Below are 56,375 nucleotides of genomic sequence, written 5' to 3' on the forward strand. Positions count from 1 at the left end.
GCGAGAGATCGGGACGCCAGGGACGACCGTCCCAGCGACCGCGCTAAAGGGAATGAAAGCGGCAGCAAGGATGAGGCCCGTGATTCTCCAGAAAAACGCGGCCCAGCCAAGGAGGAGGGAAAGGAGTCGAAGGGCGAGCGAAGCAGGGAACCCGGTGCGGATGGTTATCCAAAACCGGGGGAGTATTGGGAAGGCAGCGATGATTGGTATCCGGACGACCGTGAGATCGGGCCCGCACGCGACGGCGCCATGACATCGCAGTCGGCTCCGCCGGTGCCTGAGGGGCTGCGGCTCGCATCGGATGGAACACCTGTAATTGATCCGCCGGACAGGCGCGGCGTCGAGAGGTAGGGAGTTTGTCATGTACGTCGATCCCCCGGCGCCACGACCGCTCCAACCGGGCGAGGACGGCCCGGCCCCGCGGTCGGACCCGACGGTGGTCTGGACTTTCAATCCGGAATATCACCGGCTGGTGGTGCTGTGGCAGCAGGTGATGCCTCTCCTCGACGAGCTGACCGCTTCGCTGGACAAGGCCCTGCGCGCGGCTAAGAGTCAGGACACCTGGGACGCCCCAGTCGCGGAGAGGTATGTGCAGGACATGGACGAGTGGCACGGCAGGCTCGCCCGCTATCGCCTCGCGGTGCTCACGGCGATCAGCGACGAGGCGGCCGACACCCCGCGCTGGGTGGAGCGCAAGGCCGAGCTGAACGCGCAGACCCCATACTCCTGAGCCTCGCCGTCGTGACGTGCGGCGATCCGCCGGGGTTCGCTTAGAGTGGCAGGGTGGAGGTCTCGTCCTCAGGACGACAGGACTCGCCGCGTGTGAGCGCGGCGACGCCCTTCTACGGGCCTGACGTCGAGGCTCTCATCGGCGCAGACCCCGAAGTCGCCGCGATGTTGTTCGACGAGCTCGCGCGGGTGCGCGGCGGGCTCCAGCTGATCGCCAGCGAGAATTTCGCGTCCCCCGCCGTTTTGGCGGCGCTTGGCTCGACGTTGAACAACAAATATGCCGAGGGTTATCCGGGCCGCCGCTACTACGGCGGGTGCGAGGTCGTCGATCGTGCGGAAAGCCTGGCCATCGAGCGGGCGAAGAGGTTGTTCGGCGCCGACCACGCCAATGTGCAGCCGCATTCGGGCTCGTCGGCCAACCTCGCCGCCTATGTCGCCCTGCTGCGGCCTGGCGACACAATGCTCGCCATGGCGTTGCCGCACGGTGGCCATCTCACCCACGGATCCAAGGTCAATTTCTCCGGACGCTGGTTCGACGTGGCGGCGTACGGCGTGCGCCGGGACACCGAATTGATCGATTATGACGAGGTGCGGGATCTGGCGTTGCGGCACCGCCCGAAACTGATCGTCTGCGGCGCCACGGCATATCCGCGGCCGATCGATTTCGCGGTTTTCCGCGGCATCGCCGACGAGGTGGGCGCGTGGCTGATGGCCGACGTCGCGCACACGGTCGGGCTAATGGCGGGAGGCGCGGCTCCGTCGGCTGTGCCGTACGCCGATGTGGTGACGTTCACGACGCACAAGTCGCTGCGCGGTCCCCGGGGCGGCTGCATCCTGTGCACGGAGGAGTTGGCGCGGAAAATCGATCGGGCGGTGTTCCCGTTTGTGCAGGGTGGCCCGTCGATGCATGTGATCGCGGCCAAGGCGGTGGCCTTCGGTGAGGCGTTGCGGCCGGAGTTCGGCGACTATGCTCTGCGAGTGGTCGACAACGCGCGAGCTCTGGCGCAGGCACTGGCCGTGGGCGGCATGCGTCCTGTCTCCGGGGGCACCGACACCCACCTGGCCCTGGTCGACCTGCGCGATCTCGCGATGTCGGGCGTGGTCGCCGAGCGGCGGTGCGCCCTGGCGGGCATCACGCTCAACCGCAACGCGATTCCCTACGACCCCGAGCCGCCCGCCGTGACCTCCGGCGTGCGGGTCGGCACGCTGTGCGTGACGACGCAGGGGATGGGGCCCGAGGAGATGCGCGAGGTGGGAGCGCTGATCACCGAGGCGGTGACACTGCCGGGATCGGCCTCCCGGGTACGCGATCGGGTGGTTACTCTTAGCAGGAGATATCCGGCATATCGATGTATATCCGGAGAGTCGCAAAAGCAGACAACGGTATTACCCAGTGAATTATGACTAGTTCTGTGTCGACTTCCGGCCGCTGGTGGCCGGAGCATCCGGGAAACTTAGGTTCGTGCGCGAATACCTTCTGATAGCGCTGGCGGCGGCGGCGGTCACTTACCTGCTGGTCCCGCTGGTCCGCGTGTTCGCCATCCGCATCGGTGCGATGCCGGAGGTGCGCGACCGCGACGTGCACACCACGCCGACCCCGAGGCTCGGGGGACTGGCGATGTACGGCGGGCTGGTCGCCGGCCTCATCATGGCCGACCAGCTCAAACACAGCGGCACCGTGCTCGACGACGACAGAGCCATGTGGGCGTTGATCGCCGCGGGCGGTCTGATAGTGGTGACCGGGTTCCTGGACGACTGGTGGGGGATGGACGCCCTCATCAAGCTGGGCGGCCAGATCGGGGCCGCCGGTCTGCTGGTCTATTTCGGGATGAGCCTGCCGTGGATCCCCGGTCCTTACGGCGACAGCTACACGCTCGACTCGATCCTCAGCACCGTCGTCACGATCCTCGTCGTGGTCGTGACCATCAACGCGGTCAACTTCGTCGACGGCCTGGACGGCCTCGCGGCCGGCATCGTGTGCATCGCCGGCATCGCGATGTGGGCCTATTCCATCGTGTTGTCGCAGGCCGTCGCCAACGGCACACGCATCAACCTCACGGCCATCATCACCGCCATCCTCATCGGCATGTGCCTGGGGTTCCTGCCGCACAACTTCCATCCGGCCAAAATCTTCATGGGCGACACCGGGGCGATGCTGATCGGCCTCGTGCTCGCCTCCTCGATCGTCACGGTGACCCCCGTCGACCCGGCCGCCATCAACCGGTTCCCGATCGTGCTGCCACTTTTGCTGCCGATCGCGGTGATGCTGCTCCCGCTGCTCGACCTCCTATCCGCCGTGGTGAGACGCACGTCCTACGGGCAGTCGCCGTTCGCCCCCGATCGCGGGCATCTGCACCATCGGCTGCTCGACATCGGGCATTCGCATCGCCGCACGGTTTTGATCATGTACGCGTGGACGTTCCTCTTCGCGGCGGCGGTGGTGGGACTGTCGGTCGGGGGAGTGCCCTTGATCGTGTTCCCGGTCACGATCCTGCTCGCGGTGGGTGTGCTCGTGCTTATGGCGCTGCCCCGCTGGCGCCTGCGCCGCAAGAACGGCGGAGCCCACGCGGTGGGCCGCCCGCTTTCGGCCGAGCGGGATTCCGAGGCCGATCCGGCGGCGGAATCCCACGGTGTGACCAAGGTCACGGCTGTCGCGGCGGCTGCCTCCGGCGGGCGGCACGGGACCGCCGCACCGATTCCACAGCCGATGGCGGCGCCGGTGGCGGACGAGCCGGCGCGTCAGGCGCGGGAGGCGGTTCCGGAGGATATGACGCGGCCCGCGCAGCGGCCGCAATCCGCCGGCCGGCTGCCCGACGCCGCAGGCCGGCATCAGGATGGCCCGGCGCAGCGCCCCGGCGCGGCACGGCGACGTCAAGCTGCCGCTGGGCGGTCTTCGAATCCTCCCGGCTCGGCGCCAAATCCCGCCGAATCAATGCCAAACACTGCCAATCGTCCCCCGAACACCGCAGGTCAGACGCCTGACGGTGCCGGGCAGCCACCCCGGCATCGCGGGCGTCCGGCTCCAGAAGGAGAACGCCGGATTCCAGGGGGAGAACGCTCGGCTCCAGGGGGAGATTGGCCCGTTCCTCCCGGCGAATATCCGGGCGGCAGGCGTGCCGCACGTCCTGCCTCGGGTCCCGGCGCGAATCCCGCCGCACATCCAGGCGGGCAACCTGCGGTGTATCCGGGCGGACACCCGGGCGGGCATCCCGCAGCGCGCCCGGGTGGGCATCCCACGCCGGATCCCCTCGGTCATCCCGGTGCCGGCGATCCCGCCGGTCGTTCCCCGCACCGTCCCACCGGCCGCCCTCAGGGGCAGCCGGGTGGCCGGCCGATGGGGCGTCCTCCCGAACAATCCGCAGGTTACGGGCCTTCCACAGGTCAGCCGCCGGCCCGCCGACCCGATCACCCCGGCGGTCAGCACGGCCCCGGTCAATACCCGGCGGGCCAGCACCCGGCGGGCCAGCACCCGGCGGGTCAACATCCGGCGGGCCAGCACCCGGCCGGTCAGCACCCCGGAGATCGGCGTCCGGGCGGTCAGCACCCCGCGGAACAGGTGACTCCGCGCCAGCCCTCGCATCAATCGCCACGTCAGACGCCGGGCCGGGGATCGCCTCAAGGAGCGCGGCAGACCCAGAGTGACGACGCGACGGGCCCCATGCCTAGAGTGATACCCGAGACAGGACAGCAGCCGGGACAACACCCTGGTGAGCGGGGTTCCGCGGAGCCGGTCGAGCTGGTAGACGACACTGCGGTCTTCCCCACATATGGGGATTCGAGGCCAAGGCCGCCTCGCTCTATCCCCTGACAAGCTCATCGAAACACCAGGTAAAAGCAGTCTTCACAGAGCTTGTGATAGCTTTCACAATGAGAACCCCACGTGATCGGCACTGTGGGGTAGCAAACGCTCGCTTGATAACAGATTCTGGAGCACCGATGCAGGCCAACGACGTGCGCGTCCTCAAAAGCGCCGCGCTGCCGACCCTGGCGGGCGGCGTCGTGGCCCTCCTGGTGGCCTTCCTCCTCGGTGGAGGCAAGGCGGCCTTCGGTGCCGGGATCGCCCTCGCGCTGGTCGCGGCGTTCTTCACGGTCAGCCTGGTCGCCGTGGCATGGGCCGGCCGGGTGTCGCCGATGGCGATGATGACCGCCGCCGTGCTGAGCTACCTGGTCAAAGCCCTCGCGCTGATGATGCTGCTGAGATCCTTCGAAGGAGCGACGGCGTTCGATCCCCGGGCCTTCGGCTGGACTGTGATTGCTCTCACAGTGGTCTGGACCTTTGGTGAGATGCGTGGGTTCATGAAGCTGAAGATGCTCTACGTCGACCCCGAAGGCCGAGTCCCGGGACAGGGCAGCTGAATGAAGAAGCGTGACGTTACCCCCGCCAGCGTGACGGGGTCCGATATGACTAGTCCTCGCCGCGCCTGCTATCGTCGTGCCCGCGATGAGCGAGCAGAAGCGTCGGCCAGAAGACGACGGCCGCGACTTCGCCAATGCCGCCTGGTCGATTCCCAGCTACGTGCTCTCCGGAATCATTGTCTACGGCGGAATCGGCTGGTTGCTGAGCCGGTGGACAGGCGTGGTCGCATTCACCCCGATCGGCCTGATTCTCGGCGTCGTGCTCTCCGTCTACCTGGTCTATCGGAAGTACGGTCGCTAGCCTCCGGCGGTGATCGCCATGTCGGAGATGTCCACTTGTTCTACTACCACGTCGAAGGGAACGCCGCGTGAGCACGCTGACGCTCCTTGCCTCCGGGGATGAGTTCAAGGCCCCCGGCCTCGAACTCTTCGAATTCCCGCCGATCATCAATGGCGTGCCATGGTTCACCAAGCCTGTGCTGGTGGCGATCCTGAGCACAGTGATTGTTCTCATCTTCACCTGGTCGGCGTTCGCCAAGCCGAAGCTGGTGCCCCGCGGTATGCAGAACCTCGGTGAGATGGGTTACACGTTCGTCCGCGACCAGGTCGCCCGGCCGTTCCTCGGCAAGGACGCCGACCGGTGGATGGGCCTGCTGCTCAGCCTCTTCTTCCTGATCTGGATCTGGAACCTGATGGGTGTCATCCCCGGTATCCAGTTCCCCGTCGTGTCCCACATCGCCTTCCCGTTCGTTCTTGCGATCTCCATCTACATCCTGAAGCTCTACCTCGGATTCAAGCACCAGGGCTTCTTCGGATATTTCAAGAACATGATGTTCCCTCCGGGACTTCCGAAGCCCATCTATCTGCTTCTCGCTCCCATCGAGTTCCTCTCGAACATGATCGTGGCGCCTTTCACGCACGCTGTGCGACTTTTCGCCAACATGTTCGCGGGTCACATCATTCTTGCCTTCTTCAGCCTGGTTGGGTTCTGGTTCCTCTTTGAGAATCTCACTCCCCTGGGTGCCCCTCTCGGCGTTCTCGGCGTGCTCATGACGATCGGCATGACCGTCTTCGAGATGTTCATCCAGTTCCTGCAGGCGTTCCTCTTCGCGATGCTCGCGGCGATGTACATCGGTAACTCGCTCCACCCCGAGCACTGAGTCCGAGCAACCTGAGTCCTCTGAACGGAATATCCAGACCGGTGGGCCCTCCACCGGCCGACCAGTAAAGGAAAACACCAATGAGCGTCCTCGCTGAGGTCACCGGCAACCTCTCCTCGCTCGGCTCCATCGGTTATGGTCTGGCGGCGATCGGCCCCGGCATCGGCGTCGGCATCATCTTCGGTCAGGGTGTGCAGGCCATCGCCCGCAACCCCGAGGCATACAACCTGATCCGCCAGAACATGCTGCTCGGCTTCGTTCTTACCGAGGCGCTGGCCCTGATCGGTCTGGTCGCGCCCTTCATGTTCAACGCGTGACGAACGACAACCCCTGACGGAAGGCTGCAATCATGATCACAGCAGCTGCGCTCGCTGCGGAGGTCAACAACCCTCTCCTCCCGCACTGGTATGAGCTGATCGTTGGTGGCTTCGCCTTCTTCGTTGTTCTCTTCGTGGTCGGCCGGATCCTCACTCCGCGCATCCAGAAGACACTTGCGGAGCGGACCGACGCCATCGAGGGAGGGCTGAAGCGGGCCGAGGAGGTCCAGGACGAGGCCAAGCGCACGCTGGAGAGCTACCGCGCCCAGCTCGCCGAGGCCCGTCACGAGGCCGCCCGCCTGCGCGAAGAGGCTCGTGAGCAGGGAGCCCAGATCAAGGCCGAGCTCCGCACGGAGGCCGAGGCCGAGGCTCGCCGCATCACCGAGCAGGCACGTGCCCAGATCGACGCCGAGCGCCAGGCGGCCTTCGCCCAGCTTCGCGCTGAGATCGGCCGTCTGTCGACCGACCTTGCCAGCCGCATCGTCGGCGAGTCCCTGGAGGACGAGGCCCGTCAGCGTCGCATCGTCGACCGGTTCCTCGAGGAGCTTGAGGGCGCGGGCAGCGGGGCGGTTCGCTGATGCGTGGCCTGAGCAGAGCCTCGCTGGCCGAGGTCGAAGAGCGTTTCAACGGCGTGGCCGGTGCGGCCGACCTTGGAACGCTGGCCGACGAGCTGTTCGCGGTCGCCGACCTGTTCGACCGTGAGCACGGGCTTCGCCGTTCGCTCTCCGACCCGTCCGTGCCGGCAGCGCAGAAGGCTCAGGCCGCGCGTGTGCTGCTCGACGGCAAGGTGAGCCCGGCCACGGTCTCGACGGTGGAGTCCGCCGTCGGGGCCAAGTGGTCCCGCGCCGGCGATCTCCCCGACGTGCTTGAGCGTCTGGGCGTCGTCGCCGCGTGCGCCGAGGCCGAGTCGCAAAGCAGGCTCGACGACGTCGAGGATGAACTATTTAGGTTCGGGCGCATCGTCGCGGCAAGTCCCGATCTGCGCCGGGCCCTGACCGGACCGTCGCTTCCCGCCGAGGGGAAGCGGGCGCTGCTCAACGAGCTCATCGGCGGCAAGGTGGCCCCGTCCACCCTGCGGCTCCTCGCCCAGCTTGTCACGCATTCGCGAGGACGTAGCCTGGACGGGGGACTCGAAGAGTTCGGCGGCCTCGCGGCCGAGCAGCGCCAGCGCCTCGTCGCGGTGGTGCGCAGCGCCATCGCGCTCAGCGAGGAGCACAAGCAGAGGCTCGCCGCGTGGCTGCGTGCCTCTTTTGGTCGCGACGTTCATCTGAACGTCGAAGTGGACCCGCGTGTGCTCGGTGGGTTCTCGATCCGCATCGGCGACGAGATCATCGACACCAGTATCGCGGGCCGCATTGAAGAAGTCCGCCGCCGGTTGGCCGGCTAGGCGAATAGGGAGACTGAAGAGAGATGGCGGAGCTGACGATCCGGCCGGACGAGATCCGGGACGCGCTTGAGCGCTTCGTCCAGGCGTACGAACCGGAAGGCGCCGCGCGCGAGGAGATCGGGACCGTCGTCGACTGTGGCGACGGCATCGCCCATGTCTCCGGCCTTCCCTCGGCGATGGCGAACGAGCTGCTGGAGTTCGAGGACGGTACGCGCGGGCTGGCACTGAACCTGGATGTCCGGGAGATCGGTGTCGTTATCCTGGGCGACTTCAGCAAGATCGAGGAGGGCCAGTCGGTCCGCAGGACCGGCGAGGTCCTGTCGGTGCCGATCGGCGACAACTTCCTCGGCCGCGTGGTGGACTCCCTGGGTGTCCCCCTCGACGGCAAGGGTGCGATCGAGGCCGAGGGGCTGCGTGCCCTGGAGCTTCAGGCGCCTTCCGTGGTCCAGCGGCAGCCCGTGAAGGAGCCGCTGCAGACCGGTCTCAAGGCGGTCGACGCCATGACGCCGATCGGCCGCGGCCAGCGCCAGCTCATCATCGGTGACCGTGGCACCGGCAAGACCGCCATCGCCGTGGACACCATCCTCAACCAGCGTGAGAACTGGCTGTCGGGTGACCCGACCAAGCAGGTGCGCTGCGTCTACGTCGCGATCGGCCAGAAGGGTTCGACGATCGCGCAGGTGCAGGGCCGCCTCGAAGAGGCCGGCGCGATGGAATACACCACCATCGTCGCCGCTCCGGCCTCCGACCCCGCCGGCTTCAAGTACATCGCGCCTTACACCGGCTCCGCCATCGGCCAGCACTGGATGTACCAGGGCAAGCATGTTCTGATCGTCTTCGACGACCTGAGCAAGCAGGCCGACGCCTACCGCGCCGTCTCGCTGCTGCTGCGCCGCCCGCCGGGCCGCGAGGCCTTCCCCGGCGACGTCTTCTACTTGCACTCGCGTCTGCTTGAGCGCTGCGCGAAGCTGTCGGCCGACCTCGGCAGCGGCTCGATGACCGGTCTGCCGATCATCGAGACCAAGGGCAACGACGTCTCGGCGTTCATCCCGACCAACGTCATCTCCATCACCGACGGCCAGTGCTTCCTTGAGACGGACCTGTTCAACGCCGGTGTCCGTCCGGCCATCAACGTCGGTGTCTCCGTCTCCCGAGTCGGTGGCTCCGCGCAGGTCAAGGCCATGCGCAAGGTCGCGGGCACGCTGCGTCTGTCCCTGTCGCAATATCGCGACCTTGAGGCCTTCGCCGCCTTCGCCTCCGACCTCGACGCCGCCTCCCGCGCCCAGCTTGAGCGTGGGCAGCGTCTCGTCGAGCTGCTGAAGCAGCCGCAGTACAGCCCGTTCCCCGTCGAGCACCAGGTCGTCTCGGTGTGGGCCGGCACCACCGGTCAGCTCGACGAGGTGCCGGTCGAGGACGTGCGCCGCTTCGAGGCCGAGTTCATCGACTACCTCAACCGCGAGCAGAAGGGTGTCTTCGACGGCATCCGCGAGACCAAGGAGCTCACCGACGACGCGGTGACCGTCCTCAAGGACGCGATCTCCGAGTTCAAGAAGGGCTTCGAGACCTCCGCGGGCGAACTGCTGGTCAAGGACGAGCCGGTGCCCTCCCTGGAAGCCGGTGAGGTCGGCCAGGAGAAGATCACCAAGCACGTCCGCCAGGCCGAAGAGAAGAAGTAGCCGATGGGTGCCCAGCTAAGACTGCTGCGCAGGCGGATCAAGTCGGTCAGGTCGACCGCGAAGATCACGCGCGCCCAGGAGCTGATCGCATCGTCGCGGATCGTCAAGGCGCAGGCCCGGATGGCGGCGGCGGTGCCGTACGAGCGGGAGATCACCCGTGCGGTGACCGCCGTCGTGTCCGGCACCACCAGCGTCAGCCACCCGTTGACCGTGGAGAAGGAGCGCCCGGCCAAGGCCGGCGTGCTCATCGTCACGAGCGACCGGGGATTCGCCGGCGGCTTCAACGCCAACCTGCTACGTGAGGCCGAGGCGCTCGCGGGTCTGCTGCGCGAGCGCGAGGTCATGCCTGTGCCGTTCGTGATGGGCCGCAAGGGCATCGCCTGGCACTCGTTCCGCGGCAGGCCGATAGGGGCAAGTTGGTCCGGGTTCTCCGACAACCCGACCTACGGCCACGCCAAGCAGATCGCCGACACGCTGATCGAGGCGTTCAAGGACGAGAACGGCATCGATGAGATCCACATCGTGTCGACCTCGTTCGTGTCGATGCTGACGCAGGAAGTCACGGTCAAGCGCATCCTGCCGCTGGAGATCGAGGTCTCGACCGAGGCTCCGGCCGGCGGGCCCCTGCCGTACTTCGAGTTCGAGCCGTCGGCCGACGAGGTGCTCGACACGTTGCTGCCGCGTTATGTGGAGTCGCGCATCTTCAACGCGCTGCTTCAGTCGGCGGCCTCCGAGCACGCCGCGCGCCGGCGCGCCATGAAGTCGGCGACCGACAACGCCAACGAGCTGATCCGCGTGTTCACCCAGCAGATGAACCAGGCTCGTCAGGCTGAGATCACCCAGGAAATCAGCGAGATCGTCGGTGGCGCCAACGCGCTGGCTGACGCCGCAGCGGGGAAAGAGTGAAATGACTGCACAGACTGTTGAGACCGGCGTGGGTCGCGTCGCGCGGGTCACCGGTCCCGTCGTCGACGTGGAGTTCCCCGTCGAGGCGATGCCGGACATCTACAACGCGCTCACCGTCGATGTGAAGCTCGGCGAGGAGACCAAGACCCTGACCATGGAGGTCGCCCAGCACCTGGGTGACAACCTCGTCCGGGCCATCTCCATGCAGCCGACCGACGGCGTCGTCCGCAACGCCGCCGTCGTCGACACCGGGGCTCCGATCTCGGTGCCGGTCGGCGACGTCGTCAAGGGCCACGTGTGGAGCACGCTGGGCGAGTCCCTCGACGTGCCCACCGCGTCCCTCAAGATCGAGGAGCGGTGGGGCATCCACCGCCCGTCGCCCCCCTTCGACCAGCTCGAGTCGCGCACGGAGATCATGCCGACCGGCATCAAGGTCATCGACCTGCTCACCCCGTACATGAAGGGTGGCAAGATCGGTCTGTTCGGTGGCGCCGGTGTCGGCAAGACCGTTCTGATCCAGGAGATGATCCGCCGAGTCGCGCTGAAGTTCTCCGGCACCTCGGTGTTCGCCGGCGTCGGCGAGCGCACCCGTGAGGGCAACGACCTCTGGCTCGAAATGGAAGAGGCCAACGTCCTCAAGGACACCGCGCTGGTCTTCGGCCAGATGGACGAGCCCCCGGGCACCCGTCTGCGGGTCGCGCTGTCCGCGCTGACGATGGCGGAATACTTCCGTGACGTGCAGAAGCAGGACGTGCTTCTGTTCATCGACAACATCTTCCGGTTCACCCAGGCGGGTTCTGAGGTGTCGACGCTCCTCGGGCGTATGCCGTCCGCGGTGGGTTACCAGCCGACGCTGGCCGACGAGATGGGTGTGCTCCAGGAGCGCATCACCTCGACCCGCGGTCACTCGATCACCTCCATGCAGGCGATCTACGTTCCCGCCGACGACATCACCGACCCGGCGCCGCACAACGCGTTCGCGCACCTCGACGCGACGACCGTGCTTTCGCGGCCGATCTCGGAGAAGGGCATCTACCCCGCGGTGGACCCGCTCGACTCCACCTCCCGCATCCTCGACCCGCAGATCGTGGGCGAGGAGCACTACGCGGTCGCCCAGGAGACCAAGCGAATCCTGCAGAAGAACAAGGAACTGCAGGACATCATCGCGATCCTCGGCATCGACGAGCTCTCGGAGGAGGACCGGGTCACCGTCAACCGGGCCCGCCGCATCGAGCGCTTCCTCTCCCACCCGATGTACGCCGCCGAGGCGTTCACCGGCCAGCCGGGTGAGTTCGTGCCGCTGGAGGAGACGATCGCCTCGTTCAAGGGCCTCTGCGCCGGCGACTACGACGACCTGCCCGAGCAGGCGTTCTTCATGGTCGGCGGCATCGAGCAGGCCATCGCAAAGGCCGAGAGCCTCGCCCGCTAGTCGCTTCGGTGCCGGTGCGGCCTAGCCGCGCCGGCACCCCATCGGAAAGGAATCTCTCCTATGGCGAAGCTACGAGTAGGGGTTGTCTCGCCGGAGCGCGAGATCTGGTCCGGCGAGGCCGACATGGTGGTTGCCAAGACCGTCGACGGCGAGATCGGTATCATGCCTAGACACGCTCCTGTGCTGGGTGTCCTCGTCGAGGGTGGCGTCCTGCGCGTGAAGCGTGGCGACGGCGGGGCCGACCTCGTCGCCGCCGTCCACGGCGGGTTCATCTCGGTGGCAGACAACCAGGTCTCGGTTCTCGCCGAGGCGGCCGAGCTGGGCTCCGAGGTGGATGTCGCGGCGGCTCGTGACGCCCTTGAGCGTGCTCAGGCGTCTGTCGACGCCGACGCCGACGACGCGGAGGCGGCCCTCGAGGTCAAACGCGCCCGCGCCAGGCTGCGCGCCGCCGGCGAAGACGCCTGATCTTTACATTCTCAGCTTTCGGTGGGGGCGGCGATGACGACGACGCTGGTGATTCTGGCGGGCGCGGTGGTCGTCGTCGCCCTCTTGATAGTCAGGGGCTTCGCCCTGACACGGACCAGGGGCCATGTCCCCTGTTCCCTCCGATCCGGGAGCCGCGGCTGGAAAACGGGCGTAGCCCGTTATGCCGACGGAGAGCTCCACTGGATCCCCTTTCTGGGTCTGCGCCTGAGGCCGCGCCACGCAATAGCGAGGCGCGGCCTCAGTGTTTCCGGCAAACGCCCCGTCGAGGGCGGCCTGTGGGCGGTCACGTGCGGCACGGTGGAACTCGCCATGTCGGAGGACGCGCTGACGGGCTTTCTCGCCTGGTTGGAGTCGGCACCCCCGGGTGCCCACCTCGACCTGGCCTAAGGCGTTCTGAGCGCCCTTAGCGGGTGCCTCCTGGCTTCCACAGCACCTCGGCTCCGTCCGCCGCGATCCGGCAGAGGATGAAGAGCAGGTCCGACAGCCGGTTGAGATAGCGGGCAGTCACCGGGTTCACGTCGTCATGGGCCTCGATCGCCGCCCACGCGCTGCGCTCGGCACGGCGTACGGTGACCCTCGCCGTGTGGAGCAGTGCCGTGCCGGGGGAGCCGCCGGGCAGGATGAAGCTGCGCAGCGGCTTGAGCCGCTCGTTGAAGTGGTCGCACTGGGTTTCCAGCCGGTCGATGTAGGACTGCTCCACGCGAAGTGGGGGGAACTCCGGGTTCTCCGTCACCGGTGTGCAGAGGTCCGCTCCGAGGTCGAAGAGCTCGTTCTGCACCAGGTTGAGCACCCGGGCGATCTCGTCGTCCAGAGAGCCCAGCGCGAGGGCGACGCCGATCGCGGCGTTGGCCTCCTCGACGTCGGCGTAGGCCACGAGGCGCGTGTCGGTCTTGCCGGTGCGGCTCATGTCACCGAGGTCGGTGGTGCCGTCGTCGCCGACCCTTGTGTAGATCTTTGAGAGGACGACGGGTTTGTCGTTGTCGGCGCGTGTCATATCGCCAGCGTAGACCTGGGCTTTTGACAAATGTCACCCGGTCGGCTGGAGATCCTCCCGCTCTTCCGGTGATAGCGACGACTGTCTGGCGCCAGGCGCCGAAGGTCAAGATTTCCCCATGGAAACGCGACAGATCAATTGTCGCCCCGGTGAGGTCGCGGGTCGGGGGCATGACCTTGCCATCGAAGTGGGCGGGCTTCACCAGCGGTATGGAAGCTTCGAAGCGGTCCGCGGGATCTCCTTCTCGGTGCGGCAGGGGGAGCTCTTCGCCCTTCTCGGCACCAACGGCGCCGGCAAGACCACCACCATGGAAGTGCTCGAAGGGTTCGCCAAGCCGGGTGACGGTCAGGTGCGGGTGCTCGGGCTGGACCCGTGGCGGCAGCGCCGTGCCCTGCGCCCGAGGATGGGCATTCTCCACCAGGACGCGGGGTTCATCGGTGATCTGACCGTCGCCGAGACGGTCGACATGTGGCGCGGCATGAGCGCCGACGCCGGTCGTGGGACGATCGACAACGCTCTGGCGCTTGTCGATCTGGAGAACAAGGCCAAGACCAAGGTGCGCCAGCTCTCCGGCGGGCAGAAGCGCCGGCTCGACCTGGCTCTCGCCGTACTCGCCCGCCCCGAGGTGCTCTTCCTGGACGAGCCCACCACGGGCATGGACCCCGAGGCGCGCGTCGCGACCTGGCGGGTGATCCAGAGCCTGCGGACCGAGGGCACGACGGTGCTGCTGACCACGCACTACCTGGAGGAGGCCGAGCGGCTCGCCGACCACCTGGCCATCATGCACGAGGGGCGCATTCACACCTACGGCACCGTGGACGAGGTGGTCGCGGCGGCGGGCGACCAGGTGACCTTCCGGCTCGCGGTGTCGGCCGCCGAGGCCAAGACGAGGTTCCCCCAGGGGCTGCCCTTCGTCGCGGGCAACGCGCCTTTGGTGACGTATGCCGCCGACCATCTGCAGGCGGTCTACACGCTGGACGACGGCCACCCCGGCGATCGTGCCCAGGCGGCCATGCGGACGCTGCTGTCCTGGTCCGACCAGTCCGGCGTGACGCTGGAGCGGCTGGAGGTACGGCGAGGCACTCTTGAGGATGTTTTCATGCGCGTGGTGGGAGAGGTTCGTTGAAAACCGACGTGTTGCACGCCGTACGGCTCGCCCGGATGGACATGACGGTCCTCGGGCGCAATCAGACGGCCCTGGTCAACGTGCTCCTGCTGCCGCTGCTGATGGCCTGGATGTTCACCACGTTGTATGACCGGGGTGAGATCGGGGGAGTGCCCGGCGGCCTCTTCATCCTGACCGGTCTGCCGAGCATGATGCTGGGATTCGCGGTCTTCGTGAACCTCGTCAACTCCTTCACCGCACGCCGCGAGGAGCTCGTGCTCAAGCGGCTGCGCGGAGGGCAGCCCTCCGCCGTGGCCATCTTCGGCGGAGCGGGGCTGAGCGCCTTCTTGATCTTCGCGGTCCAGATGGTGCTGGTCGCCGTGTGGAGTTCGCGCATCGAAGGCGGCGCGATGCCCGCCAACATCCCGCTCATGGTGGTGACGGGTCTGCTGGGTGTCGCGGTCTTCGCACTGATCGCGGCGGCCTTCTCCGGCATCACCCGTAACGCGGAGCTGGCACAGGTGGCGGTGGTGCCGGTGCTGCTGGTCATCATGATCGGCAGCCCGCTTATGGTGCCCCTCAGCGTGTTCCCCGAGCCGCTGCAGATCATCGCCAAGTTCATCCCCTCCACGCCGGTCACCGAGGTCATGCGCACGGCCCACCTCGGCCGGGACTTCATCGGCGAGGGCGGGCAGACGCTGACCACGGCCCAGCAGTGGATCGAGGCCCTGCCCTCGCTTGGTGTGCTGGTGCTGTGGATCGGAATCGGTGCGCTGCTGGCCAAGTGGCTGTTCCGGTGGGATCCGCGCCACGGATAACGTGGATGGCGCTATGACGGATGAGGAAGTGAAGGCGCCGGTGCCCGCGCACCGGCGTTTTCGGCTGCGCCGCCGCAGGAAGCGGTGGAGCGACGAGCACCGCCTGAAGGTCTACACGCTGTGGATCATGCTCACCGGGCTGGCCATGGCCTGGGTGGCGCCGATCCTCGGCCTTGACGTCGACAAGCTGAGCGGTGAGCCGACCTGGTTGCTGCTCACCGAGATCAACGGGTGGGTGGTCCCGGCTCTCCCGTTCTGGTTCGCCGGCATGGGGGTCTTCACCGTTTCCTATGTGATCGTCGTTCGCGCCATCGTCGCCGGATCCGATTACGACAGGCATCTCCTCGTCTCCGGGCTGATCGCGCTCGCGCTGTCGCTGATCGGCGTGGGCTGGACGGCGGGGCCCATGGTGGCCTGGCTGGGACTGGTCGCCGTCCGCTACCCCCTGCACAAAGTCCTGCTCGTCTCGTTGGTCGCGCTGCCGCTCGCCTCCATCCGGAGTGACGGCACCATAAGCCTGATCGTCTTCCTCAACGTCTGGCTCGCCCTCACCATCGTCTGGGCCAACCGATTCCAGGTGTGGCTGTGGAAGGTCGTCAAGGCGGCGAACGAGGGCAGGGACGCGCAGGCCAGGCTGGCCGTTACCGAGGAGCGCCTGCGCTTCGCCCGCGACATGCACGACCTGGTCGGCCACAGCCTCTCGGCGATAGCGGTGAAGACCGAGCTCGCGGGCAAGCTCGCCACGCGCGACGCCGAGCGGGCCGCGGCGGAGATGGGCGAGGTGCACGGTCTCGCCCGCGAGGCGCTGCGCGAGATCCGGATGGCGGTGCGGGGCTATCGCACGGTGGAGCTGGGGGATGAGTTGCGCAGTGTGCGGTCGGTGCTGGAGGCCGCCAGCATCCGCTGCACGCTTGAGTTGCCCGATGCCGACCTGCCCGACGAACTCAACACGCTACTGGCGTGGCTCGTGCGGGAGGGCACGACCAACGTGCTCAGGCACAGCGAGGCCACCCGCTGCCGCATCACCGTGGGCATGGAGGGCGACAAGGTGGTGCTTGAAATGACGAACGACGGTGCGAGCGTCCGGCAGCCCAACGACAGGCAGGGGAGCGGTCTGGCCGGGATGACCGAGCGCACCGCGGCTCTCGGCGGCTCGCTCACCGCCGGTCCGGTCGTCTCGGGCGGCTTTCTGCTGCGTGCCGTAGTACCCGTGGAGGGGATCTCGTGATCCGTGTGCTGCTCGCCGACGACGAGCATCTCATCAGGGGGGCCATCGCCTCCCTGTTGTCCCTGGAGCCCGATCTGACGGTCGTGGCGCAGGTGGGGCGGGGCGACGAGGTGGCAGCCGCCGTGGCGGAGCACCGGCCCGACGTCGTGGTGCTCGACATCGAGATGCCGGGCTTGGACGGGCTGAGTGTGGCCGAGAGCATGCCAGGCCAGGCTGTGGTGATTCTCACAAGCTTTGGACGCCCCGGTTACCTGCGCCGGGCCATGGCGGCGGGTGTGCGGGGTTTCGTGCCGAAGGATGCCCCGGCCGAGGAGCTGGCGGCAGCCGTACGCAAGGTGCACGCGGGGGGCCGCTACCTCGATCCCGAACTCGCGGCGTCGGCGATGATGGCGGGGGAGTGCCCGCTGACCGACCGGGAGCGCGACGCGCTCAGCCTGGCCGCCCGCGGCGCGTCGGTCTCGGAGATCGCGGTGTCGCTGCGGCTCACGGAGGGCACCGTGCGCAACTACCTATCCAACGCGATCATGAAGCTGGGGGCGAGCAACCGGATCACGGCGATTCGGGCCGCCCAGGAAATGGGCTGGATCTGATTCGGTGTTGAGGTTTGTGAAGTGTTTGGACCTGGGGCTATGTGGAAAGGGGCTATTGGGCAGTCCGAAACCGCCGCGTGGTTGAGACGGCGCGCGGGTGTGGCTGAGACCATAGACGATTACTTTCTGACATAGTGTCACTACGCTTGGTCGTCGGGTGTGCATGCTTTTGAGGTGCACACGGTCCGGCGCGGCGGTTGGCGTCCGGCCGCCGAGACGGCGGCCTGACATGAGGAGGTGGCATGCGCGTCCGCGGAACCAAAGGAGCGCAGGTGGTCAGCATTGGACTCCGTCTTGACGCGGGGACCGTGGCCGGGGTTCGCACGCAACTGCATGAGGCGGTCGACTCCGGCAGTGGGGATCTGATCGTCGATCTCGCCGAGCTGGAGATGATCGACGCCACCGGCTTGGGAGTTCTGGTGGGCACGCAGTGCCGTGCGCGTGACGCGGGGCGCCACCTCATACTTCGCAGGGTGCCGCCGCGGATCATGCGGGTGCTCGTGGTGACCCGGCTGAATCGGGTGCTGCGTGTTGAGTCCGCCATGGCAGCGGTGGCCTGATCGGGCGTCCGGAGACTGCGGGGGTCGCCGGAAGTGCCTCATATTCGAGGGTGGATCACATTCGGCGTGATCCACCCTCATGCCTGGGTGTCACTTTCAACGTTCACGTCCCACCCGGGCCGGCTAGGTGGTGGCCGCGTCGCCGGCCTGGCTCCCGCCGTACCTCAAGCGTGCTCCGAGGGCTGAAGCACGCTCGCCGGGAAGACGCGGCGGAGGAGATGTACGGCGGCGCCGACGACAGCCTCGACCTCCGGGGGATCCTCGGCGAGCACCCAGTCGACGATCAGCTCTTGAAGCGCGCCGAGCATCGCCAGCGAGAGCAAGTGGGGGTCGACCCCTGAGGGGACCGGGGCCGTGCCTTCTGGTGCGTCCTCGATGACCTTGTAGAACGCCGACATCGTGCGTTCCCTGGACGCGAGGAGCGGCTGGTCGCCCGCTCTGCGCACTTCGAGATGCATGATTCTTGCCCGTCGGCGGTCTTGGGTGACGAAGCCCACATATCCCGCTATGCCCGCTTCAAGCCTGCCTAGGAAGGTGTCGGGTGCCTCCTGGACAGATTTCGCTACGGAGCCGAGTGCTTCCTCGATGCACCGTTCATGGACTACTTGTAGTAGTTCCTCCCGTCCCGAGAAACACTCGTAGAAGGCGCGATTGGAAATTCGGGCCTCGCTGCACAACCTTTCGATGGTCGTGCCGGGGAACCCGAGACTGGCGTACAACGTGTACGCCGCTGAGATGAGCCTCTCTCGCCGGTCGGCCTGACGTTCATCCGCCGACAGTCCTCTGTACGCGCGTCCGCTCACATGCCACACCTCACGCCCGAAGAAATGATCGTGGCCCCCAGAGCCAACCATTATGGACGCATGATCCTTTTTCGGGAAGAGTGGCGAAGAGATAGGGCATTAATGCGCTGCACGTGCGTTTGCATGAGCATCAAAAGGGCGCGGGGGAGGCCCAAAGATGGGGCCCCATGTGATGACAAAACCACACTAAGGCCAGTGAATCTGAACTGTCCGTAGAACTCGGTCGGTGGGGCCCGGTCGCGTAACACCCGCTTTGATCAGCATCGGGCCCGGAGCGCTTATCGGACGTCGTGCCTCAGAGTGCCTCAGAGTCCCTTAGAACAGGGTCGGGTTCTCCGGCTCGATGCCCCGCAGGGCCTGGTAGTCGAGGACCACGCAGTCGATGCCGCGGTCCGTCGCGAGCACCCGCGCCTGCGGCTTGATCTCCTGCGCGGCGAAGATGCCCCGCACCGGCGCGAGCAGCGGATCGCGGTTGAGCAGCTCGAGATAGCGGGTGAGCTGCTCGACCCCGTCGATCTCGCCCCGCCGCTTGATCTCCACCGCCACCGTGCCGCCCGCCTGGTCGCGGCAGAGGATGTCGACCGGGCCGATCGCGGTGGGGAACTCACGCCTGACCAGCGTCCACCCCTCGCCGAGCGTCGCGATGTGCTCGGCCAGCAGCTCTTGCAGGTGGGCCTCCACGCCGTCCTTGCGCAGGCCGGGGTCGACCCCCAGCTCGTGGCTGGAGTCGTGGGTGATCTCCTCGATGGTGAGGATGAGCTGCTCACCGGTCTTGCCGTGGGTGACGGTCCACTTGCCGGTCTCCTCGCGGAGTTTGCACGGAGGATTCATCCAGTTGAGCGGCTTGAACGCGCGATCGTCGGCGTGAACCGACACCGAACCGTCCGCCTTGATAAGGATGAGCCTGGGAGCCATCGGCAGATGTGCCGTGAGCCGCCCCACATAATCGACGCTGCATCGCGCGATGACCAACCGCATGGACGCCAACCCTACCGGCCTGGCAGGTGCCCTTCTCCCGATTCGCGCAGCATGCTGGCAGGGGTGGGACACGCTCCCGGCGGCCCGTGATTTTTCCGTTCCCCGGGCGGAAGCACGCGTGCTCCCGCGTCGTTAAGCGAGTTATGAGCCCACGCCGCGCCCGACGCATGAGTCCCTTCGACCGCAAAGGGCGCGGCGCCTCTTCGGCGAGACCGGTGGACGAATCCCCGCGGGGAGTGGACCGGGTGGAGGAGTGGCCGGACGGCGATTGGACGGTGCGCAGATTAACCGGTGGAGCCGCCGGTAAGAGTTATCGGTGTCCCGGTTGCGAGCAGGAGGTGCGGTCCTCCGCGGCGCACATCGTGAGCTGGCCGGCCTTCCCCGGTGGCGAGGACGAGCGACGGCACTGGCACACTGCGTGCTGGCGCAAACGTCTCGACCGGGGCCCCGGCCGCACTCGCTACTGAGGAGATCATCGATGGAAATACGCGCGGCGACGGTGTTGCCGGCGCGGCGAGAGCCGATCGAGTTGCACACGGCGGACGGGCTCACCCTGGTCGGCGAGCTCGCCCTGCCGGAGTCGCGGCCGCCGGTGGCGACCCTCATCTGTCTGCACCCGCTGCCCACCCACGGCGGCATGATGGACAGCCACGTCTACAAGAAGGCCGCCAACCGGCTCCCGGCGCTCGCCGACCTCGCCATCCTGCGGTTCAACACCCGCGGCACCACCTCCGAGCGCGGCACGTCCGAGGGGGAGTTCGACAAGGGCGAGGGCGAGCGGTTCGACGTGGCCGCCGCGCTCGAATACGCGGAGTTCCACGACCTGCCCAACCCGTGGCTGCTCGGCTGGTCGTTCGGCACCGAGCTGGCCTTGAAGTGGGGGCACGACCCCCTGGTGACCGGCGCGATCCTGCTGTCGCCGCCGCTGCACCGTGCCGGCGACGACGATCTGGACGCCTGGGCGCGTTTCGGGCGGCCACTGGTGGCGCTGGTGCCGGAGTTCGACGACTATCTGCGGCCCGCCGAGGCCACCGAGCGTTTCGCCCGGGTGCCCCAGGCCGAGGTGGTGGGGGTGGACGACGCGAAACACCTGTGGGTCGGCGAGCCCTATGTCCGCATTGTGCTCAACGAGATCGTGCGGCGGGTCAACCCGGCCGCCTACCCGCTGCCGACCGAGGTGCTCGGCGACTCGTGACAGTTACCGCCTGCGGAGGGGGACGTTCCCGGTCTACGGTGATCCCTGTGTTGCTTCACACGCGGTCGGCCGGGAGCGGGGTGCCGGTCGTCCTGCTCCACGCGTTCCCCCTCTCGTCGGCGATGTGGCACGCCCAGCGTGAGGAGCTCTCCTCGCGCTACCGCGTGATCACTCCGGACATGCGTGGATTCGGCGAGTCGCCGCTGGGGGACGACCCGCCCTCGATCGACCTCATGGCCGACGATGTGGCCCGGCTGCTCGACGCCGAGGGCGTCGACCGCGCCGTGGTCGGCGGGCAGTCCATGGGTGGCTATGTGACGATGGCCTTCTGCCGCCGTCACGCCGACCGGCTGCTCGGCGTGGTCCTCGCCGACACCAAGGCCGGCGCCGATCCCCCGCAGGCGGCGCTCAACCGCGAGGCGATGGCGGCCGCCGTCCTTGAGCACGGCACCTCGGTCCTCTCCGAACAGGTGCTGCCCAATCTGGTCGGCGAGACCACCAAGACCGGCCGGGCCATGGTCTTCGGCAGGGTGCGCGCGCTGACCTCGGTCGCGCCGCCCCGGGCGGTGGCGTGGGCGCAGCGGGCCATGGCGGCCCGGCCCGACTCGTTCGGCACGTTGCGGGCGCTTCAGGTGCCCGCCCTCGTGGTCGTGGGGGAGGAGGACGGCCTCACCCCGCCGGCCGAGGCGCGGGCGATGGCCGAGGCTCTGCCGTACGGCTCGCTGGCGGTGATCGCGCGGGCGGGCCATCTGAGCGCCCTGGAGCAGCCGGAGGCGTTCAACCGGGCGCTGGTCGAGTTCCTGGGCGGGCTCAGGGCCCGCTGAGGCTCACAGCTGCGCCTGGCGGGGCAGCACTACCTCGCGGAGGATGAGCGCGATGGCGGCGGCCACCGGGATGGCGAGCAGGGCGCCGACGATGCCCATCAGCGTGCCGCCGAAGAGCGCCGCGATGACCGCGACCGCCGGGGTGATGTCGACCGAGCGTTTCATCACCCTCGGATAGATGACGTAGTTCTCGACCTGCTGATAGATCAAGAAAAAGATCACGCAGGCGATGCCGAGCGGCACCGACTGCAGGAAAGCGATGCCGCTGACGACCACCGCGCCGATCGTCGCGCCCACCAGCGGGATCAGGTCTGTGAGCGCGATCACGAAGGCCATCGCCAACGCGTATTGCGCGCCGGCCAGCGAGAGGAACACATAGGACAACACACCCGCGGTGGCGGAGATGGTCGCGCTCCCTGCCACATAGCCGCCGATGCCGGTGAGGATCTCGTCGCCGATCGCCTGCGTGCGCTCCCTGCGGGTGGACGGGACCAGCTTGAGGAGATATTCCTTGATGGTGGCCAGCGAGCCGAGGAAATAGAGCGTCAGCACCAGCAGGGTGAGGCCGGAGAAGAACGCGTTGAAGACCACCGCGCCGAAGCCGAAGATGCCCCCGGCGAGCGCCGCGCCGACTCCGCCGCTCAGGAAATAGGTCCTGAGCTGATCAAGCAGTTTGAACTCCGCGTCGAGCTGTTTGATCGTGGGGTTGGCGCTCAACTCCTCCAGCAGGCGCGGCACCGAGTTGGCGAAGTCGCTCACCTCCTGCACCACCGGAGGCACGACCGCGAAGCCGAACAACACAAAAAAACCGATCACCCCGCCGAACACCAGCGAGATCGCCCAACGCCGTGACATGCGTCTGCGTTGCAGGAACTCGACCACGGGGTTGAGCCCGACCGCCAGGAACATCGCCACGACGATCAGCACGATCACACTGCGCGCGTTGGTCACCGCCTGCGCGAGCGCCATGGCGGTCAGCACGCCGAGGCCGCCGAACAGGCCGAATAAGAACGGGCTCTTGGACAGCGGCTTGCCCGGCAGTCCGAAGGGGTTTCCGCTCTCCGTCTCGCCCGCGGCCGGCGGACGCGCGGCGGGCACGGGAGCGGGCGCGGGCGCGGGAACGGGGCTCGGGGAATCGGCCACTGGCCCTCCTTTGTGCGAAGTACGGCTGACGCCGGGCACTTGGCGTTGTGGCACGGCGTGCCGCGGACGATGGTCGCACTTCTATCGCGTGCGCGGCGATCGGCGCAGGCCGGGGGGGATTGGAACGCGGCGCCGGCGCCGCGGCCGGACAGGACACGGGACATGCGTGTTGTGCGCCGCGTGGGGCGGGACACGGGACATGTCTGCTGCGCGCCGCATGGGGCGGACACGGGATGTGCCGGCCGCGCCGTGAGGGGATGCCGGGGGGATGTTCCGGTCGCACTGAGAGAGGCGGGGTGGCGGGCCTCCGGGGAGCCGGTGAGGGCGCCCCGGAGACGGCAAGAGAGCCCAGCGACCTTTGCGAGGTCGCCAGGCTCTCCCCGATAGCCCGTCGTCTAACCCGTTGTCAAATGTCCTGCCAGCTCGTTTACTCCTGCCACCACTCGGAGTCGTCGTCGGACTTGCCGACGCCCGGCTTGACGGACGCCGAGGCGGTCACCGGCTTGTCGGCACCGGTCGCGGCCAGGGCGGGCTTCGGCGGGGCCGCGGTGACGGCGGGAGCCGGGTCGTCCATGCCGGGGAGCGGCGCGCCGCCGAGGAGCTGACGGAGCTGGGCCAGGTGGCTCGTGATGCTGTCGCGCTGGCGGGTCAGCTCGTCGACCTGGCGCTGCATCGCCGTGCGGGTGCGCTCGGCCTCCGACTTGGCCTCGCTCACGATGTTGTCGGCGTTGCTCTTGGCCTCGGCCACGACCTGGTCGGCGTTCTTGCGCGCGTTGGCGAGCAGCTGCTTGGCGTGCGTGTCGGCCTCGCGGCGGGTCTGCTCGGCCTGCTGCGTGGCCTTGGTGGCCCGCTGCTCGGCGGTCGCGGCCCGCTGCTCGGCCTCGGCCACGAGCTTCTGGGTCGCGGCCTGCGCGGTGGCGTGGCGCTCGGCCTCCTGCCGCTCCGCCTCCTCGCGGCGGGCGGCGAGCTGGATGTCGAACTCCGCCTCGTCCTGGGCGCGTTTGGCCTCGGACTCCTCCAGCACCCGCTGGGCCTGCGCCCGCATCTCGTCGGCCTGCCGCTTGGCGGTCGTCAGCACCTCGTCGCGCTCACGCTTGGTCGAGGCGCGGAGCTGGGCGACCTCGCGCTCGGTCGTCGTGCGGAGCTTGGCGATCTCACGCTCGGAGTCGGCGCGCTTCTCGGCCACCTCGTGGTCGGCCGTGGCGCGGAGCTTGGAGACCTCGCGCTCGGTCGTCGCGGTCAGCTCGTCGGCCTCGCGGCGGGCCGTCGAGCGGATCTCCTCGGCGTCGCGTTCGGCGGTGGTGCGGGTCTCGTCGGCCTCGCGGCTGGCCAGCGCGCGCTTCTCGGCCGCTTCGTTCTCGGCGGCGGCACGCGCGTCCGCGGCATCGACCTTGGCCGCGGCCTTGATCTCGTTCGCCTCGGAACGCGCGGCCTGCACCAGCTCGGTGGCCTGCTCCTCGGCGAGGCGCAGGAGCTGCTCGATGCGCGCACCGAGCCCGGAGTAGGTCGGGCGCTCCTGCTCCTGGAGCTGGCGCTGGGAGTCGGAGAGCTCCCGCTGGAGGGTGCCGAGTTGCTCGCGCGACTGGCGCAGCTCGTTGTCGAGCTGCTTGAGGTGGTCGTGGACCTGGTGCCGGTCGTAACCGCGGAGCACCACGTCGAATTCCCGCGCGGGGGCGTCCTCGAAGAAGTTGTTCAATTGGGCGTCGATGTCGGACTGCATGGAGGCTCGATCCTGGGTTGTCGAGACGGCTTCACGGGGTGCCGGACGGGGGGTTCGGACATCCGAGGCGGGAGGGCGTTGCGCCCACGCAGAACCCACGTCCGTTGGTAGCCCAGCGTACTCCGCTGCTGCGGCCTAGGCGGCCCCCTCCAGCTTTCTGTACGACTTGTTACGTATGAACCTTTCTTGTGTTCACAGGGTTCACGAGTCGCGCGGCGGAGCCTGTACCAGCTCGGTCAGAACGCCTCCCACATCCTTGGGATGGAGAAACGCGATGGAAGAGTTCATCGAGCCGTGCCGCGGGGTTTTGTCGATCAGGCGCACCCCTGTCGCCGCGATCTCGTCCATAGCCCCGGCCACGTCCGACACTCCGTACGCCACATGGTGCACTCCCTCGCCCCGGGTGGCGAGGAACTTGCCGACCGGCGTGTCGGGGTGGAGCGGTTCGAGGAGCTGGATGTACGAGCCGCCGGTCTCACCGTCGGCGACGTGCAGCATCGCCTCGCGCACGCCCTGCTCCTCGTTGACCTCGCGATGCACCACCTTCAGGCCGAAGGTCTTCTGGTAGAGCGCGATGGTGGCCTCAAGGTCGTGGCACGCGATGCCGACGTGATCGATTCTCAAAATCATCGGTGGTCCCTCTCTGCGACGTTGTTGTCCATGATTCCGGGGGCGACCTGCCTCACAGTCACCGGGAACCCTCTGGATATGGTGGCAAAAGTTGCTCCAACCCCGAGAGGGAGGCCCCTTAGATGTCCGGTTCCGTCATTGTCGCCGGAGCTCGCACGCCCATCGGCCGACTGCTCGGCTCGCTCTCCGGACTGTCCGCGGTCGAACTCGGTGGCATCGCCATCAAAGCCGCACTTGACCGCGCGGGTGTGTCCCCTGAGAGCGTGCAATACGTCATCATGGGCCAGGTCCTACAGGCCGGAGCGGGGCAGATCCCGTCCCGGCAGGCGGCGGTCAAGGCGGGCGTTCCCATGACCGTGCCGTCCCTGACGATCAACAAGGTGTGCCTGTCCGGCCTCGACGCCATCGCGCTGGCCGACCAGCTCATCCGCGCCGGCGAGTTCGACATCGTCGTGGCCGGCGGCATGGAGTCCATGAGCAACGCCCCCCACCTGCTCCCGGCCTTCCGCAAGGGCGTGAAATACGGCGGGGCCCAGGTAGTCGACGCCATGGCCTACGACGGGCTCACCGACGCCTTCGACCAGATCGCCATGGGCGAGTCCACCGAACACCACAATAAGCCGCTCGGCCTCACCCGGCAGGAGCAGGACGAGTTCGCGGCGCGTTCGCACCGCCTCGCAGCCGAGGCGATCAAGAACGGGGTCCTGGACGACGAGATCGTCCCGGTGCCGATCCCGCAGCGCAAGGGCGACCCCGTGCTCTTCGCGGCCGACGAGGGCGTGCGCCCCGACACCACGGTCGAGGCGCTGGCGGGGCTCCGCCCCGCCTTCACCAAGGACGGCACGATCACGGCCGGCTCGGCCTCCCAGATCTCCGACGGGGCGTGCGCCGTCGTCGTGATGTCCAAGACCAAGGCCGAGGAGCTCGGGCTCACCTGGCTCGCCGAGATCGGCGCCCACGGCAACGTGGCCGGGCCGGACAACTCCCTCCAGTCCCAGCCGGCCAACGCGATCAAGCACGCCCTGAGCAAGCAGGGCCTCGTCGTCGACGACCTCGACCTGCTGGAGATCAACGAGGCGTTCTCCGCCGTGGTGATCCAGTCGGCCAGGGAACTCGGCGTCTCCATCGACAAGGTGAACGTCAACGGCGGCGGCATCGCCGTCGGCCACCCCATTGGGGCCTCCGGCGCCCGCATCGTGCTCGCGCTCGCCCACGAGCTCAAGCGCAGGGGCGGCGGCCTCGGCGCCGCGGGGCTCTGCGGCGGGGGCGGGCAGGGCGACGCGCTGATCATCCGCGTTCCGTAGGCTCCGCCGTATGCTGAAAGAGAGGTCCGCGACCGGCCGGTCGCGGACCTCTCCGGCTTAAGGGCTCGCGACGTATTCGACGGTGACCTTGGTGAAGCCGAGGGATTTGAGCAGGCTCTCCAGCATGTTCTTGGTGTTGGCCTCGGCCCTGGCGCGCAGGTCGCCCGCGACGGCGGCCTCGCCGATCTTCCTCTCGGCCAGGGCGTAGAGCTCGCGCTGGTCGCCCGGCGAGCCGGACAGGAAGTCGCGCATCCGGTCGAACAGCCCACGCTCCTGGGCGAACACATAGGAGCGTTTGTTGTCGAGGTTGGGCTTCTCCAGCTGCGCGCGGGGCAGGCGGACCGTGACCGAGGTGCGGTCGCCCGAGACCTTCAGGGCGTCGCCGCCGAGGCCGGCGAAGTCGACGTAGGCGTCCACGGATCCGGCGGCCACGAACAACGTGCGCTCCCCTTTGATCGCGTCGGGGAGGAACGCCGCGTCCTTCTCCATGTCCACCACGACCTGGAAGTCGCCCGACGCCGCCTCGAACCGGCTCAGATCGTGGATCGACTGCAGGAGCGCGGGCCCGCTGCGGTCGATCACGTCCTCACCGAACGGGTTGAGCCACGACCACGCGAGCCACCCGCCACCCACCAGAAGAGCCACAAAGACGACGAATCCCACCAGGAGTCGCCAGCCCCACCCCAGGCGCCGGCGTGGTGGCCGGAGGTCGCCGGAGTGGTCGGCCGGTGTGGTCCGGGGGGAATCGGGGGAATTCTCCGACATCACGTTTCCTTACCTTCCCGCTGTGGACTCCTTCTCACGCGATCACGGTGTTCGTCCAGGTGCGCCCCGCCCCTGGAGCCCCGGTGGACCCGGCGGTGTGCCGAGGGGGCCGGCGGGCGCATGGCGCACCGGATAGGAGAGGGACGGCAGCGGCACGGCGGGCGGACTGCCGCCGGGCGTCGGATTGACCGGATAACTCTGCCGGGGCGTGCCGTGCCAGGGGTCGGCCTGCGCCATCTGGCCGCCCGCGAAATGCGCCCCGGTCAGCCGGCAGGTGGAGAAGTCCGCATAAAACAGCCGGAGCCAGTCACGCCGCTGGAAATCCGTCAGCCCGGAGAACCACGCCGCCGCGTTCTGATGCTCGAGCAGCGGCCCCGCGGGCAGCGGCTCGTTCTTCAACCAGGCCGTGACGATCTCCCGGTAGCCCCCCGCGGGGGACGCCGGGCAGGACTTGGCCAGGGTCTCGACGAACTCCGCGGTCGCCTCGTCGGCGAAGCCGGCCGCGAGGTCGTCCACGTGGATCTGCACCATCCCCGGCGAGAGGGTCGCCGGCCTGCCCCCGCGCGGGCGCTGCTCGACCCGCGTGAACGCCGCCGGGGTGCCCGCCAGCCGGGAGGCCACCTTGGTGAAGGCGGCGTTCAGATCGGTCAGCCCCGTGCGCATGCCGGGGTGCACGCAAACCGTGATCGGCCACCTCTGGCAGGCATAGGCGACGGGGCTCCCCGCGGACGGCCCGGGGGCGGAGGCCAGCCTGGCCATGCCCACCCCGGCGGCGATCACCGCGAGCCCGGCGGCGGTGAACGCCAGCGGCCGCCGCGTCACCACCGCCGCCCACCCGAGCAGCAGCACGGCGCTCACCCCGAGCAGCCACACCGTCTGGTCGGCGAAGGCGGTGCCGCCGAGCCCGCCGAAGACGTCGTACGGCTCGCGCGTGGCGGGCGCGAACCGGTCGGCCCACGACGAGCCGTCGGCCAGCCAGGTGAACAGCCCGTAGCAGCCCACCCCGGCGGCGATCGGGGTCGCGATCCACGGCAGGGCCCACCCCGCCACCCAGCCGATCGCGGCGTAGAGGGCGAGGCCCGCCATGCCCATCGCGAGGCCGCCGGGCAGCAGCCTGCCCGCCTGCTCGGTCAGCGCCGACTGCGCGGCGAGCACGGCGATCGTCGCCCCGAACGAGCCCGCGACCACCACCAGGATCGCGAGCGGCGCCTTCAGCGCCTGCCACGTGGTCGGCCGGCGTTTGCGGACCGCCCTGCGCCGGCGCACCGCGACCCAGGCGGCGAACGCCGTGGCGACCGGGCCGGTCAGCCGGAGCGAGCCGATCACCGCGGCCACGATGTTGTCCCAGGCGTTGACCCCGGGGATGAGGACGCTCCACGCCGTCGCCAGGCCAAGGACCAGCAGCACCGCGACGGTCGTCGCGGCGCTCTGCTTCAGCTCCTCGCGTGAAACGCCCCTGCGGTCACGCACGAGCGCGCGGGAGCCGGACGATCGGCTCCGCGGCGTCGGCGGTCTGCGCCTGGGTTTGGCGCGCCTGGGTTTGGCGCCACGGCGGCGCCACGTCCATATTCATCAAGTCTCCCCGTGCCCCCCTGCGTGAGCGGAGAGACCAGCCCGGCGCCGACCCCCGGCGCCATCCTCCCGGCGCGCTGATGCGCGCGGTCGGCCTGCTGCGCAGGCATGGCTGATCACAGCCTTGAGGCCACACGTGCCCGCCGCGTGCCTCTTGGGCCTCCGCCTCACCGTTCAATGCGAGAACCATAACTGAGCGTGATGTTTGACGTCCGGCTTCTTAGGTCAAGGAGGTGAACCGGTTACTCACCGTAGATGGGCGAACCAGGACGAGAGGCGCGCTAGCGTAGCGCTGTGCCGCAGCCTAAGTCGCTCAACCTGTCGTTCGACCCCATCGAGCGCGCCGCGCAAAACTGGCGCGTTCACTTCGGGCCGTCCTCGGCCATGGCCGCCGTCACATCGATCATGAGAGCGCAGCAGATCTTGCTCTCGCAACTGGACACGCTTCTCAAGCCCTACGACTTGACCTTCGCTAGGTATGAGGCGCTCGTCTTGCTGACCTTCAGCAAGAGCGGGTCACTGCCGCTCTCCAAGATCGGTGAACGGCTCATGGTCCACCCGACCAGTGTCACGAACACGGTCGACCGCCTCGAACGCGCCGGGCTTGTCCGCCGGATGCGCAACCCGCGCGACGGGCGCGGCGTGCTGGCGGAGATCACCGACCGGGGCCGGGAGATCGTGCGGGTGGCGACCGCGGATCTGATGGGGGCCGAGTTCGGCCTCGGGATGTACGGCGAAGCCCAGTTGCAGGAGATGTTCGACATGCTGCGCACCATCCGGATCGCGGCGGGGGACTTCCCCGGGGAGGCCGGCGACCCGGCGGGCGCAGGGGCCGGCGGCCGGGCGGGGGAGCCCGGGGTCTGAATCGGCGGGACTCGGGGGCGGGGTTCTTCCAGGGGAGGGCCGGTGCCCGAAATGTCGGGCACCGGCGTGTGATGTGGTCGCGGGTTAGCGCACGGCCCGCAGGGCGTCGACGATGCCGGCGCCGTAGAAGCCGTTGGTCTTGCCGCCCTCGCAGGTGTGCGTGGTGGTGACGGTGGTGCCGTTCGGCAGGTGGCGGGTGTAGGTATAGGCCGGCGGGCTCGGGCAGCGCACCGGGGTGGCGGTCTTGTTGAGGATCTTCTGCACCAGCGCGGGCCGCAGGGTCAGGCCCGGCCGGCGCGAATCCCGCCTGCCGTACTCACTGACGATGAGGGCGGCGACCCCCGCCACCCGGGGCGAGGCCATCGAGGTGCCCTGGAGGTATTGGTAGTAGGCGCACTCCGTGCCCTTGCAGTCGCGCACGACGCTGTTCACGTTGGGGGTGCCGTCCGGGTTCAGCAGGCCCTCGGACTCAAGCACCGCCTTCGGATAGGCCGACAGCGTCGCCTTGGTGATGTCGCGCCGGTTCTCGGGGGTGTCGTAGACGTCGCCCCCCGGTCCCGCGATGTCGGTGTAACCGTTGCCGTGGCTGGAGTAATAGGACTTGCGCTTGCTGATTCCGGTCGAGGCCACGCTGATGACGTTCTGGCCTTCGGAGGGCAGCGACAGGCAGCTCGGGGGAATGATCCGGCTGTAGGGCGCCTCGCCGGGCTCGCTGACGAAGTTGGGACTGCTGGTGTCGGTGTTCTCCTTGGTGTAGTCCATGCCCTCGTTGCCCGCCGCCGCGACCAGGGTCACGTTGCGGCGGTGGGCGTAGGCCAGGGCGCGCTGGGTCGCCGTGATGACCGTGTGCTGCTCAAGGCGGTTCGCCGCGGAGTCGGCGGGGTTGTCGGCGCAGTTGAAGAGCCACGGGTCGATGTAGTAGCTCATGTTGACGACGTCCACGCCGATGTCGGCGGCGTATGTGATCGCTTCCACGCTGGGATACAGGAAGAAGAAACCGGAGTCCTGGCCCGCCCGCAGGTTGACCAGCGACACCTTGGGAGCCACGCCGGCGATGCCGAGGCCGTTGACCGGTGAGGCGATCGACGAGGCGACGTGGGTGCCGTGGCCGCGCTCGTCGACGTCGTTCGGGTCGTCGCACGACCGGTCGGGCTCGGCCTCGCAGGGGCCGTCGACCTCCTGGCCGTTCGCGTCGACCGGGATGTCGACCGTGAAGTTACGGCTGAGCGCACGGTTGAAGTTGGGCGCGATGTCGGGGTGGGAGCCGTCGACGCCGGTGTCGATCACACCGACGAGCACCTCCTTCCTGCCCTGCTGATACTTGTGGGCGCCGTCCGCCGTGGCCTTGATCTGCTTCATGTCCCACTGCAGCTCGGACAGGGGTTCCGCCCGCGGCCTGGGCGCGGCGGCGACCCCGGCGCTCGGCCCGGCCTCGCGGCCCTCCTGCTCGACGGCCTGCTTGTCGGCGATCGCCCGCGCCACGCCCTTGGCCCGGATGCCGTCGGGCGAGGTGCCGATGCTGCGGTTGCGCGCGACTCCCTCGACGGCCGGGTCGCTCTGGAGCGAGGCGGCGAAGTCGCCGTCGGCGCTGGTCGCGAGCGCGAGCCCGATGGCGGTGTTCTCCTTGACGACGGTGCCGCCCGCGGCCTTCACCGCCTGGCCGCCTTGTGCCCCGGTGACGCCTTCCTTGTAGAGGACCACGTATTCGCCCTCGACCGCGTTCGGCGCGGACACGGGCCGCGCCTGTGCGGGCGCTACCAGAGCGGTCGCCGCTAATGCGGCGACCGTAGTGATCATGATGGCACGCTTCACGCTTGCCTCCGTATGCCTGAGAAGCTTTCGCGATAATTTGACTGATCATCGGAGGGCATGTCAGCGCTTCGCGGATATTTGCGGCCAATGTGTGACATGGAGGCGTGCTGGGAGCGCGTGTATCCATATTTTTACGGCATCTGCCATAAGTTGGTGTTGCTCGGGCAGTCCGCGATGGAGTCCTATTGTGTGAGGTATCGGGGCAGTCCAGGGGGAATCGATGGACAGCAGCGAGATCGAATCCGGCAGAACGCGCTGGCAGGCCCGATTCGACGCGATGCCGAAGCGTGACGCCGACTTCACCACACTGTCGGGCCGCGAGGTCGATCCGGTGTACGGCCCGCCCGAAGGGGCCGCCGACCCGCGTTTCGACCGCATCGGCTGGCCGGGCGAGTTCCCCTACACCCGCGGGTTGTACACCACGGGCTACCGGGGGCGGGCCTGGACGATTCGCCAGTTCGCCGGATTCGGCGGAGCGAGGCAGACCAACGAGCGCTACAAGATGATCCTCGGCGCCGGCGGCGGCGGGCTCTCGGTGGCCTTTGACATGCCCACACTCATGGGCAGGGACTCCGACGACCCCCTGTCGCGCGGCGAGGTCGGCCACTGCGGGGTCGCCGTCGACTCGGCCGAGGACATGGACACGCTCTTCAACGGCATCCCGCTGGGCGAGGTCACGACCTCGATGACGATCAGCGGCCCCGCCGTGCCGATCTTCTGCATGTATCTCGTGGCGGCGGAACGCCAGGGAGTGGACATCGGCCGGCTCGACGGGACGCTCCAGACGGACATCTTCAAGGAGTACATCGCGCAGAAGGAATGGCTGTTCGAGCCTGAGCCACATTTGCGGCTTATCGGGGATCTGATGGAGTTTTGTAAGGCAAAGATCCCCGCCTACAAGCCGCTTTCGGTCTCCGGCTACCACATCAGGGAAGCGGGGGCAACAGCCGCACAAGAACTCGCCTACACCCTGGCCGACGGGTTTGGATATGTCGAACTCGGACTCTCGCGCGGGCTTGACCTCGACATATTCGCGCCCGGGATTTCCTTCTTCTTCGATGCCCACATCGATTTTTTCGAGGAGATAGCCAAGTTCAGGGCCGCCCGCCGCATCTGGGCGCGGTGGATGAGAGACGTATACGGCGCACGCACCGTCAGGGCCCAGCGGCTGCGCTTCCACACCCAGACCGCGGGGGTGTCGCTGACCGCCCAGCAGCCCGGTAACAATGTGGTGCGCACCGCTCTTGAGGCCCTGTCCGCCGTGCTCGGCGGCACCAACTCGCTGCACACCGACGCCATGGACGAGGTCCTCGCGCTCCCGTCGGAGCAGGCCGCCGAGATCGCACTCCGCACCCAGCAGGTGATCCTGGAGGAGACGGGGGTCGCGCACGTGATCGATCCGCTGGGCGGCTCCTGGTATGTCGAGGCGCTCACCGACGCCGTCGAAGCCGATGCGGAAGCCGTCTTCCACCGCATCCTGGACATGGGTGGTGACGGCACCATGACCTCCGGCATCCTCCGCGGCATCCGGGAGGGATGGTTCGTCAGGGAGATCGCCGCGTCGGCCCACGACCACCAGTTGCGGCGGGAGCGAGGGGAGAAACCCCTGGTCGGCGTCGACCGCCACACCTCCACCGTCGGCGAACCCCTCCCCGTCATGCGCATCGGCCACGAGGTCGAGGACGAACAGTCGCTCGTGCTGGCCGCCCGCCGTACCGCACGTGACCCGGAAGCCGTTCGCGGCGCGCTGCGGCGCCTGGCCGGGACGGCGCGCACGGACGACAACATGATCCCGGCGATGCTCGCGGCGGCCAGGGCAGAGGTAACGCTTGGGGAGATTTGCGACACGCTTCGCCGGGAGTGGGGTGAATACCGCGAACCTGCGTGCTTCTGAGGGGGCCCGGCAGGGGGGTATCACGTCCCGGATACGGCAGGATGGAGACATGAGCCCAGCGGACTTCAAACGACCCGGATCGCTCTACGGGGCGGTGGACCTCGGAGCGCGCAAGCAGGCCCTGGAGGCGCAGGCCCGCCGCCAGGCCCAAGCCCAGGCGGCCCCTCCGGCCGGCGCGGCCGGGGGTGGCGCGGTGACCGTGATCGACGTTACCGACGACACCTTCCAGTCCGAGGTCGTTGAGCGTTCCATGCGCACGCCCGTCATCCTCGACCTGTGGGCGACGTGGTGCCAGCCGTGCAAGCAGCTCAGCCCGATCCTTGAGAAACTCGCCGCGGAGGCGGGCGGCAAGTGGGTGCTCGCCAAGGTCGACGTCGACGCCAGCCCCCAGGTCAGCGGTGCCCTGCGGGTGCAGAGCGTCCCGACCGTCATGGCGATCTTCCAGGGGCAGGTCGTCACCGGCTTCCAGGGTGCGCTGCCCGAGGCGCAGGTGCGGCAGTGGCTCGACCAGCTGATGGAGGCCCTCGCGCAATACCTGACCGGCGAGCCCGGCGGTGAGGAAGGCGAGCAGGTCCCCGCCGGCGAGGCCGAGCCGCCCGTCGACCCCGACATCCTCGCCGCAGAGAAGGCCATCGACGACGGCGATCTCGGCGCCGCCGAGGCCGCCTACCAGCGGCTGCTGGCGCGTTCCCCCGCCGACGAGGACGCCCGCATGGGTCTCGCGGCCGTGGGGCTCATCCGCCGCACCGAGAACCTCGACCCCGCCGACGTGGCCCGCCGCGCCGCCGACTCCGCCGACGCCGAGGCCCAGTGCCAGGCGGCCGACCTGGAGATGCTCTCCGGTGCCGTGGAGATCGCCTTCGACCGCCTGATCGGCGTCGTGCGCCGCAGCGCGGGCGAGGAACGCGACAAGGCCAGGGTGCACCTCCTCGGCCTCTTCGAGACGCTCCCCGCCGACGACCCCGCCGTGAGCAAGGCCCGCCGCGCCCTGGCCAGCGCCCTGTTTTAGCTCTGCCCTTCCAGCGCCCGCGGAGCGCGGATCGCCCCCTTTCCCGGAGCGCGGCCTCCATCCCCCTGAGACGGCGACCGGTCCGTTCCCCCTCCGGCCGTGTGCCCCCACGGCCGGCACCCGCTTGCCCGTTTCCGGCGCCGGTACGGCAAAAGCCCGCCGGCGCGGACTCCTCGATGTGTGCCCGCGCCCGGCCTCGCGGCCCGGTGGTGGAGGGTTTGGGCGAGGAGAGACAGGGGGTTCGTGGAGGGCCGGATATGAGTGGGTGATGTGGGGTGGGTCACAGGGAAGAAGGGGGTTGACCGGGTGCAGGAGGGGTTGGGGCCCCTGCTTGCGGAGGAAATCGGCTGGTTGCGGCGTTGTCACTCGATGGGTGGTGGCACGATGGAAGCATCCCGATGCAAAGTCAGGCGCGAAGGAGCGTTGACTGTGGCCACCGTCCCCAGTGTGTCTTATTCCATTACGGTGCGGCTTGAGGTCTCGGCTGGAGGCAAGGCCGTCAGCCAGCTCACGCACGCGGTAGAGAACGCCGGGGGCATCGTCACCGCGCTCGACGTGACGAACGCGGGTCACGAACGCCTGCGGATCGACGTGACGTGTGCCGCCAAGGACACCGATCACGCTCAAGCGATCGTCGATGCCCTCGAATCCGTCGAGGGCATTGTCATTCACAAGGTCTCCGACCGCACCTTCCTCATGCACCTCGGCGGCAAGATCGAGATGAAGTCCAAGGTGCCGCTGCGCACCCGTGACGAGTTGTCCATGGCCTACACCCCGGGTGTCGCCCGGGTCTCCATGGCGATCGCGCGCAACCCGGAGGACGCGCGGCGGCTGACGATCAAACGCAACAGCGTGGCGGTCGTGAGCGACGGCTCGGCGGTGCTCGGCCTCGGCAACATCGGCCCGGCGGCGGCGCTTCCGGTGATGGAGGGCAAGGCGGCGCTGTTCAAGCGGTTCGCCGGAATCGACGCCTGGCCCATCTGCCTCGACACCCAGGACGTCGACGAGATCGTGCGAACGGTCCAGGTGCTCGCCCCCGGCTTCGGCGGCATCAACCTGGAGGACATCTCGGCGCCGAGATGCTTCGAGGTCGAAAGACGGCTGCGCGAGCTGCTCGACATCCCGGTCTTCCACGACGACCAGCACGGCACGGCCATCTGCGTGCTGGCGGCGCTGACCAACGCGCTGCGCGTGGTCGGCAAGGACCTCTCGCAGGTGCGCATCACGATGGCGGGCGCCGGTGCGGCCGGCACCGCCGTACTCCGGCTGCTGATGGCCGCGGGAGCGCGCAACCTGATCGTGTGCGACTATCGCGGCGCCGTGCACAGCGGGCGCAGCGACCTCGACGACTCGCTGCGCTGGATCGCCGAGCACACCAACGCCGAGGGCTACAGCGGCGACCTGCGGGGTGCGGTGAAGGGCGCCGACGTCTTCGTGGGCGTGTCGGCTCCGGGCATCCTCTCCGGCGACGACATCGCGACGATGGCGGAGGGGGCGGTGGTCTTCGCCCTCGCCAACCCCGAGCCTGAGGTCTCGCCCGACGACGCGCGTGAGCACGCCTCGGTGGTGGCGACGGGCCGGTCCGACTATCCCAACCAGATCAACAACGTGCTGGCCTTCCCCGGCGTCTTCCGCGGTCTGCTCGACGCGCAGGCCAACCACGTGACCCAGGAGATGCTGCTCGCCGCGGCGCGTGCGCTGGCCGCCGTCGTGTCGGACGAGGAGCTCGGCCCGAACTACATCATCCCCAGCGTCTTCCACCCGGACGTGGCGGGTGCGGTGGCCGCCGCCGTCCGCGAGTCCGCGGGTGGCCGGGCCAGGGGCTTCACGGAGGCGTAGACCTCAGCGCTCTAGGCGGGCGGTGCCGTTCGATTGTGAACGGCGCCGCCCGCCTCTTTGTCATGACCGGTACGGACCAGATGGAGGCGATCCAGCTGACTGGTATTGACCACCTGGTGAGGTAAATGATCTGATGTGGGCGATCCGGTTGGTTTGGTGACTTTCAGCCGGTTATGCATATTTGGCACGTCTAGGAGTCCGTGTGGCCCCCACCCGTTTTTCAGCCACCGTCCTTGCCGCCACTCTCGTGGCGTCCCCGCTCTTCATTCTCCCAGCTCCCGCGCTCGCCGACCGTGATCGGCCGGAGGTGCGGATCAGCCCCGTCCCGCAGCAGCTCGACCGGAAAGGCGATGGATTCACGCTCCCGTCCGTCGTCGGTCTGGTCCGTACCACTCGCACCGATCCTCAGGCCGAGGCGCTGGTCCGCAAGGTCCTCCAGGACGCGGGCGTCAGGCGCGTCAAAACCACCGACGGCACCGATCCCCGCACCGGGGTGACCGTCTGGCTCGACGGCAACCAGGGAATCCTCGACCGGCTGCGCGTCAAGAACGCCGACGGACTCAAAGCCGAGGGCTACGTGCTGGCCGCCGGCGAGGTGGACGACGGCGATGACGACGACCGCCGGCACAACGACCATGACGACGACGATGACCGCAAGCACATCGTGCTCGACGGTGTGGACGCCCGGGGCACCTACTACGCGGCGTTGTCCTTCTCCCAGATCGTGGAGCGGGGACGCGGCGGGAAGGCCCGGGTGCCCGGGGTCGAGGTGCGCGACTGGCCGCTGATGCGCTATCGCGGTTCCATCGAGGGCTTCTACGGTGCGCCCTGGACACACCAGGAGCGTCTCGACCACCTTGACTATCTCGGCGCGCACAAGATGAACACCTACGAGTACGCGCCGAAGGACGATCCCTACCACCGGGACAAGTGGCGTGACCCCTACCCGCCGGACAAGCTCGCACAGCTCGGTGAGCTCGTCACGCGTGCCGCCAAGAGCCACGTCGACTTCACCTTCGCCCTGTCTCCCGGCCTGACGATGTGCTACTCGTCCGCCGACGACGTGGCCAAACTCGTGGCGAAGTTCGACTCGGTCTACGCACTCGGCGGCCGGGCGTTCACCGTCGCGCTCGACGACATCGACCACACCCGGTGGAACTGCGCCGGGGACCAGGAGAAATACGGTGCCCCCGGCGGTTATGCCGCGGGCAAGGCGCAAAGCGACGCGGTCAACGCGGTGCAGGCGTGGGCGAAGGCCAAGGGCGACGTGCAGCCGATCCAGGTCGTGCCCACGGAGTTCTCCGGCGTCGAGGATTCTCCGTACAAGAAGGGCATCAGAGAACAGCTCGATCCGCAGGTGGTTGTGCAGTGGACCGGGGTCAGCGTTGTCCCGGGCACCATCAAGAAGGGCGACGCCGCCAAGGCCAAGGAGCTCTACGGCCACGAGATCCTGATCTGGGACAACTATCCGGTCAACGACTACGCCGTCGGCAGGCTACTGCTCGGCGCCTACGACGGGCGTGAGCCCGGCCTGTCGGAGCACGTGGCCGGGGTCGTCTCGAACCCGATGAACCAGGCCTCCGGCAGCAAGGTCGCGCTCTACTCCTTCGCCGACTTCGGCTGGAACGACAAGGTCTTCGAACCGGAGGCGTCACGGCAGCGCGCCTTCCACGAACTGGCCGGCGGCAAGCAGGACGTCGTGCGCGCACTGACCGACTTCGCCGATCTCAACACCTACAACGGCACCCTCCACGCCGTTCAGGCGCCCCTGCTCGCTCCGCAGGTGGCGAAGTTCTGGGCCGACCGGCAGGCCGGCAGACCGGCGTCGCTGCGCGCGGTCGCCGAGCGGCTCGCCGCCGCTCCCGAGATCATCCGCCGGGGCGTGGCAGATGAGGCGTTCCTCTCCGAGGCGAAGGCGTGGCTGGACGCGGCCGAGTTGTGGGCGCGAGCCATGCTCAAGGCACACGACGCGCTCGACGCGGTGTCGGCAGGCGACGGCGCGGCCGGATTGGCGGTCCGCCGGGAGGTGCTTGATCTGGTCGCGAAGGCGAAAGCGGTCCGTGACCTGCGGTGGCCGCACTCGGTGTCCTTCCCGCTCGTCGGAGACGGCGTGGTCGACGTGTTCGTGACCGACGCGCTCAAGGATTTGCACCGCTGGCTCGGGGTGAACGTCGAGCGCCCGGCCGTCGCGACGACTTTCGGCACGACCGGTGGCAACACGATCGACCGCGCGATCGACGGCGACCCGGCGACATATTTCTGGAGCAACCGCAGCCCGAACGCCGGCGACACGGTCACCGTCGACCTGCGCGCCCCACGCCTGATCGGCGATGTCGCGGTGTTGATGAGCAAGGCGGACAGCCCGGAGGACTACATCAGGGGCGGCGTACTTGAGCACTCCGCCGACGGGTCGGCGTGGACCGAGTTCGGCACGGGGAACACCGCAGAAGTGCGTGTGACCGCGCCCGCCGGCACCCGTGCCCGCTATGTGCGTTACCGGGTGACGGAGGCGGCGGTGCCCTGGCTCGTGCTCAGGGAGTTCTCGGTCGCGACACTCGACGAGTCCGGGACGGCGCTTACGGTGACCGGTACGCCGGAGGGCACCGGCCTCCCGGCGGCGGTCGACGGGGACCTCGACACCTCGTGGGCGGCGTCGGCCGCGCCCGCCGAGGGCGACGCCCTTCAGGTCGCGTTCTCCACGCCGCGGATCGTCGACCGGGTCGCGGTCGTCGGCACCGGACGTGCCGACGTGCAGGTGCGGGCATCGGGCGAGTGGCGTTCGATCGGCGCCCTGGCCGGGCCGTACACCGAACTCGACATGGCGGACGCCTCGATCGACGCCGTGCGGCTGGTGTGGACGGCGGGTAGTGAGGCGCCCCGCATCGCCGAAGTGGTGCCGCATTATGGCGACGGGAAACCGGCCGGGGTGTCGGTCGAGCCGGCGGCGCTGGACACCGTCGCCGGGCGGGCGACGACCGTGAAGGCGAACGTGGTCACCAATCGTGCCGCCCCGGTCTCCGGCGCGGTGTCGGTCATCGCTCCGGAGGGCTGGACGGTGCCCGCCGCGCAGCAGGTCACGGTGCCGCGCGGCGGCGGGCTGGTGCTGCCGGTGGAGTTCACGGCGCCACGGGTCGGCAAGGGCACGGTGAAGGTGGTCTTCACGCCGGCGGGCGGGGACGAGGCTGTGTCGGCGGAGGTCGCGGTCTCGGTGCACAGGCCGGTCGCGCCGGGGAACATCGCGCTCAACCGCCCTGCCTCGGCCTCTAGCGTGGAAGAGGATCTGCCCCATCTGTCGGCGAAGTTCGCTTTCGACGGCGACAAGGGGGCCACTCGCTGGTCGTCGGTGAGGAGCGACGACCAGTGGATCCAGGTGGAGCTGGCCCAGGCCACGGACGTCGGCAAGGTCACGCTGCACTGGGAGTCGGCGTACGGCGCGGACTATCGGGTGGAGTTGTCCACCGATGGCGTGACATGGACGCCGGCAGCCGAGGTCGTGGACGGTGACGGCGGCACCGACGAGATCTATCTCGAGGCCAACTCCTCGCGCTTCGTGCGCGTGCAGGGAGTGCGCCGGGCCACGGGCTTCGGCTACTCGCTCTGGGAGATGGAGGTGCACGCGGCTTCCTGACGTGGGGTGATTCCCGAGATGTTGTGATCTACATGTGTGATCTGCATGTGTGATCTGACCGGGCGGAGGTACGGCATGAGCCGTGCCTCCGCCCGGAACCATGCCGGCCGGGAGCCGCGGTCTTACGAGGCCGCCTTGTATATAGGCGCTGTAGGTAGGTCCTGTCAGAGTTTCAGGTTCGGGTAGCGGCGCCTGCCGTAGCGGGAGCGGTCAACGCAAATGGGGGTGTCCGGCCGCGGCCTAGGCCAGATGACGCCGAACCACCAGATGACCCCTCCGGTGAGCACAAGCCCCCCGGCAGTGGCGATCTTGCCCATGAGGTCGGCGGGTGGCCCGGTGCGGGGGAGGGCGTGCGCCTTTCCTTGGCGGTTGTGCCGCTTGCCGGCGCAGCCCGAGGTGACCTTGTAGTTCGCGGTGCCCTGGCCCTCGATCTCGACGGCGATCTCCGCGCTCTTGCGCGAGCCGACGTTCACGTCCACCGTGCGCTTGGCGCTGGGGTTGAGCAGCCCGTCGTACATGAAGGCCCCGTCGCGGCGGACGGTGAAGCCGACCTGCCCCTCTCCCTCCCCGGCGGACATCACTACGCCGGCGTTGTTCCCGGGGCAGCGCACCTTGGTGACCGAGACGTCGACAAGCGGGGCCTTGTCGGAGGAGGCGGCAGGGGTGGACGCGGTCGGTACGAATGTGGACATGGAGGGCGCTGTGGACATGGAGGGCGTAGTCGCTGCCGCGGCTGCGGGAACGGCCAGGGCTGCGGCGGAGGGCAGGGTGAGCATGAGGGCAGGCATAAGGGCGGGCATAAGGACAGGCATTGCGAAGGCCAGTCGCGTTCGTGGCTGCATGGGTCCCCCAAAACTCTGATCAACATTACTTACAGTTCCCGATTCGCTACGGACAGTAACATCGATACGGCTTAAGGGGGTCGGGGCGAGATCTCCTCGCGGACCCATCATCATGGATGCATGGTGGAGGCGATCTACGTCGGTGGATTGCTGGTGGCGACGCCCCGGCTCGACGATCCCAACTTTCGGCGTAGCGTCGTGCTGATTTTGGAGCACGATCGAAGCGGCGGCACCCTCGGCGTGGTGCTCAACCGGCCCAGCGAGATCTCGGTCATGCAGGTCCTGCCGGTCTGGGACGACCTCGTGACCGGACCGGCCGTGCTGTTTCAGGGCGGACCGGTGCAAACCGACAGCGCACTCGCGCTCGCCGCGGTGCCGAGCGGCGGCGAGCCGCTGGGGTGGCGTCGCCTGCACGCCGGCGCCCCCGCGGTCTCCCGGTTGGGAACGGTCGATCTCGACGCGCCGCCCGAGATCCTGGCCGGTGAGATCGCGCAGATGCGCATCTTCGCCGGCTACGCGGGGTGGACGTCGGGGCAGCTTGAGGGGGAGATCCGGGAGGGGGCGTGGTATGTGGTGGAGGCCGATCCGGCCGACACGTTCCACGACAACCCGGGGTCGTTGTGGCGTTCGGTCCTCCGCCGGCAACCCGGCGAACTCGCCTTCGTCGCCACCTGTCCGGACGATCCGACGCTCAACTAGCCGGCTGTGCCGTACCCGCCGTCAGAGGGGTGTGCCGAGGTCGTCCCAGCCGGGGCGCAGGGACCGCTCCAGGAAGTCGAGTACGGCCTCGGCGGTGGTGACCAGGTCTTTGCTGTTCTGGAGTTTGCCGGGATGGCATTCGAAGCCGATGCGGACGGTCGTGGTGAGCAGGCCGACGATCAGCATGGGGCGGAAGTCGTGTTCTGGGTCGACTCCCACGCGGCGGGCGATCTCCGCGGCCATGCGGCGTTCCGAGTCGTGGGTCCGAGCGGTGGCCCTGCCGATAAGCGTGGGATTGGCGTCAAGTAGGGTGCGTGTGCGCATAAAGCGCTGTATTTCCTCTGGGGTGGAGTCCTCGACCGCCTGCAGCATGCACCGATACGCGCTCCTGAGTGCGGAGAAGGGCGATTCGTCTGCGGGTTGCGCGGCCAGGGCCGCGAGGATCGCCTGCTCGCTCGCGAAGACGTAGTGCAGGGCCAGGTCTTCCTTGGTGGGGAAGTAGCGGAACAGCGTTCGCGGTGACACGTCCACGGCGGCGGCGATCTGGTCGACCGTGGTGGCCTCATATCCCTGCGACAGGAACAGGTCGAGCCCCGCGTCGACCAAGGCCAGGCGGGTTCGCTCCTTCTTGAGCTCACGGAGGCCGGGCTGATGCATCGCGGTCACCTCCAATGTGGATAATAGTCACATACTGCCACAAGTCAGAGTGTGACTTATTTAATGCGTTGTGATGTGTCAGAGACTGACATAAGTTGCGTAGAGTCGTAGGCGAGACGCCCGCCCTGCCCTGGTTTCGGATGGTCGAAGGGGGGCCTCGTAAAGATCCACATGTGTAACAAGGGGGACCCCCGATGGCCCATGCGAAAACCGTGGCTGCGCCACCTCCTGAGTCGGACACCGGCGGCAAGAGCCGAAGTCCCTGGCTGACCCTGCTGGCGGTGGCGCTCGGCGTGATCATGGTGATGCTGGACGGCACGGTCGTCGGCATCGCCAGCCCCGTGATCGCCAAGGAACTGGGCGCCTCGCTCCAGGACCTCCAGTGGGTCACCAGCGGTTATCTCCTCGCGCTCGCGGTCTTCCTCATCACCGCCGGCAAGCTCGGCGACCTGTTCGGCCACAAGCGCACCTTCGTGGTGGGCATCGTCGGCTTCACCATCACTTCGCTGGCGATCGGCCTGTCCGACTCCATCGGCTGGCTGATCGCCTTCCGCGTCGCCCAGGGCCTGTTCGGCGCGCTGATCCAGCCCGCGGCGCTGGCGCTTCTGCGCTCCGCCTTCCCCCCTGAGAAGCTGAACATGGCGATCGGCATCTGGGGCTCGGCCATCGGTGTGTCCAGTGCGGCCGGTCCCGTCGTGGGTGGGCTGCTCGTGGAGAACGTGAGCTGGCAGTCGGTGTTCTTCATCAACGTGCCGGTGGGCATCATCGCCCTCGCGGTCGCCCTGTGGGTGATCAAGGAGAGCAGGGCCAAGTCGTTGTCGAGGATCGACTGGCTGGGCGTCGTCCTGCTGTCCGGTGCGATGTTCTGCCTCGTGTGGGCGATCATCAAGGCGCCGGAATACGGCTGGGGGGACACCAGGACGCTCGCCTTCCTCGGCGGGACGCTGGTGCTCGGCGCCGCTTTCGTGTTCTGGCAGACGAAGGCACAGCAGCCGCTGCTGCCCCTCGGGATCTTCCGCAACGTGTCGGTCTCCGTCGGCACCGTGCTCATGGTGCTCATGGCGTTCGCGATGTTCGGTGCCATGTTCTTCCTGACCTTCTACTTCCAGGGAGTGCACGGCCTGTCCCCGCTGGACGCGGGCCTGCGGATGTTGCCGATGAGCGCCGGCATGATCGTCGCCTCGCCGCTCGCCGGGTTCGCCATCGGCAAGCTCGGGCCGCGCATCACCATCTCGGCGGGCATGCTCATCACCGCGACTTCGATGTTCCTGCTCTCGCGGTTGTCCATGGAGGGCGGCTACTGGGAGACGGCTCTGCCGTTCGCGCTGCTGGCCTTCGGCCTCTCGCCCGTCATGGTCGGCGCGACCGAGATCATCGTCGGCAACGCGCCCAGGGACCTTAGCGGTGTGGCCTCCGGCATGCAGCAGTCGGCGATGCAGGTCGGCGGCACGCTGGGGACCGCGATCCTCGGCGCCATGGTCGCGGCCAAGGTGGGCGAGTCGCTGCCGGGGCACTACGGCGACGCCGGGTTGCCCGCGCTGACTCCGCAGCAGGTGGACCTCATGGAGAGCATGGTCTCGACCGGCATGGTGCCGCCGTCGCCGCCCGGCACCCCGCAGAACATTGTCGACGCGATCGCGAACGCCTCGCACCTGTCCTTCATGGACGGTCTTGAGTTCGCCTTCACGGTCAGCACCGGTGTGGCGATCGTGGCCGCGCTGCTTGCCCTGTTCGTTAAGGCGGGTCGTAAGGACGACGGTCCCACCGTGCACATGGGCTGATATGTCGTGATCGGTGGCCCCCGTTCTTCACGTGAAGAGCGGGGGCTTCGCCGTACTCCTCACCGCCGGGATGATGGCTGAGGCTGACCTGGGGGCATGTGCCGGATTTCGGGTCGAGAGGCTTCGCGGCGGGTTGTTATAGGGGGTCGCACTTGGGTGGTTGTGCGAGGTGGCCGCTCTGACGGGGAGAGGCGTCCGGCCCGACCCCGGGGCGGAATAGACTCGTCAGAGTGAGCACGAAGATCCTTCCCGAGAGCGAAGTCACGCCGAAACTGTCGCACGGCGACGGTGACCACGAGCGATTCTCGCACTATGCGGACCGCAACAAGATCACCGAGAGCATGGTCACCGGGGTTCCGATCCGCGCGTTGTGCGGCAAAGTGTGGGTGCCCAGCCGTGACCCCAAGAAATACCCGGTGTGTCCGGAGTGCAAGGAGATCTATGAGGGTCTCCCGAAGGGTGAGCCCGACGGCGACAAGTAGGCGGGCACCGGAGCCGGGCCGCGGGCGCTGATCCGCGGTCGGGCGGAAAAACCCGGTGTTGGTCGCGGATGATCGCCTCAAGTGCGACTACGGTCGGCAATGCCGCGTGTGCATGGCGTGTGCGCAGGTCATCGTGCGCGTGGTCTTGAGCACAGCCTTGAGCTTGAGCACATTCGCTGACCACCTGCCTGTCATCGGGGGATTCCATGACCCGGCGTGCCATCGCCGTCGCCTCGGCCTGCCTGCTTGCGTTCGGTCCGCCCGGCGTGCGACCCGAGCGGGCGCACGCCCACGCCGGCGTCTGCCCCTCACCGGATCAACAGCTCGAAGTCCGTCACAAACCAGGTGCTCACCGCCGTCCGGGGCCGCGCGGGCGCGAGCCGCACGCGCCCAGCGCCCGCCAGGTCGCGCGCATGCTGGCCGATCTCGAAAGGCGCCTGTCGGCGCTGCGCACGCCCGTCCCCGCCGTCATCACCGTGCCGGTGTGGGTGCACGTCCTGTCCGACGGGGCCAAACGCGCCAGCGATCTCGCGGTCCGGCGCCAGATCGAGACGCTCAACGAGGCCTACAGCGGGAAATTCGGCGGCGTCGACACCGGGGTGCGGTTCCGGCTCGTCGGGGTCACCGTCACCGTCAACGCCGAGTGGTTCCGCGATCCGCTGGTCCATGAGGTGCAGATGAAGCGGGGGCTGCGCAAGGGCGGGGTGAGCATGCTCAACCTCTACCTCGCTCAGCTCAGTGAGCTGGTGCTCGGCTATTCGACCTATCCCTACTGGTTCGCCGGCAATCCGCGGGCCGACGGGGTCGTGATCGACTGGCGCAGCCTGCCGGACGGCGCGCTGCGGGACTTCAACCGGGGTTACACCGGTGTGCACGAGATCGGCCACTGGCTGGGACTGCTCCACACCTTCGAGAACGGGTGCGAGGCCCCCGGTGACGCCGTGGACGACACCCCCGCGCAGGCCCGCGCCACCCAGGGGTGCCCCGAGTCGGCGGATTCGTGTCCGGGGGGCGGACCCGATCCGATCCACAACTATATGGACTATTCGGTCGATGCCTGCATGCGGGAGTTCACCGCAGGGCAGGGGCAGCGGATGCGGCAGATGTGGGCCGCCTACAGGACAGAAAAACGGGACATTACCCTTAATGGGTGACAGCCCCAAACCCCCTTGACGGTCCATACGTTTCCCCCCGAATCTTCAGCCCTCAATACCGCACCGCCAGCCTCGGCATCGTCCTGGTCGTCACGCTGATCGCCTTCGAGGGCATGTCCATGGGGGCGGTCATGCCGGCTGTCTCCGCCGAGCTCGACGCGCTCGATCTGTATGGGTGGAGTTTCTCCGCTTTCCTCATGTCCTGCCTGTTCTCCAACGTGGTGGCCGGCATGTGGTCCGACCGCCGGGGCCACGCCGTCCCCTTCCTGCTCGGGGTGGCGCTGTTCATCGTCGGCATGCTCCTCGCGGGGGTCGCCCAGGACAAGGGTGTGTTCATCCTGGCCCGTGCCGTACAGGGGCTTGGGGCCGGGGCCGTCATGGTCGCGATCTACGTGATGATCGCGCGGGTCTACTCGCCCGAGGCCAGGCCCAAGATCTTCGCCGCGTTGTCCGGGGCGTGGGTGGTGCCCGCGCTGGTCGGGCCGAGCGTGGCCGCGCTGATCGCCGACAACGCGGGGTGGCGGTGGGTGTTCTTCGGCATCGTGCCGCTGGTGGTCCCAGCGATGATCATGTTGCTGCCCGCCCTCAGGCCCGGCCCCGAGCAGTCGCCCGAGGTTCCCGCCGCGGAGCGGCCCGAGCGGGCGGCAGGTCTACGTACCCGTCCACTCCTGATGACCGCCGCGGCCACGGCCGCCGCGATCGGCGCCGGTCTGCTGCTGTACGGCGTGGACACGGTGAGGCAGGCCCTCGCCTTCGGCGGACTGGCCGTCCTCGGGGGTCTGGCGCTGCTCGCCTTCGGGTTGCCGATGTTGCTTCCGCGGCGGGCGCTGCGCTTCGGCAGGGGGCTGCCGACCACGGTCATGATGCGCGGAGTGCTCTGCGCCGCCTTCTTCGGGGTGAACTCCTTCATTCCGCTGGCGCTCAACAAGGTGCACGGGTTTTCCCTGACTCAAGCCGGCGTCGCCCTGACCACGGGGGCGATCGGCTGGTCGCTCGGTTCGTTCCTGCAGACCAGGCGCAACGCCGACCGTGTACGGCTGGTGCGGTGGGGATGCGTCGCCGTCACGTCGGGCATCGCGGTGGCCGTGCTCGCCATGGTGCCGGGGATGACCGGATGGGTGGTGCTGCCGGCCTGGCTGCTCGCCGGCTTCGGCATGGGACTCGCCGTCAGCAGCGTTAATGTCACGACGATGCGGCAGTCGGCCGAGGGCGAGCAGGGGGCGAACTCCGCGGCGCTCCAGGTGACCGACACCCTGGGGTCGTCGCTCACCATCGGTCTCGGCGGCGCGCTGATCAACGTGGCGGGACACGGCTCGGCGCAGATCGCTACGGGGTTCGTGGTGATCGCTGTGCTGATGACGGTGGTCGGGGCGTTCGGCATCCTGGTGTCGGGACGGATGCGTGAAAACTCATTCGCCACATAGTTCACATTGGTCACTAATATCCTGATCGAGGCGTCACGCAGTGGTCGGACAGGGGATCTTCGTAACGGGAGGAGACGCCGTGGACGATGATGAGATCCCCCCGCCCCGTCGTAGTCGCCGTGGCCGCTGGGGAAACCGTACGGAAGACCAGGAAGCCGACGAGTGGAACTCCTGGCTCACCGAGGAGAGCGACGATCCCTCACCGCCGCCTGAGGGCCTGCCCGCGGGACGCAACAGGTTGAGCGCCAGGTTCCCGGGCATCGGCCGTCCCTCCTTCGTGCGGCCCTACAGCGACCCCGACCCCGCCGACGTGGGCGACGCGGAGTCCCGCGGCGTGCCGCCCCCCTCCGGGCGCTGGTACGGCGCGGCCGTCCAGCCCGCCGCCGACGACGAGGACTCCGCCCGCCGCCGGGGCCCGCGCTTCTACCTGCTGGTGGTGCTGACCGCCGGGGTCGTCGCGGCCGCCGCTTTCGGCGGGTGGTGGTATATCTCGTCCGGCTCCAACGGCGACGGGCAGACCGACCTCGCCACCGGCATCGGCTACCCCGTGCCCGACGGGTGGCACACCGAGCTCCTGCCGCCGGTCACCGGGTTCACCACTGCCGTGCGCTCCGGCGGAGCCGTTCTCATGATCGGGCCCACCTCCGCCATCCCGGACGGGACGAAACCCGACAAGATGGCGGTCGAGTTGACGGACCTCTACAGCGGGTTGCTGCTCCACGGCGACAAGGTCGACGTCGTCGAGGACAGGCCCTTCAACGTCGCGGGGTTCACCGGGCACAGCCGATCGGTGCTCGCGAAATATCGGGATGTGGTCAATCGGCCGGCGTTCATGCGTGTGCTGGTTCTCACAGGCACCGAACGCGACGCCGTCGTCGTGGCGCTGAGCCAGCCCGACGAGCCCGGTCTGCGGACCGACATCGACGACATCATGAGCGGGTTGTCGCTGGATCCGTGACGCGGTTTCAGGGGGATTTTTCGGGGATGACTTCGGTTGGTGTGCGGCCACTGGTTACCAGGCCGGATACGGGCGCAAGCCGTACGGCACCCCCTAGCACGGCGAAACGACCTTGGCGAGGATCTCGTCAGGTCGGCACGTCTTGTCGGTTCACCCGATTACCCTGGGGTCACTGTGAGCACTTTCGCCGCGTCGCACCTGTCGCCCTCCTATCCCGACCGCGCAGCCTGGGGCACCGCCCCCAAACTGCGCGCTTGGCAGCAGGAGGCCTTTGACCTCTACTTCCACCGTGAGCCGCGCGACTTCCTCACCGTGGCGACGCCGGGGGCGGGCAAGACGACATATGCGCTCCGCATCGCGAGCGAGCTGCTGGCGCGCGGTGCCATCCGGGCGGTGACGATCGTCACACCCACCGAGCACCTCAAGCGGCAGTGGGCCGACGCGGCCGGCCGGGTCGGCATCAGCATCGACCCGGAGTTCAAAAACAGCCAGGGCACCACCTCCCGCGACTACACCGGGGTCGCGGTGACCTACGCCCAGGTGGCGATGCACCCCGCGCTGCACCGCGCCCGCACCGAGGCGCGCAAGACGCTTGTCATCTTCGACGAGCTGCATCACGCGGGCGACGCCAAGTCGTGGGGCGACGGTGTGCGTGAGGCGTTCGAGCCCGCCACACGCCGCCTCGGCCTCACCGGCACGCCTTTCCGCTCCGACGACAACCCGATCCCGTTCGTCACCTACGCCGAGGACGGCGACGGCGGGCAGCGCAGTGTCTCCGACTACTCCTACGGCTACGGCCCGGCGCTGGCCGACGGCGTCGTGCGGCCGGTCATCTTCCTCGCCTACGCGGGCGAGATGAAGTGGCGCACCCGCGCGGGCGACGAGATCGCCGCCACCCTCGGCACCCCGCTCACCAAGGACCAGCTCTCCCAGGCCTGGCGTGCCGCCCTCGACCCCAAGGGCGACTGGATCCGCCAGGTGCTGAGCGCGGCCGACCGGCGCCTCACCGAGGTGCGCAGAGGCGTGCCCGACGCCGGCGGCCTCGTCATCGCCTCCGACCACGAGGCGGCTCGGGCCTACGCGCGCCACCTGCGCGCCATCACCGGCGAGGGCGCCACCATCGTGCTGTCCGACGACCCGGGGGCGTCCAAAAAGATCAAGCACTTCACCGCGTCGGGCGACCGGTGGCTCGTCGCCGTCCGCATGGTGTCGGAAGGGGTGGACATCCCGCGGCTCTGCGTCGGCGTCTACGCCACCTCCATCTCCACCCCGCTCTTCTTCGCCCAGGCCGTCGGCCGCTTTGTGCGTGCCCGCAAACGCGGCGAGACGGCGTCGGTCTTCCTGCCGTCGGTGCCCACGCTGATGGGGCTCGCGGGCGAGATGGAGGCCGAGCGCGACCACGTGCTCGGCAAGAGACAGCAGGACGACGGGCTCGACGACTCGCTGCTTGAGCAGGCGCAGCGCAAGAAGGACAACCCCGATGTGCTCGGGGACGAGCTTCCCTTCGAGACCGTCGAGGCCTCCGCGACGTTCGACCGGGTGCTCTTCGACGGCGGCGAGTTCGGCACCGCCGCGGCGCCCGGCTCCCCCGAGGAGGAGGACTTCATCGGGCTGCCCGGCCTTCTCGAACCCGACCAGGTCGCCCATATCCTCCGCAAACGCCAGGCCGACCAGCAGGCCGCCAGACGCCGCAAAGTCGGCACCCCAGAGGCCGAGCCCGTGCGCAGCCCCCACGAGGAGCTCGCGGAGCTGCGCAAAGAGCTCAACGGCCTCGTCGGCGCCTGGAACCACCGCACCGGCCAGCCCCACGGCGTCATCCACTCCGACCTCCGCCGCGCCTGCGGCGGCCCGCTCCTCGCCCAGGCCACCGCGGAGCAGGTGCGCGAGCGCATCGAGACCATCCGCAAGTGGGCGACCCAGCGCTCACGTTAGGCGCCCGGGATGGGGCGTCCCGTGCGCCCGTCCACGGGCACCAGGGGGCCCGCGACCGGGTGCCGGTCGAGGGTGAGGCGCAGTGACGCCATGCCGCCCCTGTGGAACCGCACAGGGAGCACACGCATGCCCGCGCGGTGAGGGGCCGGGCTTTCGTACAACCAGATCCCGAGCCGGCGCCCCTTCCGGTGCACCTTTACCGCCGCCCGCGCGCACTGCCCCGGCACCGCGCGCCAGGCGATCGTCAGCGCGTCCCCCGTGCGGTGGACCCTGGCTGGCGCGGGGCGCCGCGTCGGGCAGGGGGCGGTGCCGGGGGCCACGGGGTGGGTGGTCGCCGCCACCGGCGGGGGAGCGGTGGGCGGCGTCGCCAGGAGGACCGTCGTGGTCTCCAGCGCGGCCAGGGTGCAGAGTGCGGCGATACGGGGCAGGGCGCGGCCTCGGAGGAAGAACCAGAGGCTTAGGGGACCGAGCACCATCCAGGCCGTGCCGAGGGCGTGTGCCTCCATTGGGAAGATCTCCGTTCGTCGTGCAGTCAATTGATCACCCTACGTAGTATTCGCTCGGCCTTCGCTGGGTGCCGGTTTGGCTGATCGGTGGAGAAGTGGTGATCGTTTGTGTACGCTGCGCGTTGGCATACAGGCACTAGACGTAGGAGGTTGCTGTGACGGCTCCGGTGGAGTGGGTGCGCACCGAGGTTCTCGGGTATGTGGAACCTATGATCTCGACGGTGCTTACCGAGCTCGAGTCCTTCAGAGACGAGGTCAGGGCGCAGTTCAAGGAGGTTAACGCGCAGTTCAAGGCGGTCGACGCACGGCTCGGCGCGATCAACGCACGGTTTGAGGCGGTCGACGCACGGTTCGGCGCGATCGACGCACGGTTTGAGGCGGTCGACGCACGGTTCGGCGCGATCGACGCACGGCTTGAGGCGATCGACGCACGGTTTGAGGCGATCGACGCGCGGTTCGAGGAGATCGACCAGCGGCTCGTCAAGGTCGACGGCAAGCTCGACCAGCTGCTGGCCCACTTCGGGGTCAGCCCCAACTGATCGCGAGGCGCGGCGAAGGCGTCAGGAGGTGCGCACGACCGGGGTGCCGGCGAGGATCACCCCGGCTGCGCCCATCGAGACCAGGGCCGCGGCCACGGTGGACGGGGCGACGCCGGCGGTGAGGCCGAGCAGGACCTGTACGGCGAAGCCGTGCTTGGCGGCGTCCTCGGCGGTGGCGCGCACGCAGTGGTCGGTGGCGATGCCGACGACGTCGACCTTGGCCACCTGCCGGGCGCGGAGCCACTCGACGAGGGACAGGCCGTCCTCGGTGGCCCCCTCGAACCCGCTGTAGGCCGCGGCATACGCGCCCTTGTCGAACACCGCCTCCACGCTTGTCGTGTCCAGCGCGGGGTGGAAGCCGGCCCCGGAAGAGCCGGCGACGCAGTGGACGGGCCACGAGTCCACATAGTCCGGTTCGGTGGAGAAGTGGCCCCCGGGGTCGATGTGGTGGTCGCGGGTCGCCACGACGTGGTCGTACCGCGACGTTCGGACGTGCCGGCTGATGGCCGCTGCCACCTCGGCTCCGCCGTTCACGGCGAGGCTGCCGCCTTCACAGAAGTCGTTCTGCACATCCACGATGACCAACGCCGTCGCCGCCGGAGCACCCATCGACCTGCCCTCCATGTCTCGACATTAACGGAAGGTTCAAATCCTGGACGTTAATCGAAGACCGTGGGAATCGCAGCGTACCCCCGGCTGAGCTGGTGGGCCTCGGGGGGAAGCTCGGCCATGGAGGCGCGGTGGCGGGCGCGGGCGGCGCTGAGAGGCTCGTTGTGCACGCGTTCACCGTTCTTGATCAGCTCGTGGAGCAGGGGGCGTCCCTCGGGGAGAGGCTGACCTGCGGTGACGACGATCTCCGCGGTGGCCGTACCTGCGGGCGAGAGGCGGCGATAGGCGGATTTGAGCCCGCCTTTGCTGGGTTTCCCGACGGAACGCTTGGCGACGGGCCTGATCCGTCCCGACGAGTCCTCCCGCGCCACCAGCTTGTAGACCAGCGCCGCCGTCGGCGCTCCCGACCCGGTCACGAGCGAGGTCCCGACCCCGTAGCCGTCGACGGGCGCCACCGCCAGCGCCGCGATGGTGTATTCGTCCAGGTCGCTGGTGACCACGATGCGTGTGCCGAAGGCGCCCAGGGAGTCCAGTTGCTCCCGCACCTGCTGGGCCGCGAGGGCGAGATCGCCGGAGTCGATGCGGACCGCGCCGAGGCCGGTGCCGGCGAGCTCCACCCCGGTGCGTACGGCTTCCGCCACGTCATAGGTGTCGATGAGCAGTGTCGTGTCCGGGCCGAGCGAGTCGATCTGCGCCCGGAAGGCCGTCGGCTCGTCGTCGTGGAGCAGGGTGAAGGCGTGGGCGCTGGTGCCCGCAGTGGGCACGCCATACCTGTGGCCGGCCATCAGGTTGGAGGTGCAGTCGAATCCCGCGATGTAGGCGGCCCGGGCGGCGGCCACGCCGGCGGCCTCGTGGGTGCGGCGTGATCCCATCTCGATGATCGGCCGGGTGCCCGCCGCGTGGACCATGCGGGACGCCGCCGAGGCGATTGCACAGTCGTGGTTGAGAATCGACAGGGTCAGGGTCTCCAAAAGCACGGCTTCGGCGAAGGTGCCTTCGACGACCATGATGGGGGAGCCGGGGAAGTAGAGGTCGCCTTCCCTATAGCCCCGCACGTGCCCGGAGAATCGATAATCTGCGAGGAAGGCCAAGGTCGGTGGGTCGACTACCCGTGTAGACGAGAGGAAGTCCAGTTCCTCCTCCCCGAACCGGAAGTCCGCCAGGGCATCGAGCAGACGTTCGGTTCCAGCAACCACCCCATAGCGACGCCCTTCCGGCAGATGTCGTGCAAAGACCTCAAAAACCGCACGTCGGTGCGCCGCGCCGCTGCGCAGAGCGGCTTGAAGCATCGTCAGCTCATAGTGATCTGTGAGCAACGCGGTGCTCATGGGCAACGTCACGACTCGAAGACTAGACCTGACGTAAGGCAGGATGGTGATGTGGGTAGCACTGCTCCAGTCGAGGTCGAGCGTCCGGCGGCGGATGTTCGGCCCGATTTGCCGTGGCTGACCATTGTCTGGAATGACCCGGTCAACCTGATGTCATATGTCACCTATGTCTTCCAGACCGTGTTCGGCTATCCGCGGGCCAAGGCGGAGAAACTGATGATGGACGTCCACCACAAGGGCCGTGCCGTGGTGGCCAGTGGCACACGTGAGGAGATGGAACGCGACGTGCAGATTCTGCACTCCTACGGCCTTTGGGCCACGGTCCAGCGGGATTCGACATGAGCACGGGGTTCGTCACGGGGGTGCGGGGTGGCGTCGTGGCCACCTTCGACGCCGCCGAGGTCTCGATCCTGCGCTCCCTCGTCACCCAGGTGCTCGACCTGGTCGAGCCGGGGACCACCGGCGAGGATCCGCTGGAGCGGGCACTTGGCATCGGCTCGGCCGAGGCCCCCTCGGACCCGGTGCTGGCACGGCTTTTCCCCTCGGCATACGAGGACGACGAGCAGGCCACCGAGTTCCGCCGTTACACCGAGGCGACGCTGCGCGACGCCAAACGCGCCGACGCCCAGACCATGCTAGACACCGCCCAGCCCGGCCGTCTTGAGCTCAACGACGATCAGGCCCAGGCGTGGCTGCGCTCGCTCAACGACATTCGGCTGGCACTCGGTGTGCGCCTCGGGGTCACGGAGGAGATCCACGAGGAGATCGCGAACATGTCCCAGGAGGACCCCCGATATCCCGCCTATGTCACCTACGACTGGCTGACCTACCTGCAGGACACGCTGGTCCGGGCCCTTTGGTAGCTTCCAGGCATGCTGACCATCTCCCAGGACCTGGTTGACAAAATCGTTGCCCACTCCAGGGCCGACCATCCCGACGAGGCGTGCGGAGTGATCGCGGGGCCGCTCGGGTCCGACCGCCCGGAGCGCTTCATCCCCATGGCCAACGCCGAGCGTTCGCCGACCTTCTACCGCTTCGACTCCCTGGAGCAGCTTCGGGTGTGGCGCGAGATGGACGACCGGGACGAGGAACCGGTGATCATCTACCACTCGCACACCGCGACCGAGGCATATCCCTCCCGGACCGACATCAGCTACGCCTCCGAACCGAACGCCCACTATGTCCTGGTCTCCACCCGTGACGAGGACAAAGTGGAGTTTCGTTCGTTTCGCATCCTTGAGGGAGTGGTCACGGAGGAAGAGGTAGTGATCGTCCCGTAGTCGTGGGGATAGTCCGAGACCTAGGGCGCTGTGAGCGTTTGTGAGCCCTTGAGTAAGCTATTCCTATGCCCATTGACAGCCCGTGCCCAGCCTCGCGGGCTCTCGCACCTGTGCAGAGCTATCTGTTCGCGCACACTCCGTTGGTCGTCGTCTACGACTGTCCGGGGCGATAGGTCCCGGGACCGCCGTCTCCCTGGGGGCGGCCCCCCGGAACAGCTCCCCGCCCCCGCGTGTTTGCACGGGGGGCGTCCTTACGACGGATTCGATCAAGGAGATTCAACCGCGATGGCCATCGAAGTTCGCATTCCGACCATTCTTCGCACCTACACCGACGGTGCCAAGGCCGTCAACGCTGAGGGCGCGACCCTGAGCGACCTCATCGGCGACCTGGAGGTGCGCCACCCCGGCATCAAGGAGCGCCTCGTGGACGAGGCCGGTCTGCGCCGGTTCGTGAACGTCTACCTCAACGACGAGGACGTGCGGTTCCTGGGCGGCCTCGGCACGCCGGTGGCCGACGGCGACACCGTGACCGTGCTCCCCGCAGTCGCCGGAGGCATGCGCTAACCATGAGGTTCGACTCGCTGATCGATTCGGTGGGCCGTACTCCCCTGGTCGGGTTGCCCCGCCTTTCGCCCTCCGCCGACGTGCGCGTCTGGGCGAAGCTGGAAGACCGCAACCCGACCGGGTCGGTGAAGGACCGGCCCGCCCTCTGGATGATCGAGCAGGCGGAAAAGGACGGCCTGCTGACACCGGGTGCCACGATCCTGGAGCCCACCTCGGGCAACACCGGCATCGCGCTCGCGATGTCGGCGAAGCTCAAGGGTTACAAGCTGATCTGTGTCATGCCGGAGAACACCTCCGAGGAACGCCGCCAGCTGCTGCGCATGTGGGGTGCGGAGATCATCTCCTCGCCCGCGGCGGGCGGCTCCAACGAGGCCGTGCGGGTGGCCAAGGAACTCGCCGCGGCCAACCCGTCTTGGGTGATGCTTTACCAGTATGGCAACCCGGCCAACTGGCGCGCGCACTATGAGTCGACCGGTCCTGAGCTCCTTGAGGACCTGCCGTCGATCACCCACTTCGTCGCCGGGCTCGGCACCACCGGCACCCTCATGGGGGTGGGGCGATTCCTGCGGGAACACGTGCCCGGCGTGCAGATCGTCGCCGCCGAGCCCCGATACGGCGAGCTTGTGTACGGCTTGCGCAACGTTGACGAGGGCTTTGTGCCCGAGCTCTACGACCCCGAGGTGCTCACCACACGTTACTCGGTGACCTCCGCGGACGCGCTTCGCCGCACCCGGGAGCTGCTCGCCACCGAGGGCATTTTCGCCGGCGTCTCCACCGGTTGTGCTCTCCATGCGGCCCTGGGCCTGGCCGCCAAGGCGGTGAAGGCCGGCGAGCGGGCCGACATCGCCTTCATCGTGGCCGACGGGGGCTGGAAGTATCTCTCGACCGGCGCCTACGAGGGCACCCTCGACGAGGCGGAGGAGCGCCTCGAAGGCCAGCTCTGGGCCTAGAGGCGACAGGCCGATCGGGGGCCCTGGAGGCGCCTGGCATCTGGCGGAGGCCGTGAAGACGTCCCGTCGACAGGACGAGTCCGGTTGGCGGGACAACGGGTCCTCATCAGGCTCGGTTCGATCGGTGAAACCGTGGCGGCGCTCACCGGGGAGAAGTTCCACAGCCGGACCAAGCGAGAAACGGTCGATCCCCCTCGCGGAGGATCGACCGTTTCGTCGATCTAATCGGTCACCGAGGCTCCAGCCGTACGGCCTGCTCTAAAGAGCGCCGTTCTGACAGCGCCGTTCTCAACCATGCTGCGCTCTAGAACGGCGTGCTCTAGTTGAACAGCACACGCAGGGAGAACGAGCCGTCGCTGCCCGTCTGCTTGCCGCTGACGCCCACGGCGCGCAGGACCTGCAGGTTGGCCCGCGTCTGGGCGTCCATGTTCTGCAGGTAGAGCCCCTCGATCTTGTCGAGGTCGACGAAGACGCCGAAGGTGGCCTCGCCGGCGTCGGCCACGGCGAGCTGGAAGGTCTCGTTCTCACCGAGGGTGCCGCCCTTGGCGAGCTGCTGGGCGTACTGCGGGGTGCTCGCCAGCACCACGCTGCCGTCGCCGTCGGCCTTGGCGAGCTGCGGCACCTGGCCGCCGCTGCTCGCGAGCACACGCTCGATCTTGGCGATGACCTCCTTGACCTTGGCCGGCTCGCCGGTGCCGATGCGGACTCCCGCGTTGATCTGCTGCTGGGAGAGCCCGGCGGCGTCCAGGGAAGCCGTGATGTTGTCGCCGAGGAGCGTGACGAGGTCGCCTGGGAGGGTCAGGCCGAAGTTCTGCTGGGCGGTGTTGAGGAACTGCTGGAACGACGCGCTCTCCGGCGAGGCGCCCATGGCCTTCGTCACCTGGTCCCACTGCTTGCCGAGCGCTTCGCCCGCACCGCTGAAGGACAGCGCCGCCGCGGTCGAGGCGGG

Annotated in this window: 57 protein-coding genes (1 of these 57 running past the window's edge); 42 read left to right on the forward strand and 15 right to left on the reverse strand. The window is 68.4% G+C overall.

From position 1 onward, the window contains the following. From Ssi02_RS07330 to Ssi02_RS07400, 15 genes are all read left to right on the forward strand, one after another. The coding region (locus Ssi02_RS07330; RefSeq protein ID WP_373870093.1) for a hypothetical protein at positions 1-351 on the forward strand (351 nt) is incomplete at its 5' end. A 10-nt stretch (positions 352-361) separates the two neighbouring features. Then, positions 362-730, forward strand: a complete 369-nt coding sequence (locus Ssi02_RS07335; RefSeq protein ID WP_204022547.1) for a hypothetical protein — start codon at positions 362-364, stop codon at positions 728-730. A gap of 164 nt (positions 731-894) precedes the next feature. After that, positions 895-2,133 (forward strand): serine hydroxymethyltransferase, encoded by a 1,239-nt coding sequence (glyA, locus tag Ssi02_RS07340; RefSeq protein WP_204022908.1) that lies wholly within the window; start codon positions 895-897, stop codon positions 2,131-2,133. Between the two features lie 58 nt (positions 2,134-2,191). Continuing rightward, positions 2,192-4,537: a glycosyltransferase family 4 protein gene (locus Ssi02_RS07345; protein ID WP_204022549.1), complete on the forward strand. Its 2,346-nt coding sequence runs from the start codon at positions 2,192-2,194 to the stop codon at positions 4,535-4,537. Positions 4,538-4,665: 128 nt separating this feature from the next. Then, on the forward strand, positions 4,666-5,085 hold the full coding sequence (locus Ssi02_RS07350) for a Cg1360 family ATP-synthase-associated protein (protein WP_204022551.1): 420 nt from the start codon (positions 4,666-4,668) through the stop codon (positions 5,083-5,085). A gap of 85 nt (positions 5,086-5,170) precedes the next feature. Continuing rightward, positions 5,171-5,386 carry an AtpZ/AtpI family protein gene (locus tag Ssi02_RS07355; RefSeq protein WP_176955313.1) on the forward strand — a complete coding sequence of 72 codons (216 nt, stop codon included), beginning with the start codon at positions 5,171-5,173 and terminating at the stop codon, positions 5,384-5,386. Between the two features lie 67 nt (positions 5,387-5,453). Next, a complete protein-coding gene (gene atpB / locus Ssi02_RS07360; protein WP_204022553.1) occupies positions 5,454-6,245 on the forward strand; it encodes a F0F1 ATP synthase subunit A in 792 nt (263 codons plus the stop codon). A gap of 80 nt (positions 6,246-6,325) precedes the next feature. Next, the gene (gene atpE, locus Ssi02_RS07365) at positions 6,326-6,562 is read left to right on the forward strand and encodes an ATP synthase F0 subunit C (RefSeq protein ID WP_204022556.1); all 237 of its coding nucleotides are present in this window, start codon (positions 6,326-6,328) and stop codon (positions 6,560-6,562) included. Between the two features lie 32 nt (positions 6,563-6,594). Continuing rightward, positions 6,595-7,140, forward strand: a complete 546-nt coding sequence (locus tag Ssi02_RS07370; protein WP_204022558.1) for a F0F1 ATP synthase subunit B — start codon at positions 6,595-6,597, stop codon at positions 7,138-7,140. Beyond that, positions 7,140-7,949 carry a F0F1 ATP synthase subunit delta gene (locus Ssi02_RS07375; protein ID WP_204022560.1) on the forward strand — a complete coding sequence of 270 codons (810 nt, stop codon included), beginning with the start codon at positions 7,140-7,142 and terminating at the stop codon, positions 7,947-7,949. Before Ssi02_RS07370 ends, Ssi02_RS07375 begins: the two co-directional genes overlap by 1 nt. A gap of 23 nt (positions 7,950-7,972) precedes the next feature. Then, positions 7,973-9,625 (forward strand): F0F1 ATP synthase subunit alpha, encoded by a 1,653-nt coding sequence (atpA, locus tag Ssi02_RS07380; protein ID WP_204022562.1) that lies wholly within the window; start codon positions 7,973-7,975, stop codon positions 9,623-9,625. A 3-nt stretch (positions 9,626-9,628) separates the two neighbouring features. Next, entirely contained in the window at positions 9,629-10,531 is a 903-nt protein-coding gene (locus Ssi02_RS07385) for a F0F1 ATP synthase subunit gamma (protein WP_204022564.1), read from the forward strand. A 1-nt stretch (position 10,532) separates the two neighbouring features. Then, positions 10,533-11,960 (forward strand): F0F1 ATP synthase subunit beta, encoded by a 1,428-nt coding sequence (gene atpD / locus Ssi02_RS07390; RefSeq protein WP_204022566.1) that lies wholly within the window; start codon positions 10,533-10,535, stop codon positions 11,958-11,960. Positions 11,961-12,020: 60 nt separating this feature from the next. Further along, entirely contained in the window at positions 12,021-12,425 is a 405-nt protein-coding gene (locus Ssi02_RS07395; RefSeq protein ID WP_204022567.1) for a F0F1 ATP synthase subunit epsilon, read from the forward strand. A 33-nt stretch (positions 12,426-12,458) separates the two neighbouring features. Then, positions 12,459-12,833, forward strand: a complete 375-nt coding sequence (locus Ssi02_RS07400) for a DUF2550 domain-containing protein (RefSeq protein WP_204022569.1) — start codon at positions 12,459-12,461, stop codon at positions 12,831-12,833. 16 nt (positions 12,834-12,849) lie between these two features. Here the strand turns inward: Ssi02_RS07400 and Ssi02_RS07405 are convergent, their stop codons facing one another. Then, positions 12,850-13,440: a cob(I)yrinic acid a,c-diamide adenosyltransferase gene (locus Ssi02_RS07405; protein WP_204022571.1), complete on the reverse strand. Its 591-nt coding sequence runs from the start codon at positions 13,438-13,440 to the stop codon at positions 12,850-12,852. 118 nt (positions 13,441-13,558) lie between these two features. On the opposite strand from Ssi02_RS07405, the gene Ssi02_RS07410 reads away from it, so the two are divergent. The 5 genes from Ssi02_RS07410 to Ssi02_RS07430 all read left to right on the forward strand — a co-directional run bounded on the left by Ssi02_RS07410 (position 13,559) and on the right by Ssi02_RS07430 (position 17,741). Then, a complete protein-coding gene (locus Ssi02_RS07410) occupies positions 13,559-14,566 on the forward strand; it encodes an ABC transporter ATP-binding protein (protein ID WP_204022574.1) in 1,008 nt (335 codons plus the stop codon). Beyond that, entirely contained in the window at positions 14,563-15,363 is an 801-nt protein-coding gene (locus tag Ssi02_RS07415) for an ABC transporter permease (protein WP_204022576.1), read from the forward strand. Before Ssi02_RS07410 ends, Ssi02_RS07415 begins: the two co-directional genes overlap by 4 nt. A 13-nt stretch (positions 15,364-15,376) precedes the next feature. After that, positions 15,377-16,591, forward strand: a complete 1,215-nt coding sequence (locus Ssi02_RS07420) for a sensor histidine kinase (protein ID WP_239128670.1) — start codon at positions 15,377-15,379, stop codon at positions 16,589-16,591. After that, on the forward strand, positions 16,588-17,181 hold the full coding sequence (locus tag Ssi02_RS07425; RefSeq protein WP_204022578.1) for a response regulator transcription factor: 594 nt from the start codon (positions 16,588-16,590) through the stop codon (positions 17,179-17,181). Before Ssi02_RS07420 ends, Ssi02_RS07425 begins: the two co-directional genes overlap by 4 nt. A 242-nt stretch (positions 17,182-17,423) precedes the next feature. Beyond that, complete coding sequence (locus tag Ssi02_RS07430; RefSeq protein ID WP_204022580.1) at positions 17,424-17,741, forward strand: STAS domain-containing protein; 318 nt, start codon at positions 17,424-17,426, stop codon at positions 17,739-17,741. 164 nt (positions 17,742-17,905) lie between these two features. Here Ssi02_RS07430 and Ssi02_RS07435 read toward each other — a convergent pair whose 3' ends face one another. Both Ssi02_RS07435 and nucS read right to left on the reverse strand, forming a co-directional pair. Then, positions 17,906-18,544 carry a TetR/AcrR family transcriptional regulator gene (locus tag Ssi02_RS07435; protein ID WP_204022582.1) on the reverse strand — a complete coding sequence of 213 codons (639 nt, stop codon included), beginning with the start codon at positions 18,542-18,544 and terminating at the stop codon, positions 17,906-17,908. Positions 18,545-18,859: 315 nt separating this feature from the next. After that, complete coding sequence (nucS, locus tag Ssi02_RS07440) at positions 18,860-19,522, reverse strand: endonuclease NucS (RefSeq protein ID WP_204022584.1); 663 nt, start codon at positions 19,520-19,522, stop codon at positions 18,860-18,862. Positions 19,523-19,689: 167 nt separating this feature from the next. Here nucS and Ssi02_RS40145 point away from each other — a divergent pair, with 167 nt between their 5' ends. From Ssi02_RS40145 to Ssi02_RS07450, 3 genes are read left to right on the forward strand one after another with little or no spacing between them, the layout of a single operon-like run. Next, positions 19,690-19,989, forward strand: coding sequence for an Rv1322 family protein (locus Ssi02_RS40145; protein WP_507763433.1), 300 nt, complete (start codon positions 19,690-19,692; stop codon positions 19,987-19,989). An 11-nt stretch (positions 19,990-20,000) separates the two neighbouring features. Next, positions 20,001-20,717 carry an alpha/beta hydrolase gene (locus tag Ssi02_RS07445; protein ID WP_204022586.1) on the forward strand — a complete coding sequence of 239 codons (717 nt, stop codon included), beginning with the start codon at positions 20,001-20,003 and terminating at the stop codon, positions 20,715-20,717. 47 nt (positions 20,718-20,764) lie between these two features. After that, on the forward strand, positions 20,765-21,541 hold the full coding sequence (locus Ssi02_RS07450; protein ID WP_204022587.1) for an alpha/beta fold hydrolase: 777 nt from the start codon (positions 20,765-20,767) through the stop codon (positions 21,539-21,541). Positions 21,542-21,544: 3 nt separating this feature from the next. Here the strand turns inward: Ssi02_RS07450 and Ssi02_RS07455 are convergent, their stop codons facing one another. The 3 genes from Ssi02_RS07455 to mce form a co-directional block, all read right to left on the reverse strand. Next, positions 21,545-22,684 carry an AI-2E family transporter gene (locus tag Ssi02_RS07455; protein WP_239128672.1) on the reverse strand — a complete coding sequence of 380 codons (1,140 nt, stop codon included), beginning with the start codon at positions 22,682-22,684 and terminating at the stop codon, positions 21,545-21,547. Positions 22,685-23,111: 427 nt separating this feature from the next. Then, on the reverse strand, positions 23,112-24,404 hold the full coding sequence (locus tag Ssi02_RS07460; RefSeq protein ID WP_204022588.1) for a DivIVA domain-containing protein: 1,293 nt from the start codon (positions 24,402-24,404) through the stop codon (positions 23,112-23,114). Positions 24,405-24,605: 201 nt separating this feature from the next. Next, the gene (mce, locus tag Ssi02_RS07465; protein ID WP_204022590.1) at positions 24,606-25,034 is read right to left on the reverse strand and encodes a methylmalonyl-CoA epimerase; all 429 of its coding nucleotides are present in this window, start codon (positions 25,032-25,034) and stop codon (positions 24,606-24,608) included. Between the two features lie 122 nt (positions 25,035-25,156). On the opposite strand from mce, the gene Ssi02_RS07470 reads away from it, so the two are divergent. Further along, positions 25,157-26,338, forward strand: coding sequence for an acetyl-CoA C-acetyltransferase (locus Ssi02_RS07470; RefSeq protein ID WP_204022592.1), 1,182 nt, complete (start codon positions 25,157-25,159; stop codon positions 26,336-26,338). A gap of 57 nt (positions 26,339-26,395) precedes the next feature. Here Ssi02_RS07470 and Ssi02_RS07475 read toward each other — a convergent pair whose 3' ends face one another. Both Ssi02_RS07475 and Ssi02_RS07480 read right to left on the reverse strand, forming a co-directional pair. Beyond that, a complete protein-coding gene (locus Ssi02_RS07475; RefSeq protein ID WP_204022593.1) occupies positions 26,396-27,103 on the reverse strand; it encodes a DUF4230 domain-containing protein in 708 nt (235 codons plus the stop codon). A gap of 42 nt (positions 27,104-27,145) precedes the next feature. Next, positions 27,146-28,573: a hypothetical protein gene (locus Ssi02_RS07480; protein ID WP_204022594.1), complete on the reverse strand. Its 1,428-nt coding sequence runs from the start codon at positions 28,571-28,573 to the stop codon at positions 27,146-27,148. A gap of 396 nt (positions 28,574-28,969) precedes the next feature. Between Ssi02_RS07480 and Ssi02_RS07485 the strand changes: the two genes are divergently transcribed. Further along, positions 28,970-29,539, forward strand: coding sequence for a MarR family winged helix-turn-helix transcriptional regulator (locus Ssi02_RS07485; protein WP_204022596.1), 570 nt, complete (start codon positions 28,970-28,972; stop codon positions 29,537-29,539). 84 nt (positions 29,540-29,623) lie between these two features. Here Ssi02_RS07485 and Ssi02_RS07490 read toward each other — a convergent pair whose 3' ends face one another. Further along, the gene (locus Ssi02_RS07490) at positions 29,624-31,351 is read right to left on the reverse strand and encodes a S8 family peptidase (protein ID WP_239128673.1); all 1,728 of its coding nucleotides are present in this window, start codon (positions 31,349-31,351) and stop codon (positions 29,624-29,626) included. Between the two features lie 220 nt (positions 31,352-31,571). Between Ssi02_RS07490 and icmA the strand changes: the two genes are divergently transcribed. The 4 genes from icmA (at position 31,572) to Ssi02_RS07510 (ending at position 39,721) form a co-directional block, all read left to right on the forward strand. After that, positions 31,572-33,245, forward strand: a complete 1,674-nt coding sequence (gene icmA, locus Ssi02_RS07495) for a coenzyme B12-dependent isobutyryl-CoA mutase large subunit (RefSeq protein ID WP_204022597.1) — start codon at positions 31,572-31,574, stop codon at positions 33,243-33,245. Between the two features lie 49 nt (positions 33,246-33,294). Further along, entirely contained in the window at positions 33,295-34,254 is a 960-nt protein-coding gene (locus tag Ssi02_RS07500; RefSeq protein ID WP_204022598.1) for a tetratricopeptide repeat protein, read from the forward strand. A gap of 429 nt (positions 34,255-34,683) precedes the next feature. Continuing rightward, positions 34,684-36,093, forward strand: coding sequence for an NAD-dependent malic enzyme (locus Ssi02_RS07505; RefSeq protein ID WP_204022599.1), 1,410 nt, complete (start codon positions 34,684-34,686; stop codon positions 36,091-36,093). Between the two features lie 202 nt (positions 36,094-36,295). Next, complete coding sequence (locus Ssi02_RS07510; RefSeq protein WP_204022601.1) at positions 36,296-39,721, forward strand: glycoside hydrolase family 84 protein; 3,426 nt, start codon at positions 36,296-36,298, stop codon at positions 39,719-39,721. A gap of 164 nt (positions 39,722-39,885) precedes the next feature. Here the strand turns inward: Ssi02_RS07510 and Ssi02_RS07515 are convergent, their stop codons facing one another. Next, positions 39,886-40,413, reverse strand: a complete 528-nt coding sequence (locus Ssi02_RS07515; RefSeq protein WP_204022603.1) for a hypothetical protein — start codon at positions 40,411-40,413, stop codon at positions 39,886-39,888. 270 nt (positions 40,414-40,683) lie between these two features. Here Ssi02_RS07515 and Ssi02_RS07520 point away from each other — a divergent pair, with 270 nt between their 5' ends. Continuing rightward, a complete protein-coding gene (locus tag Ssi02_RS07520) occupies positions 40,684-41,262 on the forward strand; it encodes a YqgE/AlgH family protein (protein WP_204022604.1) in 579 nt (192 codons plus the stop codon). 21 nt (positions 41,263-41,283) lie between these two features. On the opposite strand, the gene Ssi02_RS07525 is transcribed toward Ssi02_RS07520, so the two are convergent. After that, positions 41,284-41,919 carry a TetR/AcrR family transcriptional regulator gene (locus Ssi02_RS07525; protein WP_204022605.1) on the reverse strand — a complete coding sequence of 212 codons (636 nt, stop codon included), beginning with the start codon at positions 41,917-41,919 and terminating at the stop codon, positions 41,284-41,286. A 194-nt stretch (positions 41,920-42,113) separates the two neighbouring features. Here Ssi02_RS07525 and Ssi02_RS07530 point away from each other — a divergent pair, with 194 nt between their 5' ends. The 6 genes from Ssi02_RS07530 (at position 42,114) to Ssi02_RS07555 (ending at position 49,650) form a co-directional block, all read left to right on the forward strand. Then, positions 42,114-43,700: a DHA2 family efflux MFS transporter permease subunit gene (locus tag Ssi02_RS07530; protein ID WP_204022607.1), complete on the forward strand. Its 1,587-nt coding sequence runs from the start codon at positions 42,114-42,116 to the stop codon at positions 43,698-43,700. Positions 43,701-43,930: 230 nt separating this feature from the next. Further along, positions 43,931-44,182 (forward strand): DUF3039 domain-containing protein, encoded by a 252-nt coding sequence (locus Ssi02_RS07535; RefSeq protein WP_204022609.1) that lies wholly within the window; start codon positions 43,931-43,933, stop codon positions 44,180-44,182. A 206-nt stretch (positions 44,183-44,388) separates the two neighbouring features. After that, positions 44,389-45,336: a zinc metalloprotease gene (locus tag Ssi02_RS07540; RefSeq protein ID WP_204022611.1), complete on the forward strand. Its 948-nt coding sequence runs from the start codon at positions 44,389-44,391 to the stop codon at positions 45,334-45,336. Beyond that, complete coding sequence (locus Ssi02_RS07545; RefSeq protein ID WP_204022613.1) at positions 45,333-46,760, forward strand: MFS transporter; 1,428 nt, start codon at positions 45,333-45,335, stop codon at positions 46,758-46,760. The genes Ssi02_RS07540 and Ssi02_RS07545 overlap by 4 nt, the downstream gene beginning before the upstream one ends. 79 nt (positions 46,761-46,839) lie before the next feature. Next, complete coding sequence (locus Ssi02_RS07550) at positions 46,840-47,718, forward strand: hypothetical protein (protein WP_204022616.1); 879 nt, start codon at positions 46,840-46,842, stop codon at positions 47,716-47,718. Positions 47,719-47,892: 174 nt separating this feature from the next. After that, positions 47,893-49,650 carry a DEAD/DEAH box helicase gene (locus Ssi02_RS07555; protein ID WP_204022619.1) on the forward strand — a complete coding sequence of 586 codons (1,758 nt, stop codon included), beginning with the start codon at positions 47,893-47,895 and terminating at the stop codon, positions 49,648-49,650. Here Ssi02_RS07555 and Ssi02_RS07560 read toward each other — a convergent pair. After that, complete coding sequence (locus tag Ssi02_RS07560; RefSeq protein ID WP_204022622.1) at positions 49,647-50,186, reverse strand: hypothetical protein; 540 nt, start codon at positions 50,184-50,186, stop codon at positions 49,647-49,649. The genes Ssi02_RS07555 and Ssi02_RS07560 overlap by 4 nt on opposite strands. Positions 50,187-50,311: 125 nt before the next feature. On the opposite strand from Ssi02_RS07560, the gene Ssi02_RS07565 reads away from it, so the two are divergent. After that, the gene (locus Ssi02_RS07565) at positions 50,312-50,695 is read left to right on the forward strand and encodes a hypothetical protein (RefSeq protein WP_204022623.1); all 384 of its coding nucleotides are present in this window, start codon (positions 50,312-50,314) and stop codon (positions 50,693-50,695) included. 21 nt (positions 50,696-50,716) lie between these two features. Here Ssi02_RS07565 and Ssi02_RS07570 read toward each other — a convergent pair whose 3' ends face one another. Together Ssi02_RS07570 and Ssi02_RS07575 are read right to left on the reverse strand one after the other, a co-directional pair. Then, on the reverse strand, positions 50,717-51,304 hold the full coding sequence (locus Ssi02_RS07570; protein WP_204022626.1) for an isochorismatase family protein: 588 nt from the start codon (positions 51,302-51,304) through the stop codon (positions 50,717-50,719). Between the two features lie 50 nt (positions 51,305-51,354). Then, a complete protein-coding gene (locus Ssi02_RS07575) occupies positions 51,355-52,632 on the reverse strand; it encodes a nicotinate phosphoribosyltransferase (RefSeq protein WP_239128674.1) in 1,278 nt (425 codons plus the stop codon). 51 nt (positions 52,633-52,683) lie between these two features. Between Ssi02_RS07575 and clpS the strand changes: the two genes are divergently transcribed. From clpS to Ssi02_RS07600, 5 genes are all read left to right on the forward strand, one after another. Beyond that, the gene (gene clpS, locus Ssi02_RS07580) at positions 52,684-52,974 is read left to right on the forward strand and encodes an ATP-dependent Clp protease adapter ClpS (RefSeq protein ID WP_204022631.1); all 291 of its coding nucleotides are present in this window, start codon (positions 52,684-52,686) and stop codon (positions 52,972-52,974) included. Next, complete coding sequence (locus Ssi02_RS07585) at positions 52,971-53,495, forward strand: DUF2017 domain-containing protein (RefSeq protein ID WP_204022633.1); 525 nt, start codon at positions 52,971-52,973, stop codon at positions 53,493-53,495. Before clpS ends, Ssi02_RS07585 begins: the two co-directional genes overlap by 4 nt. Before the next feature lie 9 nt (positions 53,496-53,504). After that, positions 53,505-53,912 (forward strand): M67 family metallopeptidase, encoded by a 408-nt coding sequence (locus tag Ssi02_RS07590; protein ID WP_204022635.1) that lies wholly within the window; start codon positions 53,505-53,507, stop codon positions 53,910-53,912. 285 nt (positions 53,913-54,197) lie between these two features. Then, positions 54,198-54,476, forward strand: a complete 279-nt coding sequence (locus tag Ssi02_RS07595; protein ID WP_204022636.1) for a MoaD/ThiS family protein — start codon at positions 54,198-54,200, stop codon at positions 54,474-54,476. Positions 54,477-54,478: 2 nt separating this feature from the next. Continuing rightward, entirely contained in the window at positions 54,479-55,426 is a 948-nt protein-coding gene (locus Ssi02_RS07600) for a PLP-dependent cysteine synthase family protein (RefSeq protein ID WP_204022637.1), read from the forward strand. Between the two features lie 319 nt (positions 55,427-55,745). On the opposite strand, the gene Ssi02_RS07605 is transcribed toward Ssi02_RS07600, so the two are convergent. Continuing rightward, positions 55,746-56,375 carry the final stretch of a DUF3352 domain-containing protein gene (locus Ssi02_RS07605; RefSeq protein WP_204022638.1) on the reverse strand. The gene runs 1,287 nt beyond the window's last position, so the window shows 630 of its 1,917 coding nt (coding positions 1,288-1,917); the start codon falls outside the window, past its right edge; the stop codon is at positions 55,746-55,748.

Source organism: Sinosporangium siamense (assembly GCF_016863435.1).
Classification (GTDB): domain Bacteria; phylum Actinomycetota; class Actinomycetes; order Streptosporangiales; family Streptosporangiaceae; genus Sinosporangium; species Sinosporangium siamense.

Excerpts from the sequence above, each read along its gene's own strand:
- Ssi02_RS07500 (WP_204022598.1), top strand. The coding sequence starts at position 33,295 with ATGAGCCCAGCGGACTTCAAACGACCCGGATCGCTCTACGGGGCGGTG.
- Ssi02_RS07460 (WP_204022588.1), bottom strand. The coding sequence starts at position 24,404 with ATGCAGTCCGACATCGACGCCCAATTGAACAACTTCTTCGAGGACGCC.
- Ssi02_RS07570 (WP_204022626.1), bottom strand. The coding sequence starts at position 51,304 with ATGGGTGCTCCGGCGGCGACGGCGTTGGTCATCGTGGATGTGCAGAAC.
- Ssi02_RS07400 (WP_204022569.1), top strand. The coding sequence starts at position 12,459 with ATGACGACGACGCTGGTGATTCTGGCGGGCGCGGTGGTCGTCGTCGCC.
- Ssi02_RS07420 (WP_239128670.1), top strand. The coding sequence starts at position 15,377 with ATGACGGATGAGGAAGTGAAGGCGCCGGTGCCCGCGCACCGGCGTTTT.
- atpA (WP_204022562.1), top strand. The coding sequence starts at position 7,973 with ATGGCGGAGCTGACGATCCGGCCGGACGAGATCCGGGACGCGCTTGAG.
- Ssi02_RS07430 (WP_204022580.1), top strand. The coding sequence starts at position 17,424 with ATGCGCGTCCGCGGAACCAAAGGAGCGCAGGTGGTCAGCATTGGACTC.
- Ssi02_RS07335 (WP_204022547.1), top strand. The coding sequence starts at position 362 with ATGTACGTCGATCCCCCGGCGCCACGACCGCTCCAACCGGGCGAGGAC.
- Ssi02_RS07515 (WP_204022603.1), bottom strand. The coding sequence starts at position 40,413 with ATGTCCACATTCGTACCGACCGCGTCCACCCCTGCCGCCTCCTCCGAC.
- Ssi02_RS07600 (WP_204022637.1), top strand. The coding sequence starts at position 54,479 with ATGAGGTTCGACTCGCTGATCGATTCGGTGGGCCGTACTCCCCTGGTC.
- Ssi02_RS07475 (WP_204022593.1), bottom strand. The coding sequence starts at position 27,103 with ATGTCGGAGAATTCCCCCGATTCCCCCCGGACCACACCGGCCGACCAC.
- atpD (WP_204022566.1), top strand. The coding sequence starts at position 10,533 with ATGACTGCACAGACTGTTGAGACCGGCGTGGGTCGCGTCGCGCGGGTC.
- Ssi02_RS07470 (WP_204022592.1), top strand. The coding sequence starts at position 25,157 with ATGTCCGGTTCCGTCATTGTCGCCGGAGCTCGCACGCCCATCGGCCGA.
- Ssi02_RS07385 (WP_204022564.1), top strand. The coding sequence starts at position 9,629 with ATGGGTGCCCAGCTAAGACTGCTGCGCAGGCGGATCAAGTCGGTCAGG.
- Ssi02_RS07525 (WP_204022605.1), bottom strand. The coding sequence starts at position 41,919 with ATGCATCAGCCCGGCCTCCGTGAGCTCAAGAAGGAGCGAACCCGCCTG.
- Ssi02_RS07520 (WP_204022604.1), top strand. The coding sequence starts at position 40,684 with ATGGTGGAGGCGATCTACGTCGGTGGATTGCTGGTGGCGACGCCCCGG.
- Ssi02_RS07405 (WP_204022571.1), bottom strand. The coding sequence starts at position 13,440 with ATGACACGCGCCGACAACGACAAACCCGTCGTCCTCTCAAAGATCTAC.
- Ssi02_RS07370 (WP_204022558.1), top strand. The coding sequence starts at position 6,595 with ATGATCACAGCAGCTGCGCTCGCTGCGGAGGTCAACAACCCTCTCCTC.
- Ssi02_RS07410 (WP_204022574.1), top strand. The coding sequence starts at position 13,559 with ATGGAAACGCGACAGATCAATTGTCGCCCCGGTGAGGTCGCGGGTCGG.
- Ssi02_RS07595 (WP_204022636.1), top strand. The coding sequence starts at position 54,198 with ATGGCCATCGAAGTTCGCATTCCGACCATTCTTCGCACCTACACCGAC.
- Ssi02_RS07350 (WP_204022551.1), top strand. The coding sequence starts at position 4,666 with ATGCAGGCCAACGACGTGCGCGTCCTCAAAAGCGCCGCGCTGCCGACC.
- atpE (WP_204022556.1), top strand. The coding sequence starts at position 6,326 with ATGAGCGTCCTCGCTGAGGTCACCGGCAACCTCTCCTCGCTCGGCTCC.
- Ssi02_RS07395 (WP_204022567.1), top strand. The coding sequence starts at position 12,021 with ATGGCGAAGCTACGAGTAGGGGTTGTCTCGCCGGAGCGCGAGATCTGG.
- nucS (WP_204022584.1), bottom strand. The coding sequence starts at position 19,522 with ATGCGGTTGGTCATCGCGCGATGCAGCGTCGATTATGTGGGGCGGCTC.
- Ssi02_RS07445 (WP_204022586.1), top strand. The coding sequence starts at position 20,001 with ATGGAAATACGCGCGGCGACGGTGTTGCCGGCGCGGCGAGAGCCGATC.
- icmA (WP_204022597.1), top strand. The coding sequence starts at position 31,572 with ATGGACAGCAGCGAGATCGAATCCGGCAGAACGCGCTGGCAGGCCCGA.
- glyA (WP_204022908.1), top strand. The coding sequence starts at position 895 with ATGTTGTTCGACGAGCTCGCGCGGGTGCGCGGCGGGCTCCAGCTGATC.
- Ssi02_RS07590 (WP_204022635.1), top strand. The coding sequence starts at position 53,505 with ATGCTGACCATCTCCCAGGACCTGGTTGACAAAATCGTTGCCCACTCC.
- Ssi02_RS07540 (WP_204022611.1), top strand. The coding sequence starts at position 44,389 with ATGACCCGGCGTGCCATCGCCGTCGCCTCGGCCTGCCTGCTTGCGTTC.
- Ssi02_RS07375 (WP_204022560.1), top strand. The coding sequence starts at position 7,140 with ATGCGTGGCCTGAGCAGAGCCTCGCTGGCCGAGGTCGAAGAGCGTTTC.
- Ssi02_RS07575 (WP_239128674.1), bottom strand. The coding sequence starts at position 52,632 with ATGAGCACCGCGTTGCTCACAGATCACTATGAGCTGACGATGCTTCAA.
- Ssi02_RS07355 (WP_176955313.1), top strand. The coding sequence starts at position 5,171 with ATGAGCGAGCAGAAGCGTCGGCCAGAAGACGACGGCCGCGACTTCGCC.
- Ssi02_RS07530 (WP_204022607.1), top strand. The coding sequence starts at position 42,114 with ATGGCCCATGCGAAAACCGTGGCTGCGCCACCTCCTGAGTCGGACACC.
- mce (WP_204022590.1), bottom strand. The coding sequence starts at position 25,034 with ATGATTTTGAGAATCGATCACGTCGGCATCGCGTGCCACGACCTTGAG.
- Ssi02_RS40145 (WP_507763433.1), top strand. The coding sequence starts at position 19,690 with ATGAGTCCCTTCGACCGCAAAGGGCGCGGCGCCTCTTCGGCGAGACCG.
- Ssi02_RS07585 (WP_204022633.1), top strand. The coding sequence starts at position 52,971 with ATGAGCACGGGGTTCGTCACGGGGGTGCGGGGTGGCGTCGTGGCCACC.